Annotated in this window: 53 protein-coding genes and 1 tRNA gene (1 of these 54 only partly in view); 25 read left to right on the top strand and 29 right to left on the bottom strand. The window is 71.7% G+C overall.

The genetic code is table 11. The annotated features are described in order from the left end of the window. Positions 1 to 36: the 3' end of a DUF6458 family protein gene (locus NW895_RS36440; protein ID WP_289941171.1), read on the top strand. Its footprint begins 219 nt before the window's first position; only the last 36 of its 255 coding nucleotides appear in the window; the start codon falls outside the window, past its left edge; the stop codon is at positions 34 to 36. Positions 37 to 48: 12 nt separating this feature from the next. Here the strand turns inward: NW895_RS36440 and NW895_RS36435 are convergent, their stop codons facing one another. Then, positions 49 to 1,866, bottom strand: a complete 1,818-nt coding sequence (locus NW895_RS36435) for a thioredoxin-like domain-containing protein (protein ID WP_289941169.1) — start codon at positions 1,864 to 1,866, stop codon at positions 49 to 51. Positions 1,867 to 1,895: 29 nt separating this feature from the next. Continuing rightward, positions 1,896 to 2,282, bottom strand: coding sequence for a cupin domain-containing protein (locus NW895_RS36430; protein ID WP_289941168.1), 387 nt, complete (start codon positions 2,280 to 2,282; stop codon positions 1,896 to 1,898). A 51-nt stretch (positions 2,283 to 2,333) separates the two neighbouring features. Here NW895_RS36430 and NW895_RS36425 point away from each other — a divergent pair, with 51 nt between their 5' ends. Further along, positions 2,334 to 3,338 (top strand): helix-turn-helix domain-containing protein, encoded by a 1,005-nt coding sequence (locus tag NW895_RS36425; protein WP_289941167.1) that lies wholly within the window; start codon positions 2,334 to 2,336, stop codon positions 3,336 to 3,338. Then, positions 3,335 to 3,859: an LURP-one-related family protein gene (locus NW895_RS36420; protein ID WP_289941166.1), complete on the top strand. Its 525-nt coding sequence runs from the start codon at positions 3,335 to 3,337 to the stop codon at positions 3,857 to 3,859. Before NW895_RS36425 ends, NW895_RS36420 begins: the two co-directional genes overlap by 4 nt. 65 nt (positions 3,860 to 3,924) lie before the next feature. On the opposite strand, the gene NW895_RS36415 is transcribed toward NW895_RS36420, so the two are convergent. After that, positions 3,925 to 4,722 carry a carbon-nitrogen family hydrolase gene (locus NW895_RS36415; protein WP_289941314.1) on the bottom strand — a complete coding sequence of 266 codons (798 nt, stop codon included), beginning with the start codon at positions 4,720 to 4,722 and terminating at the stop codon, positions 3,925 to 3,927. Between the two features lie 182 nt (positions 4,723 to 4,904). On the opposite strand from NW895_RS36415, the gene NW895_RS36410 reads away from it, so the two are divergent. After that, complete coding sequence (locus NW895_RS36410) at positions 4,905 to 5,729, top strand: maleylpyruvate isomerase family mycothiol-dependent enzyme (protein WP_289941165.1); 825 nt, start codon at positions 4,905 to 4,907, stop codon at positions 5,727 to 5,729. 124 nt (positions 5,730 to 5,853) lie between these two features. Here the strand turns inward: NW895_RS36410 and NW895_RS36405 are convergent, their stop codons facing one another. Both NW895_RS36405 and NW895_RS36400 read right to left on the bottom strand, forming a co-directional pair. Next, the gene (locus NW895_RS36405) at positions 5,854 to 7,149 is read right to left on the bottom strand and encodes an MFS transporter (RefSeq protein WP_289941164.1); all 1,296 of its coding nucleotides are present in this window, start codon (positions 7,147 to 7,149) and stop codon (positions 5,854 to 5,856) included. After that, positions 7,146 to 7,796: a GntR family transcriptional regulator gene (locus NW895_RS36400; protein WP_289941163.1), complete on the bottom strand. Its 651-nt coding sequence runs from the start codon at positions 7,794 to 7,796 to the stop codon at positions 7,146 to 7,148. The genes NW895_RS36405 and NW895_RS36400 overlap by 4 nt, the downstream gene beginning before the upstream one ends. 216 nt (positions 7,797 to 8,012) lie before the next feature. Here NW895_RS36400 and NW895_RS36395 point away from each other — a divergent pair, with 216 nt between their 5' ends. Further along, complete coding sequence (locus tag NW895_RS36395; protein ID WP_289941162.1) at positions 8,013 to 8,915, top strand: serine hydrolase; 903 nt, start codon at positions 8,013 to 8,015, stop codon at positions 8,913 to 8,915. Positions 8,916 to 8,973: 58 nt separating this feature from the next. Here the strand turns inward: NW895_RS36395 and NW895_RS36390 are convergent, their stop codons facing one another. Continuing rightward, the gene (locus NW895_RS36390; RefSeq protein ID WP_289941161.1) at positions 8,974 to 10,611 is read right to left on the bottom strand and encodes a protein kinase; all 1,638 of its coding nucleotides are present in this window, start codon (positions 10,609 to 10,611) and stop codon (positions 8,974 to 8,976) included. Between the two features lie 344 nt (positions 10,612 to 10,955). Here NW895_RS36390 and NW895_RS36385 point away from each other — a divergent pair, with 344 nt between their 5' ends. The 4 genes from NW895_RS36385 to NW895_RS36370 all read left to right on the top strand — a co-directional run bounded on the left by NW895_RS36385 (position 10,956) and on the right by NW895_RS36370 (position 16,553). Beyond that, positions 10,956 to 12,533, top strand: coding sequence for a protein kinase (locus tag NW895_RS36385; RefSeq protein ID WP_289941160.1), 1,578 nt, complete (start codon positions 10,956 to 10,958; stop codon positions 12,531 to 12,533). Positions 12,534 to 12,966: 433 nt separating this feature from the next. Next, positions 12,967 to 14,163, top strand: a complete 1,197-nt coding sequence (gene pdhA, locus NW895_RS36380) for a pyruvate dehydrogenase (acetyl-transferring) E1 component subunit alpha (RefSeq protein WP_289941159.1) — start codon at positions 12,967 to 12,969, stop codon at positions 14,161 to 14,163. A 1-nt stretch (position 14,164) separates the two neighbouring features. Further along, positions 14,165 to 15,142, top strand: coding sequence for an alpha-ketoacid dehydrogenase subunit beta (locus tag NW895_RS36375; protein WP_289941158.1), 978 nt, complete (start codon positions 14,165 to 14,167; stop codon positions 15,140 to 15,142). A 10-nt stretch (positions 15,143 to 15,152) separates the two neighbouring features. Then, the gene (locus NW895_RS36370; protein WP_289941157.1) at positions 15,153 to 16,553 is read left to right on the top strand and encodes a dihydrolipoamide acetyltransferase family protein; all 1,401 of its coding nucleotides are present in this window, start codon (positions 15,153 to 15,155) and stop codon (positions 16,551 to 16,553) included. Between the two features lie 77 nt (positions 16,554 to 16,630). Here the strand turns inward: NW895_RS36370 and NW895_RS36365 are convergent, their stop codons facing one another. Next, positions 16,631 to 17,167, bottom strand: coding sequence for a bacterial proteasome activator family protein (locus tag NW895_RS36365; RefSeq protein ID WP_289941156.1), 537 nt, complete (start codon positions 17,165 to 17,167; stop codon positions 16,631 to 16,633). 301 nt (positions 17,168 to 17,468) lie between these two features. Next, positions 17,469 to 17,741, bottom strand: coding sequence for a hypothetical protein (locus tag NW895_RS36360; RefSeq protein WP_289941155.1), 273 nt, complete (start codon positions 17,739 to 17,741; stop codon positions 17,469 to 17,471). A gap of 85 nt (positions 17,742 to 17,826) precedes the next feature. Here NW895_RS36360 and NW895_RS36355 point away from each other — a divergent pair, with 85 nt between their 5' ends. Next, positions 17,827 to 18,090, top strand: coding sequence for a hypothetical protein (locus NW895_RS36355; RefSeq protein ID WP_289941154.1), 264 nt, complete (start codon positions 17,827 to 17,829; stop codon positions 18,088 to 18,090). Positions 18,091 to 18,120: 30 nt separating this feature from the next. On the opposite strand, the gene NW895_RS36350 is transcribed toward NW895_RS36355, so the two are convergent. From NW895_RS36350 to pdhA (NW895_RS36320), 7 genes are all read right to left on the bottom strand, one after another. Further along, positions 18,121 to 19,101 (bottom strand): NAD(P)H-quinone oxidoreductase, encoded by a 981-nt coding sequence (locus NW895_RS36350; RefSeq protein ID WP_289941153.1) that lies wholly within the window; start codon positions 19,099 to 19,101, stop codon positions 18,121 to 18,123. 84 nt (positions 19,102 to 19,185) lie between these two features. Continuing rightward, entirely contained in the window at positions 19,186 to 20,283 is a 1,098-nt protein-coding gene (locus NW895_RS36345) for a potassium channel family protein (protein WP_289941152.1), read from the bottom strand. After that, a complete protein-coding gene (locus tag NW895_RS36340; RefSeq protein WP_289941151.1) occupies positions 20,280 to 21,656 on the bottom strand; it encodes a molybdopterin molybdotransferase MoeA in 1,377 nt (458 codons plus the stop codon). Before NW895_RS36340 ends, NW895_RS36345 begins: the two co-directional genes overlap by 4 nt. After that, positions 21,653 to 22,627 carry an NTP transferase domain-containing protein gene (locus tag NW895_RS36335; RefSeq protein ID WP_289941150.1) on the bottom strand — a complete coding sequence of 325 codons (975 nt, stop codon included), beginning with the start codon at positions 22,625 to 22,627 and terminating at the stop codon, positions 21,653 to 21,655. The genes NW895_RS36340 and NW895_RS36335 overlap by 4 nt, the downstream gene beginning before the upstream one ends. 55 nt (positions 22,628 to 22,682) lie before the next feature. After that, positions 22,683 to 24,182: a dihydrolipoamide acetyltransferase family protein gene (locus NW895_RS36330; protein ID WP_289941149.1), complete on the bottom strand. Its 1,500-nt coding sequence runs from the start codon at positions 24,180 to 24,182 to the stop codon at positions 22,683 to 22,685. After that, positions 24,182 to 25,186, bottom strand: a complete 1,005-nt coding sequence (locus NW895_RS36325) for an alpha-ketoacid dehydrogenase subunit beta (RefSeq protein WP_289941148.1) — start codon at positions 25,184 to 25,186, stop codon at positions 24,182 to 24,184. The genes NW895_RS36330 and NW895_RS36325 overlap by 1 nt, the downstream gene beginning before the upstream one ends. Further along, on the bottom strand, positions 25,183 to 26,319 hold the full coding sequence (gene pdhA / locus NW895_RS36320; RefSeq protein ID WP_289941147.1) for a pyruvate dehydrogenase (acetyl-transferring) E1 component subunit alpha: 1,137 nt from the start codon (positions 26,317 to 26,319) through the stop codon (positions 25,183 to 25,185). Before pdhA (NW895_RS36320) ends, NW895_RS36325 begins: the two co-directional genes overlap by 4 nt. 174 nt (positions 26,320 to 26,493) lie before the next feature. On the opposite strand from pdhA (NW895_RS36320), the gene NW895_RS36315 reads away from it, so the two are divergent. Continuing rightward, positions 26,494 to 27,003, top strand: a complete 510-nt coding sequence (locus NW895_RS36315) for an Lrp/AsnC family transcriptional regulator (protein ID WP_289941146.1) — start codon at positions 26,494 to 26,496, stop codon at positions 27,001 to 27,003. A 2-nt stretch (positions 27,004 to 27,005) separates the two neighbouring features. Here NW895_RS36315 and NW895_RS36310 read toward each other — a convergent pair whose 3' ends face one another. Both NW895_RS36310 and NW895_RS36305 read right to left on the bottom strand, forming a co-directional pair. Next, positions 27,006 to 27,593 carry a TetR/AcrR family transcriptional regulator gene (locus NW895_RS36310; protein WP_289941145.1) on the bottom strand — a complete coding sequence of 196 codons (588 nt, stop codon included), beginning with the start codon at positions 27,591 to 27,593 and terminating at the stop codon, positions 27,006 to 27,008. Next, positions 27,590 to 29,107: a 3-hydroxyacyl-CoA dehydrogenase gene (locus NW895_RS36305; RefSeq protein WP_289941144.1), complete on the bottom strand. Its 1,518-nt coding sequence runs from the start codon at positions 29,105 to 29,107 to the stop codon at positions 27,590 to 27,592. Before NW895_RS36305 ends, NW895_RS36310 begins: the two co-directional genes overlap by 4 nt. Positions 29,108 to 29,267: 160 nt before the next feature. On the opposite strand from NW895_RS36305, the gene paaN reads away from it, so the two are divergent. Beyond that, the gene (gene paaN / locus NW895_RS36300; RefSeq protein WP_289941143.1) at positions 29,268 to 30,971 is read left to right on the top strand and encodes a phenylacetic acid degradation protein PaaN; all 1,704 of its coding nucleotides are present in this window, start codon (positions 29,268 to 29,270) and stop codon (positions 30,969 to 30,971) included. On the opposite strand, the gene NW895_RS36295 is transcribed toward paaN, so the two are convergent. From NW895_RS36295 to NW895_RS36285, 3 genes are read right to left on the bottom strand one after another with little or no spacing between them, the layout of a single operon-like run. After that, entirely contained in the window at positions 30,968 to 31,723 is a 756-nt protein-coding gene (locus NW895_RS36295; RefSeq protein ID WP_289941142.1) for a TrmH family RNA methyltransferase, read from the bottom strand. The genes paaN and NW895_RS36295 overlap by 4 nt on opposite strands. Further along, a complete protein-coding gene (locus tag NW895_RS36290; protein WP_289941141.1) occupies positions 31,720 to 32,925 on the bottom strand; it encodes an HTTM domain-containing protein in 1,206 nt (401 codons plus the stop codon). The genes NW895_RS36295 and NW895_RS36290 overlap by 4 nt, the downstream gene beginning before the upstream one ends. Further along, the gene (locus NW895_RS36285) at positions 32,922 to 33,665 is read right to left on the bottom strand and encodes a DUF5819 family protein (RefSeq protein ID WP_289941140.1); all 744 of its coding nucleotides are present in this window, start codon (positions 33,663 to 33,665) and stop codon (positions 32,922 to 32,924) included. Before NW895_RS36285 ends, NW895_RS36290 begins: the two co-directional genes overlap by 4 nt. 366 nt (positions 33,666 to 34,031) lie before the next feature. On the opposite strand from NW895_RS36285, the gene paaA reads away from it, so the two are divergent. The 6 genes from paaA (at position 34,032) to NW895_RS36255 (ending at position 38,917) form a co-directional block, all read left to right on the top strand. Next, positions 34,032 to 35,054, top strand: a complete 1,023-nt coding sequence (gene paaA, locus NW895_RS36280) for a 1,2-phenylacetyl-CoA epoxidase subunit PaaA (protein ID WP_289941139.1) — start codon at positions 34,032 to 34,034, stop codon at positions 35,052 to 35,054. A gap of 2 nt (positions 35,055 to 35,056) precedes the next feature. Then, a complete protein-coding gene (gene paaB / locus NW895_RS36275; RefSeq protein ID WP_289941138.1) occupies positions 35,057 to 35,344 on the top strand; it encodes a 1,2-phenylacetyl-CoA epoxidase subunit PaaB in 288 nt (95 codons plus the stop codon). Beyond that, the gene (gene paaC / locus NW895_RS36270; protein ID WP_289941137.1) at positions 35,341 to 36,072 is read left to right on the top strand and encodes a 1,2-phenylacetyl-CoA epoxidase subunit PaaC; all 732 of its coding nucleotides are present in this window, start codon (positions 35,341 to 35,343) and stop codon (positions 36,070 to 36,072) included. The genes paaB and paaC overlap by 4 nt, the downstream gene beginning before the upstream one ends. Next, positions 36,066 to 36,593: a 1,2-phenylacetyl-CoA epoxidase subunit PaaD gene (gene paaD / locus NW895_RS36265; protein ID WP_289941136.1), complete on the top strand. Its 528-nt coding sequence runs from the start codon at positions 36,066 to 36,068 to the stop codon at positions 36,591 to 36,593. The genes paaC and paaD overlap by 7 nt, the downstream gene beginning before the upstream one ends. Next, the gene (locus NW895_RS36260) at positions 36,593 to 37,651 is read left to right on the top strand and encodes a 2Fe-2S iron-sulfur cluster-binding protein (RefSeq protein WP_289941135.1); all 1,059 of its coding nucleotides are present in this window, start codon (positions 36,593 to 36,595) and stop codon (positions 37,649 to 37,651) included. The genes paaD and NW895_RS36260 overlap by 1 nt, the downstream gene beginning before the upstream one ends. Before the next feature lie 132 nt (positions 37,652 to 37,783). Then, a complete protein-coding gene (locus NW895_RS36255; RefSeq protein ID WP_289941134.1) occupies positions 37,784 to 38,917 on the top strand; it encodes an acyl-CoA dehydrogenase family protein in 1,134 nt (377 codons plus the stop codon). A 19-nt stretch (positions 38,918 to 38,936) separates the two neighbouring features. Here NW895_RS36255 and NW895_RS36250 read toward each other — a convergent pair whose 3' ends face one another. The 4 genes from NW895_RS36250 to NW895_RS36235 all read right to left on the bottom strand — a co-directional run bounded on the left by NW895_RS36250 (position 38,937) and on the right by NW895_RS36235 (position 42,319). Next, a complete protein-coding gene (locus NW895_RS36250) occupies positions 38,937 to 39,266 on the bottom strand; it encodes a rhodanese-like domain-containing protein (protein ID WP_289941313.1) in 330 nt (109 codons plus the stop codon). Positions 39,267 to 39,389: 123 nt separating this feature from the next. Continuing rightward, positions 39,390 to 40,190: a hypothetical protein gene (locus NW895_RS36245; RefSeq protein WP_289941312.1), complete on the bottom strand. Its 801-nt coding sequence runs from the start codon at positions 40,188 to 40,190 to the stop codon at positions 39,390 to 39,392. A gap of 173 nt (positions 40,191 to 40,363) precedes the next feature. After that, positions 40,364 to 41,755 (bottom strand): DUF2252 domain-containing protein, encoded by a 1,392-nt coding sequence (locus NW895_RS36240; RefSeq protein ID WP_289941311.1) that lies wholly within the window; start codon positions 41,753 to 41,755, stop codon positions 40,364 to 40,366. A gap of 201 nt (positions 41,756 to 41,956) precedes the next feature. Next, positions 41,957 to 42,319: a helix-turn-helix domain-containing protein gene (locus NW895_RS36235; RefSeq protein WP_289941133.1), complete on the bottom strand. Its 363-nt coding sequence runs from the start codon at positions 42,317 to 42,319 to the stop codon at positions 41,957 to 41,959. Positions 42,320 to 42,509: 190 nt separating this feature from the next. On the opposite strand from NW895_RS36235, the gene NW895_RS36230 reads away from it, so the two are divergent. Further along, complete coding sequence (locus NW895_RS36230; RefSeq protein ID WP_289941132.1) at positions 42,510 to 43,163, top strand: NAD(P)H-dependent oxidoreductase; 654 nt, start codon at positions 42,510 to 42,512, stop codon at positions 43,161 to 43,163. Between the two features lie 154 nt (positions 43,164 to 43,317). Here NW895_RS36230 and NW895_RS36225 read toward each other — a convergent pair whose 3' ends face one another. From NW895_RS36225 to NW895_RS36215, 3 genes are read right to left on the bottom strand one after another with little or no spacing between them, the layout of a single operon-like run. Continuing rightward, positions 43,318 to 43,902 carry a dihydrofolate reductase family protein gene (locus tag NW895_RS36225; RefSeq protein WP_289941131.1) on the bottom strand — a complete coding sequence of 195 codons (585 nt, stop codon included), beginning with the start codon at positions 43,900 to 43,902 and terminating at the stop codon, positions 43,318 to 43,320. 54 nt (positions 43,903 to 43,956) lie between these two features. Next, entirely contained in the window at positions 43,957 to 45,021 is a 1,065-nt protein-coding gene (locus NW895_RS36220) for a DMT family transporter (RefSeq protein WP_289941130.1), read from the bottom strand. 29 nt (positions 45,022 to 45,050) lie between these two features. Further along, positions 45,051 to 45,656 (bottom strand): TetR/AcrR family transcriptional regulator, encoded by a 606-nt coding sequence (locus NW895_RS36215; protein WP_289941129.1) that lies wholly within the window; start codon positions 45,654 to 45,656, stop codon positions 45,051 to 45,053. Positions 45,657 to 46,094: 438 nt separating this feature from the next. Here NW895_RS36215 and NW895_RS36210 point away from each other — a divergent pair, with 438 nt between their 5' ends. The 5 genes from NW895_RS36210 (at position 46,095) to NW895_RS36190 (ending at position 54,628) form a co-directional block, all read left to right on the top strand. Further along, positions 46,095 to 49,850 carry a helix-turn-helix domain-containing protein gene (locus tag NW895_RS36210; RefSeq protein WP_289941128.1) on the top strand — a complete coding sequence of 1,252 codons (3,756 nt, stop codon included), beginning with the start codon at positions 46,095 to 46,097 and terminating at the stop codon, positions 49,848 to 49,850. Positions 49,851 to 50,417: 567 nt separating this feature from the next. Further along, entirely contained in the window at positions 50,418 to 50,753 is a 336-nt protein-coding gene (locus NW895_RS36205) for a hypothetical protein (protein WP_289941127.1), read from the top strand. Positions 50,754 to 50,977: 224 nt separating this feature from the next. Further along, the gene (locus tag NW895_RS36200) at positions 50,978 to 52,255 is read left to right on the top strand and encodes a glycosyltransferase family 4 protein (protein WP_289941126.1); all 1,278 of its coding nucleotides are present in this window, start codon (positions 50,978 to 50,980) and stop codon (positions 52,253 to 52,255) included. Further along, entirely contained in the window at positions 52,252 to 53,649 is a 1,398-nt protein-coding gene (locus NW895_RS36195) for a hypothetical protein (RefSeq protein ID WP_289941125.1), read from the top strand. The genes NW895_RS36200 and NW895_RS36195 overlap by 4 nt, the downstream gene beginning before the upstream one ends. A 286-nt stretch (positions 53,650 to 53,935) precedes the next feature. Then, positions 53,936 to 54,628, top strand: a complete 693-nt coding sequence (locus tag NW895_RS36190) for a ribosome-inactivating family protein (RefSeq protein WP_289941124.1) — start codon at positions 53,936 to 53,938, stop codon at positions 54,626 to 54,628. Here the strand turns inward: NW895_RS36190 and NW895_RS36185 are convergent. Both NW895_RS36185 and NW895_RS36180 read right to left on the bottom strand, forming a co-directional pair. Continuing rightward, the gene (locus NW895_RS36185) at positions 54,625 to 54,891 is read right to left on the bottom strand and encodes a hypothetical protein (RefSeq protein WP_289941123.1); all 267 of its coding nucleotides are present in this window, start codon (positions 54,889 to 54,891) and stop codon (positions 54,625 to 54,627) included. The genes NW895_RS36190 and NW895_RS36185 overlap by 4 nt on opposite strands. 164 nt (positions 54,892 to 55,055) lie before the next feature. Further along, a tRNA-Leu gene (locus tag NW895_RS36180) sits at positions 55,056 to 55,139 on the bottom strand. Positions 55,140 to 55,616: 477 nt separating this feature from the next. On the opposite strand from NW895_RS36180, the gene NW895_RS36175 reads away from it, so the two are divergent. After that, positions 55,617 to 56,115 (top strand): DUF3662 domain-containing protein (locus NW895_RS36175; protein WP_289941122.1); only part of this gene is annotated, 499 nt, incomplete at its 3' end.

Below are 56,115 nucleotides of genomic sequence, written 5' to 3'. Positions count from 1 at the left end.
CGCCGCGACGGATACACCGACGGGTACGGCGTCTGACCCGACAGGGCGTCAGCTGTCCATGCCGGCGAGCACCAGGGGCAGCCGGTCCGTCCCCGCTGCGGTGAGACGGACCGGCACCCCCCAGTCCTGCTGGTGGACGTGACAGGCGGGGTACTCGTTCGAAGGATCGTCGTCGCAGGAGGCGGCCATCGCGGAGACGTGCAGAACCCCCTCCGTGACGGCGGGGTTGAGTTCGAGGGCGCGGGACAGCTCGGTTCCCGCGCCTTCGCCGTTCAGCAGCAGGCCGGGCGGGGTGGAGGACACCAGCAGCCGGGTCGACGGACCGTACCGGGTGTCCAGCTTCTGGCCGGCCGGTGCCTGGAACACCACGTCCAGCCGGAGCGTGCCCGGTGCGACCTCCGTGGCCGCACGCCGCGTGCGGTGCGCGACGGCCTCGACGCGCACGGCCTCCTCCGGCAGGCGCAGGCGGGTCAGCCGGTGCCGGGCCGACTCGACGACCACGATGTCGTCGCCGACGAGCACGGCGTCGCTCGGCTCGCGCAGGTCGGTGGCCAGCGTGGTCACCTCACCCGTCGCCGGGTCGTAGCGGCGCAGGGCGTGGTTGTAGGTGTCGCTGACGGCGACCGAGCCGTCCGGCAGGGCCGTGACGCCCAACGGGTGCTGGAAGAGGGCCTGGTCGGCGGCGCCGTCACGGTGACCGAAGTCGAACAGGCCGGTGCCGACCGCGGTGTGGACGGTGCCGTCGAGGTCGACCCAGCGCAGGGCGGAGGTCTCGGAGTCGGCCAGCCAGAGCCGCTCGGATGTGGCCGCGAGGCCGGACGGCTGGGCGAACCATGCCTCGGCGCCCGGCCCGTCGACGAGCCCTTCGTTCGTGGTGCCGGCCGCGACGGTGACGGTGCTGTCGGCCGGATCGTAGGTCCACAGCTGGTGGACGCCGGCCATGGCGATCCACACCCTGCCCTGCCACCAGGCCACGTCCCAGGGGGAGGACAGGTCGACCTCGCGGGCGGGGCCGGAGGCCGGGGAGCCCTGCCACCACTGCCTGCCCGTACCGGCAAGGGTCGCCACGTCACCGGAGCCGAGGTCGACCCGCCGCAGGGCGTGGTTGACGGTGTCGGCGACGATGACCGAGCCGTCGTCGAGGACGGCGAGGCCCTGCGGCTCGTTGAAGGCCGCCGCCTCGGCCGTACCGTCGCCGAACCCGCGCGCGCCCGACCCGATCCTCCGCACGACCGTCTCCCCGTCCGCCGCCAGCTCCACCAGCTGATGCCGGGTCGTGTCACTGACCAGGAAGTTCCCGTTCGGCAGCACGACCGCCTTGCCCGGAAAGCGCAGGGCGGTCGGCTCCGGCTCCGGCGCCACGTACGGCCCGTCGCCGCGCCGCAGCGTGCCCTTCGCCTCGTGCTCGGCCTCCAGCTCGGCCACCAGCCGCTCGATGGCGTGCACATGCCCCTCACCCGCGTGCTGCGCGACGACGTACCCCTCGGGGTCGATGACGACGAGCGTCGGCCAGGCCCGCACGGCGTACTGCTTCCAGGTGGCGAGCTCGGGGTCGTCCAGCACCGGGTGCTCCACCCCGTACCGCTCGACGGCGTCGACCACCGCCGCGTGCTCGGCCTCGTGCACGAACTTCGGCGAGTGCACCCCGATGACGACGACCGTGTCCCGGTGCTTCTCCTCCAGCGCGCGGAGTTCGTCGAGGACGTGCAGGCAGTTGATGCAGCAGAACGTCCAGAAGTCGAGGATGACGATGCGTCCGCGCAGGTCGGCGAGGGTGTACTGCTTCCCGCCCGTGTTCAGCCAGCCGCCCTTGCCGGTCAGCTCGGGGGCACGGACACGGACGCGTCGGGGTGCGGAGTGGCTCATGCGTCCAGGGTGTCACCCGGCACCGACCGTCAGCTCAGCGCATGCCCCGTCGTCGCGTCCACATGGTCCGGTACCTCGTCGTGGCGGTCGCCTACGGTGAGGGTGCCGGTGGGTTCGAGGACGAGGATGGCGGTGGGAACGGGGGCGTACGGCTTGTGCTCCGTGCCGCGGGGGACGGTGAAGACGGAGCCCTTCGCGAGGACCACCGTGCGTTCGCCGGCCGGCTCGCGCAGGGCGATGTGCAGTTCGCCGTCGAGGACGAGGAAGAACTCGTCGGTGTGGTCGTGCGCGTGCCAGACGTGCTCGCCCTCGACCTTCGCGACGCGTACGTCGTAGTCGTTGACGGCGGTGACGATGCGGGGGCTCCACTGGTCGGTGAAGGAGGAGAGGGCCTGGGCGAGGGAGATCGGTTCCATGAGGTCATCGTGCGGGGTGCCCGGTCCCCGTACGAGTGCTAGACATCGCACATGCCGCAACGATCCTCTCAGCCGCCTCGCCCCCACCGGGTCGCCGTGATCGTCGACGAGAGCACCAACCCCTTCGAGGTGGGCGTGGCGACCGAGCTGTTCGGGCTGCCCCGTCCCGAGCTGGGGCTCCCCGGTCCGCTGTACGAGGTGACACTGTGCGCGCCGACGCCCGAGATCCGGATGAACCACGGGTTCTTCACCCTGACGGGAGTCCGGTGCCTGGAGGCCGTGGACGACGCGGACACCCTCGTCGTACCCGGCCGCCCGGACAATGTCGTCCCGCGCGGTCCCGCCGTCCTCGACGCCATCCGCCACGCACACGCGCGTGGCGCCCGTGTCATCAGCTTCTGCACCGGCAGCTTCGCGCTCGCCGAGGCCGGGCTGCTCGACGGGCGGAGGGCCACGACGCACTGGATGTGGGCGGACGCCTTCCGGGGCCTGCATCCGAAGGTGCTGCTGGAGCCGGACGTGCTGTTCGTCGACGAGGGTGACGTCCTGACGGCCGCCGGCAGCGCCGCCGCGCTCGACCTGGGCCTGCACATCTGGCGCCGGGACCACGGCGCCGAGTTGGCCAACGCCGTCTCCCGGCGGCTGGTGTTCGCCGCGCACCGGGACGGTGGGCAGAAGCAGTTCGTGGAGCGGCCCGTGCCGGACGTGCCGGACGAGTCGCTGGGGCCGCTGCTGGCATGGGCGCAGGAGCGGCTGGACGAGCCGTTGACGGTGGGGGACCTGGCGGCGCGGGCCGCGGTCAGCCCGGCGACGCTGCACCGGCGTTTCCGTGCGCAGCTGGGGACGACGCCGCTGGCCTGGCTGACGGGGGAGAGGGTGGCGCTGGCCTGCCGGCTGATCGAGCGGGGAGAGGAGCGGCTGGACGTGGTGGCCGCGCGCAGCGGCCTCGGGACCGCCGCCAACCTGCGGGCTCGGCTGCGGCGCGAGACGGGACTCAGCCCCTCGGCCTACCGGCGGCGTTTCGGACCGGCCGCCGGGGAATCGGTGGGTGCATGAGATTCCTCGTGTACGACCGGCTCCTCGGCATCGGCGACGACTACTGGATCGAGAACGAGCACGGCGACAAGGCGTACCTCGTCGACGGCAAGGCGATGCGGCTGCGGGACACCTGGGAACTGAAGGACACCCAGGGGCGCGTCCTCATCGACATCCACCAGAAGATGCTCGCCCTGCGGGACACCATGGTGATCGAGCGGGGCGGCGAGCCGCTGGCGACGATCAGGCGGAAACGGCTGTCGCTGCTGCGCAACCACTACCGGGTGTCCCTGGTCGACGGCACCGAACTGGACGTCAGCGGCAAGATCCTCGACCGTGAGTTCGCCGTCGAGTACGACGGTGAGCTGCTCGCCGTGATCTCCCGGCGATGGCTGCGTGTGCGGGACACGTACGGCATCGACGTCGTCCGCGAGGACGCGGATCCGGCGCTGCTGATCGCGGTGGCGGTGTGCGTGCTGCACCTGGCGGAGAAGGAGCGGGAGCGGGAGGCGGACAGGGAGGGGCAGGAGGGGGACGAGTAGCTGTTCACGGCAGCCCGCTCGGCCTGGTCACCGCAGCCGCCGCGGCCCGTGCCGTCCGGCGGGTGTCAGCGGCGCGGGGCCGGCAGCCCCAGCAGCCGGTCCTTCAGTGCCGGGAACTGCTCCCGCGTCGCCGCCACCTTCGCCGGGTCGAACTCCACCGTGAGGACCTCCTCGCCGGCGCCGGCCTCCGCCAGGACCTCACCCCACGGATCGACCACGATCGAGTGACCCGCCTGCGGAACTCCGGCGTGGGTCCCGGCCGTTCCACACGCAAGCACGAACGCCTGGTTCTCCACCGCCCGCGCCTGAGCCAGCAGCGTCCAGTGCGCCCGGCGGCGTTCCGGCCAGCCCGCCGGGATGACCAGGGTCTCGGCGCCGGCGTCGACGAGGCCGCGGAAGAGTTCGGGGAAGCGGAGGTCGTAGCAGGTCGCCACGCCGAGGGTGGTCTCCGGCAGACGCACCGTCACCAGGTCCTCGCCCGCCCCCATCAGTACGGCTTCGCCCTTGTCGAAACCGAACCGGTGGATCTTGCGGTAGGCGCCGGCCAGGTCACCGGAGGGGGAGAAGACCAGGGAGGTGTTGTACAGCGGTCCCTCAGGATCACGTTCGGGAATCGACCCCGCGTGGAGCCACACCCCGGCATCGCCGGCGGCCTTCGCCATCGCCTCGTAGGTCGGCCCCTCAAGCGGCTCGGCCTCACTGCCGAACTCCTCGTACGCGAACGCGCCCGTGGTCCACAGCTCCGGCAGTACCACGAGATCGGCGGCGCCCGCCTGTTCCCGTACCAACGCGGTCACCCGCCGCCGACGTGCTTCGACCGATTCGCCCTCATCTACGGCGATCTGGATCAGCGAGGCGCGCACACTACCACCGTCCTGGCATTTCGAGTCGTCCATACAGGCCTACGATCGTCACACGAAAGCACTGCCGGTGTGCCTCACAGCAGCGTAACTTAGCGTTCAAGACACCCGCCGACAGCAGCCACCTCCCACTGGCAACGCCGCCACCACCTGCCCGTGCACCGACCGCCGAGGGGTCCCGTTCCGTGAGTCTGCATCCCACCCTCCAGCCCTACGCCGACGCCTGGACTCACTCCATCGAGGCGATATCCGAGCTGGTCCAGCCGCTTGTGGAGGCAGACTGGAACCGCCGGACGCCGTGCCCCGGCTGGTCCGTGCGCGACATCGTCTCCCATGTCATAGGCCTGGACTCCGAGATGCTCGGCGACCCGCGGCCGATCCACACGCTCCCGCGCGACCTGTTCCACGTCACCAACGACCACCAGCGCTACATGGAGATGCAGGTCGACGTCCGCCGCCACCACACGGCGCCGGAGATGACGTCCGAGCTGGAGTACATGATCATCCGCCGCAACCGCCAGCTGCGCAACGAGTCGCGCGACCCGGGCACCAAGGTGCGCGGCCCGTTCGGCTCCGACCTCACCCTCGAAGAGTCCATGCGCCGGCACGCCTTCGACGTGTGGGTGCACGAACAGGACCTGCGCACGGCCCTCGGCCGCCCCGGCAACCTCGACTCCCCCGGCGCCCACGTCGCCCGTGACGTGCTGCTCGCCGAACTCCCGCGCATCGTCGCCGAACTCGCCGACGCCCCCCGCAGCTCCGCCATCGTCTTCGACGTCCACGGCCCCGTCGAGTTCCTGCGCACGATCCGCGTCGACATCCAGGGCCGCGGCACCCTCGAAACGGCCCCCGCCCTCGGCCCCGCCGCCACCCTCACCCTCGACTGGGAAACCTACGTCCGCCTGGCCTGCGGCCGCGTGACGCCGGAAGCGGCGGCGGACCGTGTGAAGACGGAGGGCGACCCGGAACTGACGGCGGCGATCCTGCGCAACTTCACGGTGACGCAGTAGCGGTACCGTGCGGCGCCGGTCGGCAAGGCCGGCCCGTCCGGCGATCGAGGACGAGGCCGTTCAGGCCGAAGCGGGGGGCCTGGGGGCGGCAGCCCCCAGGGACGTCGGCCGCAACGCCGGTCGCCTACGCAGGCACGTGCACCGTCTCCACCCGGCTCGCGACAAGCCGCTCCCGCTCCCGCCGGGCCGCCCGCTTCCGCAGTCGCAGAATCTGTCCGACCCCCAGGGCCTGCAGCACGAACACCGCCGAGAAGGCGACCGTGTAGTCGTCCCCGGTCGCGTCCAACAGCACCCCGACCGCGAACAGCGTCGTCATGGAGGCGACGAAGCCACCCATGTTCGTGATCCCCGACGCCGTCCCCTGCCGCTCCGGCGGATTGGCCGGCCGGGCGAAGTCGAAGCCGATCATCGAGGCCGGCCCGCACGCCCCCAGCACCACGCACAGCACGACCAGCAGCCACATCGGCGCCCGGCCCCCCGGGTACGCCAGCGTCACCGCCCACAGCAGAGCCGTCGAACCCACCGTCCCCAGCGCCAGCGGCAACCGCGCCCCGTGGTGCCGGGCGACGATCTGCCCGTACACCAGCCCGACCGCCATGTTCGACAGCACGACGAGGGTGAGCAGCTCCCCGGCCGTGGCCCGGGTGAGTCCCTGCGCCTCGACCAGGAACGGCAGCCCCCACAGCAGCAGGAACACCATCGCCGGGAACTGGGTCGTGAAGTGCACCCACAGCCCGAGCCGCGTCCCCGGCTCCCGCCAGGCCGCGGCGATCTGCCGCCGTACGTACGCCGCCCCCTGGTGCGGGAAGGGCTCCGGCTCGTACCCCTCGGGGTGGTCCTTCAGGAACAGCAGCAGCAGAACCAGCACCACGACCCCCGCGAGCGCGCTGCCCGCGAACGCCGCCGTCCAGCCCACCCCGTGCAGCAGCCGGGCGATCACCAGCGTGGAGACCAGGTTCCCCGCCATGCCGGCCAGCCCCGCCAGCTGCGCGATCATCGGCCCGCGCCGCGCCGGGAACCACCGTGTGCCCAGTCGCAGCACGCTGATGAAGGTCATCGCGTCCCCGCACCCGAGCAGCGCCCGGGACGCGAGCGCCATGCCGTACGAGGGAGAGAAGGCGAACCCCAGCTGCCCCGCCGTGAACAGCACGACCCCGAGGGTCAGCACCCTCTTGGTGCCGAGCCGGTCGACCAGCAGGCCGACGGGTATCTGCATGCCCGCGTAGACCAGCAGCTGGAGGATCGAGAACGTGGACAGGGCGGAGGCGCCCACATGGAAGCGGTCCGCGGCGTCGAGGCCGGCCACTCCCAGCGACGTACGGAAGATGACGGCGACGAAGTAGACCGAGACGCCTATGCCCCAGACGGTGACGGCCCGCCGGCCGCCCGGCGGATCCCCCGGCGACGTGGCGTTGCTCATCGGACCTCCCCCCGCGCCAGGTGCGAGAACCAGCCGACATGCCGGTGCACGACGCCGACGGCCGCCTCCGCGTCGCCGGAGCGCAGCGCGTCGAGGATCTCCTCGTGCTCGGCGAGGGTCTTGGCGATCCGGTCGGGGTGGGAGTGCATGACGGCGACGCCCATGCGCAGCTGACGGTCCCGCAACTGGTCGTACAGCCTGGACAGGATCTCGTTGCCCCCGCTGCGGACGATCTCCGCGTGGAAGCAGCGGTCGGTGACGGCGGCCGCGGCGAGGTCACCGGCGGCGGCCTCCTCCTTCTGCCGGGCGAGGAGTTCCTCCAGGCGCTCGATGAGTCCGGGCGGGGCGGGTACGGCCTTGCGCGCCGCGTGCTCCTCGACCAGCAGCCGTGTCTCCACGACGTCCGCGATCTCCTGCGCGGAGACGGGCAGTACCAGCGCGCCCTTCTTCGGGTAGAGCTTGATCAGCCCCTCGACCTCCAGGCGCAGCAGCGCCTCGCGCACCGGCGTGCGCGAGACCCCCACGGCCTCGGCGAGCTCGCCCTCGGTGAGGAGCGTGCCGCCCTCGTAACGGCGGTCGAGGACACCCTGCTTGACGTGGGTGTAGACGCGGTCGGCGGCGGGAGGTTGCTTCACGGCCAGGGACATGCCGACAGGATAGATACAACACGTACGCGTGGATGCATCCGTCCAGCATCCGGACCGGCCCGGGCCCTTGGACAGAAGACGGCACCCCGCCTCGGCAACCGCACAACCTTCTGTGCTAGTTACGTGTCACACATGTGCGGCCTAGCTCGCCTTCGCACCGCCGGGCCTCAACCAGGCCGCACACCAGGCGTATTCAACGTAATCGGGGTACCTCACTTGAAAACCGGAATTCAGGGCATCCGTATCCGCAGAGCCACCGCCGCCGCCGTGACCACCGGCGCCGTGCTCGCGTCCGGTGCTCTCTTCGCGGCGCCCGCGCAGGCCGTCACCGCGCCCACGATCGCCGCCAAGGGCGGCTACGTGATGAACAACGCGAACGGCAACACGCTGTACACCAAGGCCGCGGACACCAAGCGCTCCACCGGTTCCACGACGAAGATCATGACCGCCAAGGTCGTGCTCTCCCAGCCGAACCTGAACCTCGACGCGAAGTACACCGTCCCCAAGGCGGTCAGCGACTACATCGTCAACAAGGGCTACCCCTCGTCGGCCGGCCTGATCGTGGGCGACAAGGTCACCGTCCGCCAGCTGCTGTACGCACTGATGCTGCCGTCCGGCTGCGACGCCGCGTACGCGCTCGCCGACAAGTTCGGCTCGGGCTCGACGCGGTCGGCCCGCCTGAAGTCGTTCATCGGCAAGATGAACACCACGGCGCGGAACCTGGGCCTGACGAACACGCACTTCGACTCGTTCGACGGCCTCGGCAACGGCGCCAACTACTCCACGCCGCGCGACCTGACGAAGCTCGCCAGCAACGCGATGAAGAGCTCCACGCTCCGCACGGTCGTCAAGACCAAGAAGTACACGGCCAAGACGATCACCAAGACCGGTGGCACCCGGTCGACGACGTGGGAGAACACCAACCCGCTGCTCGGCACCTACACCGGCGCGATCGGTGTGAAGACCGGCTCCGGCCCGGAGTCCAAGTTCTGCCTGGTCTTCGCCGCCACGCGCAACGGCAAGACCGTCTACGGCACGGTCCTCGCCTCCACCGACGCCCCCACCCGTGCGGCGGACGCGAAGAAGCTGCTGAACTACGGCTTCGCGAAGCTGGGCTGACACCGAAGAAGCCGGGGACTCCCGAAAGGGGGTACCCCGGCTTTCTGCTGCCCTCTTCTCAGGAGGGGTTGCCGGTCGAGACGCTCAGCTCGATCGTGGGCATCTCCTTGGGATCGACATCCGTACCGGCGGACGGGAACTGGTCGAGGACCGCTCCTTCGCCGTACGTGTTCTCATCGACGTCCTTGGTTTCCATGGACCAGCCCGCGGCCTGGAAACACGACTTGACCGACTTGATGTACTTGTACCGGAAGTCCGGCACCCGGATCTTCTCCGGGTCGTTGTACGACTCCTCCGGCTCGGTGCACTCGGTCGTCTCGATCGTCTTCGACGTGTCCGGCCCTCGGTAACCCGCGGCACGGGTCGACGCGGACGCGCTCGCGCTGTTGTCGCCGCCCGCTTCCTCCGTGCTGCCACCGGAGTTCATCAGCAGCGCCGCGATCAGGCCCCCGACCGCCACGAGGGAGACGACCACCGAGCCGATGATCACCGGCTTGTTGCTCTTGCCGCCGCCCGGCGAGGACGGGGCGGCGGACGGAGGCGTGATGGTGTACGGCGGGGGTGTCGACGCGCCCTGCTGCGGCGCGTACGGCGACGGGGCCGGCGTCTGGAAACCCGGCTGCTGCGGATAGCCGTACGCCGGGGAGGGCGCCGAAGGCGCCGGGGTGCCGTACGGGTTCGGGGCCGGCTGGTACGGCGTCTGGACGTTGCCCGCGGGCGCCGGCGTGGCCTGGTCGACCGGCGGGAACACCGCGGAGCCGACGCCCGCGCCGCTCGGTGTCTGCGCACCGGCGACGATGCTCGGCGGGGCCGCCCGGAAGGACGACGCCACACGCAGGCACTCGTCCCGCATGGCCTCCGCGCTCGGGAAACGCTCGTTGGGGTTCTTCTTCAGCGCCCGGGCCACCAGCGCGTCCACGGCGGGCGGAAGGGAACGGTTGATGGAGGAGGGCGCGACCGGGTCCTCCTGCACGTGCGCGTACGCGATGGCCAGCGGGGAGTCCGCGTCGAACGGCAGCCGGCCGGTGACCAGCTGGAACAGCATGATGCCGACCGAGTACAGGTCGGAGCGGGCGTCGACGCCCCGGCCGAGCGCCTGCTCCGGGGAGAGGTACTGCGGGGTGCCGACGACCATGCCGGTCTGTGTCATCGACGTCACACCGGACTGCATGGCGCGCGCGATGCCGAAGTCCATGACCTTGACCACGCCGCGCTTGGTCATCATCACGTTGCCCGGCTTGATGTCCCGGTGCACCAGGCCCTTCTCATGGCTGATCTCCAGCGCGGCTAGCACATCCCCGGTGATCTTCAGGGCCTTGTCGGCGGGCATCGCACCGTACTGCCGCACGTCCTCGTCGAGCACCGAACCGAGCGGACGGCCCTCGACGTACTCCATGACGATGTACGGGGTCGTCATCCCGTCCAGATCGTCCTCGCCGGTGTCGAAGACCGAGACGATGTTGGTGTGCGTGAGCTTCGCCACGGCCTGGGCCTCGCGGCGGAAGCGCTCACGGAAGGCCTGCTCCCGGCCCAGCTCGGTGTGGAGTGTCTTGATCGCGACTTGCCGGTCGAGCACGGAGTCGTAGGCGAGGTGCACCGAGGCCATGCCGCCCTGGCCGAGCAGATCACGCAGCTGATACCGGCCGCCGGCCAGCGCCCGCCCCGCGAACCGGCCCTGTGCGCCGTCCTGGCTCATCTTCTGTTTCCCCCGTAGCCCTCAGGGCGCCGCCGACCTTCGTTGATCCGTCGTTGATCCAATGCCCTATTCCGGCCAAGTCTGCCCCAGGGCACTGACACGTCAAGCGCGGTGCCCGTTCCGTGACCGTACGCGAAAGAAGCGTCGCGGAAGCGTTACAGGGTCCCTACGGCCGGTACACAGAATTTGCACGACACCGGTACCCCACGGTTTCATGACCGGTCCGTCTCGTGCCGGTTCCCACACCCATCGCGGACCGGAGGCTTGCGCGGAGGCTGTAGCGTGGCCGACGGAGACCGTAACAACACCGCGCGCACCGCGGGCAGAAACGACGGCGAGGACTGATGGCACAGCAGCAGCGCGCTCAGGGCCCGTCCGACCCCGAGGCGACTGGCGGCGGTATGTCGGACGCGCCGGAGAGCTGGGGCAACGGCGGGCTGGTCGGCGACGGCCGGTACCGGCTGACCCGCAGACTCGGGCGGGGCGGCATGGCCGAGGTGTTCGCCGCCGAGGACGTGCGCCTCGGGCGCACCGTGGCGGTCAAACTGCTGCGCGCCGACCTCGCCGAGGACCCGGTGTCCAAGGCCCGCTTCACGCGCGAGGCGCAGTCGGTGGCGGGCCTCAACCACCACGCGATCGTCGCCGTGTACGACTCCGGCGAGGACGTCGTCGGCGGCCAGTCCGTGCCGTACATCGTCATGGAGCTGGTCGAGGGCCGCACCATCCGTGACCTGCTGCTGAACGCCGAGGCGCCCGGCCCCGAACAGGCGCTGATCATCGTCTCGGGTGTCCTGGAGGCACTGGCCTATTCGCACCAGCACGGCATCGTGCACCGCGACATCAAGCCGGCCAACGTCATCATCACCAACAACGGTGCCGTGAAGGTGATGGACTTCGGCATCGCCCGCGCCCTGCACGGTGCCTCCACGACGATGACACAGACCGGCATGGTCATGGGCACCCCGCAGTACCTCTCCCCGGAGCAGGCGCTCGGCAAGGCCGTCGACCACCGCTCCGACCTGTACGCGACGGGCTGCCTGCTGTACGAACTCCTCGCGCTCAGGCCGCCGTTCACCGGCGAGACCCCGCTGTCGGTGGTCTACCAGCACGTCCAGGACATCCCCACGCCCCCGTCCGACGTCTCGGACGCCGTGCCGCCGGAGCTGGACGGCCTCGTCATGCGCTCCCTCGCCAAGGAGCCCGACGACCGCTTCCAGACGGCCGAGGAGATGCGCGGGCTGGTCCAGTACGCGCTGCAGATGCTGTACGACCAGGGCGGCCACACCGGCACCTGGAACACCGGCCCCGTCACGACGCACGAGGGCCGGAACACGCCGGCGGCGGGCCTCGCGGGCACGGCCGTGCTGCCGCACCCGGACCACGGCTCCGGCACCACGCAGATCCCGCAGCCGATCCTGCCGAACCGGTACGGCAGCGGCGACGACGACGGCTTCGAGGGGCACGGCAACCGGGGCAGCGGCCGCGGCAAGCTGTGGATCCTCGCCGTGCTCGCGGTGATCGCCGTCGTGGCGGGTGTCGCGCTGGCGCTGCAGAACACCGGCTCCGGCGACAAGAACCCCAGCCCCACGAAGTCCCCGACCGCCTCGCAGTCCAAGGAGACCGACAAGCCCAGCGAGACGCCGAGCGACACGGCCCCCGAGACGCCGAGCGACACGGCCACGGACGACGGCACCGGCGCCGGCACCGGCTCGAACTGGGGGACGCCGTCGTACGAGCCCTCGTACACGCCGTCGGAGACCGCCTCGCAGGAGCCGTCCTACGAGCCGACGGACGAGCCGACCACCGAGGAGCCGACGGACCAGGAGCCGACGCCGTCGCAGTCGCAGCCCACGCTGCCGTCGCCGCCCACGGGCGGCACCGACGCCGGCGCCTCGAACGGCGGCGCGGAGGGCGACGGCTGACCGTCCCCGCCCGGCAAGCAGCCTCCACGCGCGCGTGCGGCCCGGAAAACGGGCGGCACGCGCGCGTGCCGTATATCGGGCCCCTACGCCCCCTACGTACCCCTACGTGAGGGCGTGCCCACCCCGAATGAACTCTTCCCGTGACCTGGGTCACCGGGATAACGTGCCGTTGTTCCGGCCCCCTGCAAGGCTGTGACCAGTAACTGTTCCCGACTTTCGCGATTTACTTGGATATCCAAGCAAAAACGCAGGTCAGGAGGGGTTTCACAGGAATGTGGCGCACTGGGTAACGTGCCTTGTGCAGGGCGCTCGCCGGGGCACCTGTACGCCTGTTCCCGACCGGGCCGCACCCACCCTGTGCGTCGGCCGGGCCGCAGGTGAGCCGCACTGGCACCCGGCGAACCCGGGGAGCCGGACCGACGGAGGAGCACACGTGACCGTGGAGAGCACTGCCCCGCGCAAGCCGCGACGCAGCGCCGGAAGCAAGGCCGGCACCACCGGCACCAAGCGCACCACCCGCGCGAGCGCCAAGAAGTCTCCGGGCACCGACCCCGAGCTCGTGCAGCTGCTGACGCCCGAGGGCGAACGCGTCAAGAACGCCGAGTACGACCCGTACGTCACCGGCCTCACCCCGGACGAGCTGCGCGGTCTGTACCGCGACATGGTGCTCACCCGGCGCTTCGACGCCGAGGCCACCTCCCTGCAGCGCCAGGGCGAGCTGGGCCTGTGGGCCTCGCTGCTCGGCCAGGAGGCCGCCCAGATCGGCTCCGGCCGGGCCCTGCACGACGACGACTACGTCTTCCCGACCTACCGCGAGCACGGCGTCGCCTGGTGCCGCGGGGTGGATCCGACGAACCTGCTCGGCATGTTCCGCGGTGTGAACAACGGCGGCTGGGACCCGAACAGCAACAACTTCCACCTGTACACGATCGTCATCGGCTCGCAGACGCTGCACGCCACGGGCTACGCGATGGGCGTGGCCAAGGACGGCGCCGACAGCGCGGTGATCGCGTACTTCGGTGACGGCGCCTCCAGCCAGGGCGACGTGGCCGAATCGTTCACCTTCTCGGCGGTCTACAACGCCCCGGTGGTGTTCTTCTGCCAGAACAACCAGTGGGCGATCTCGGAGCCGACCGAGAAGCAGTCCCGCGTCCCGCTGTACCAGCGCGCGCAGGGCTTCGGCTTCCCGGGCGTACGCGTCGACGGCAACGACGTCCTCGCCTGCCTCGCGGTCACCAAGTGGGCCCTGGAGCGGGCCCGCAACGGCGAGGGCCCGACCCTCGTGGAGGCGTTCACCTACCGCATGGGCGCGCACACCACCTCCGACGACCCGACCCGGTACCGGGGTGACGAGGAGCGGCTGGCCTGGGAGGCGAAGGACCCGATCCTGCGCCTTCGCCGCTATCTGGAGGCCTCAAACCACGCGGACGAGGGATTCTTCGCGGAACTGGAGAACGAGAGCGAGGCGTTGGGCAAACGAGTGCGCGAGGCGGTCCGCGCCATGCCCGACCCGGACCACTTCGCCATCTTCGAGAACGTGTACGCGGACGGACACGCGCTCGTCGACGAGGAACGAGCCCGGTTCGCCGCCTATCAGGCGTCGTTCGCCGACACAGAGGGGGGTCACTGACATGGCCGAGAAGATGGCTCTGGCCAAGGCGATCAACGAGTCGCTGCGCCGCGCCCTGGAGGCGGACCCCAAGGTCCTCGTCATGGGTGAGGACGTCGGCAAGCTCGGCGGCGTCTTCCGCGTCACGGACGGCCTGCAGAAGGACTTCGGCGACAGCCGCGTCATCGACACCCCCCTCGCCGAGTCCGGCATCGTCGGCACGGCGATCGGCCTGGCCCTGCGCGGCTACCGCCCGGTGGTGGAGATCCAGTTCGACGGCTTCGTCTTCCCGGCCTACGACCAGATCGTCACGCAGCTCGCGAAGATGCACGCCCGCTCCCTGGGCAAGGTCAAGCTGCCGGTCGTCGTCCGCATTCCCTACGGCGGCGGCATCGGCGCGGTCGAGCACCACTCGGAGTCCCCGGAGGCCCTGTTCGCGCACGTGGCGGGCCTGAAGATCGTCTCCCCGTCCAACGCCTCGGACGCCTACTGGATGATGCAGCAGGCCATCCAGAGCGACGACCCGGTGATCTTCTTCGAGCCCAAGCGGCGCTACTGGGACAAGGGCGAGGTCAACACCGAGGCGATCCCGGGCCCGCTGCACAGCGCGCGCGTGGTCCGCGAGGGCACGGACCTGACGCTGGCGGCGTACGGCCCGATGGTCAAGCTCTGCCAGGAGGTGGCCGAGGCCGCCACCGAGGAGGGCAGGTCCCTGGAGGTCCTGGATCTGCGCTCGGTCTCCCCGATCGACTTCGACTCCATCCAGACGTCGGTCGAGAAGACCCGCCGCCTGGTGGTGGTGCACGAGGCGCCGGTGTTCTTCGGCTCGGGCGCGGAGATCGCCGCCCGTATCACGGAACGGTGCTTCTACCACCTGGAGGCCCCGGTGCTCAGGGTCGGCGGCTACCACGCCCCCTACCCGCCGGCCCGCCTGGAGGAGGACTACCTGCCGGACCTCGACCGGGTGCTGGATGCCGTCGACCGCTCGCTGGCGTACTGAGGAGAGGGTCGTGACGACGATGACTGAAGGGTCCGTACGCGAGTTCAAGATGCCCGACGTGGGCGAGGGACTCACCGAGGCCGAGATCCTCAAGTGGTACGTCCAGCCCGGTGACAAGGTCACCGACGGTCAGGTGGTGTGCGAGGTCGAGACGGCCAAGGCGGCCGTCGAGCTGCCCATCCCGTACGACGGCGTGGTCCGCGAACTGCACTTCTCCGAAGGCACCACGGTCGACGTGGGCACGCCGATCATCGCGGTGGACGTGTCGGGCGGTGCACCCGCTCCCGCGCAGGCGCCCGCTCCCGCCGAGCAACCCGCCGAACAGCCCACCGAGCAGCCCACCGAGAAGGAGCAGCCGAAGCCGGAGGGCCGCCAGCCGGTGCTCGTCGGCTACGGCGTCTCCACCTCCTCGACGCGCCGCCGCCCCCGCAAGGGCCCGCAGATCCCGGTCCAGGAGGCGTCGAGCGCGATCCAGGGAGAGCTGAACGGCCACGGCGCCGGCGCTCCGGTCGAGCAGCGCCCCCTGGCCAAGCCCCCGGTGCGCAAGCTGGCGAAGGACCTCGGCGTCGATCTGGCGACGGTCACCCCGACCGGCCCGGACGGCGTCATCACGCGCGAGGACGTCCACGCGGCGGCGGCTCCGCCGAAGACGCCCGAGCCGGTGACGGAAGCGCCCGCTGCGGCGGCGCCCTCCGTCGCGTACGACACGGCGCGCGAGACCCGCATCCCCATCAAGGGCGTCCGCAAGGCGACGGCGGCGGCGATGGTCGGCTCGGCGTTCACCGCGCCGCATGTCACGGAATTCGTGACGGTCGACGTGACGCGCACGATGAAGCTGGTCGAGGAGCTGAAGCAGGACCCGGAGTTCGCGGGCCTGCGTGTGAACCCGCTGCTGCTGATCGCCAAGGCGCTGCTGGTGGCGATCAGGCGCAACCCGGACATCAACGCGTCCTGGGACGAGGCGGCACAGGAGATCGTGGTCAAGCACTACGTCAACCTGGGCATCGCCGCCGCGACCCCCCGCGGCCTGATCGTCCCGAACATCAAGGACGCGCACGCCAAGACGCTGCCGCAGCTCGCGGAGTCACTGGGCGATCTGGTGGCCACGGCACGGGAGGGCAAGACCTCCCCCGGGGCGATGCAGGGCGGCACGGTCACCATCACCAACGTCGGCGTCTTCGGCGTCGACACCGGCACCCCGATCCTCAACCCCGGCGAGTCCGCGATCCTCGCGGTGGGTGCGATCAAGCTCCAGCCGTGGGTCCACAAGGGCAAGGTCAAGCCGCGCCAGGTCACGACACTGGCGCTCTCCTTCGACCACCGCCTGGTCGACGGCGAGCTCGGCTCCAAGGTCCTGGCCGACGTGGCGGCGATCCTGGAGCAGCCGAAGCGGCTGATCACCTGGGCGTGACGTGAGCGAGGGGGCCCGGCACACCCTGTGCCGGGCCCCTTCCGCTGTTCGCGGTCCCCCTGGGATCGCGGTACGTCCTACAGGTACGGCCCGCCCGAGCGGCCGCCCGCGCGCGGGTCGTCGCCGTCATGGCCGATGCCCGGCGGCAGCGCGCGGCGCATCTGCTCCAGCTGGGCGCGCGCGGCCATCTGCTGGGCGAAAAGGGTGGTCTGGATGCCGTGGAAGAGGCCCTCCAGCCAGCCGACCAGCTGGGCCTGCGCGATACGCAGTTCGGCGTCGGTGGGGGTCGCGTCGTCCGTGAACGGCAGGGAGAGCCGCTCCAGCTCCTCGACGAGCTCCGGCGCCAGACCGTCCTCCAGCTCCTTCACCGAGCTGGCGTGGATCTCCTTGAGCCGGGCCCGGCTGGCCTCGTCCAGAGGCGCCACGCGCACCTCCTCAAGGAGCTGCTTGATCATGCTGCCGATCCGCATGACCTTCGCAGGCTGCTCCACCTGATCCGTCACCGGGGTCTCGCGGGATTCGTCGTCCCCACCGCCACCGATGGCCATCCCGTCCTGGCCCACGACCAGGATCTGGGGGTTGTCCGGCGACCTGTCGTTCCTCGGCATCTCCATGCCGCCATTCTCTCGCACCCGTACATCTCATCACCGTGGTGCCCCCCGGGGGGCGTGATCCACCGTGTAGGGGTCACCTCCTTTCGACCTTTCGATGGAATCAGACATGCCGGATTCGTCGATGAATGTGAGGCTTGATCTGTTGATCTTGTTCGACTGGTTACCGGGAGGGGGTCACTGGCGTGACTCCAAGGCTGCGGGCACTGCGGAAGGCGGGACTGGTGGTGGCGGGGGTCGGGGTGACGCTGTGCGGGGGTGTGCCGGGGGCGTACGGTGCCGGTCCGGTGCACCGTGCGTCGGCTCACGGAGCGGTGTCGGGGCACGGAGCGGTGTCGGGGATGGGAGCGCTGTCGCCGTACGGAGCACTGTCGCCGTACGGGCCCGAGGCCCCGTCGCCCAGTGCCGTCGCCTCGCGGTCGGCGCCGCCTTCACCCGTGTCCCTGGTGCCGGCTCCGGCCCCGCCTGTTCCGCTGGTTCCGGATGCCGCCTCCGCTTCGGCCTCCGTCCCCGTCTTCGCCGCCGGCGGCATGGCTTCCGGTTCGGCCAGCAGCGCGGCGCTCGGGCGTGTCGCCAAAGCGTCCCCTTCCCCCCACGCCACCGAGCCGTCCCGGGCGGGGAGCAGAGCGGGTGAGGGGCGGGAACGACCGGGGCGGCTGGTGATGCCGGAGGCGGAGGAGGACGCCGGGCATCCGGAGGCCGACGGTGACGGGCTCTTCCCGGACGACCCAGACGGCTCCGCGTCGCCCGACGAGGCCGGGCTCGTACCCTCCGCGCCCCCGCTGCGGCACGACCCGGGGACCGTCTCGCGCGCCGAGCGGAGGACCGAGCCCGTGCTGCACATCCTGCCGCTCGGCAGCGGCCTGGTCCTCATCGGCCTCGGCCTGGGCCTGGCGTTCGTCGCCCTCCGCCTGCGCAGGGCGTGAGGCCGCCCGCCTCGGCGGCCCCGGACCGGCCTACGGCGCGACGAGCACCACCTTCCCCACATGCCCGCTCTCCTCCACCACCCGATGGGCGGCGGCAGCGTCCGGCATCGGGAACTCGCGATCGACGACCGGCCGTACGTGGCCGGCGGCGAGCAGCGGCCAGACGTGTTCCCGCACGGCCGCGACGATGGACGCCTTCTCCTCAAGGGGGCGGGCCCGCAGCGAGGTCGCGGTGATGGCGGCCCGCTTGCCGAGGAGGGCGCCGATGTTGAGCTCGCCCTTGACGCCGCCCTGCATACCGATGATCGCCAGCCGGCCGTTGACGGCGAGGGCCCGGACGTTGGAGTCCAGGTACTTGGCACCCATGATGTCGAGGATGACGTCGGCGCCCGCGCCGTCCGTGGCCTTCCTGACCTCGGTGACGAAATCCTGCTCCCGGTAGTTGATCAGGATGTCGGCGCCCAGCCCGGCGCAGTGGTCCAGCTTCTCCTTGCTGCCCGCCGTGACGGCGACCTTCGCTCCGACGGCCTTGGCGAGCTGGATCGCCATGGTGCCGATGCCGCTGGAGCCGCCGTGCACGAGGAGGGTCTCGCCCGGGCGGAGATGGGCGATCATGAAGACGTTCGACCAGACCGTGCAGGCCACCTCGGGCAGAGCCGCGGCCTTCGCGAGATCGACGTTCTGGGGGACCGGCAGCAGCTGTCCGGCCGGGACGACGGCCTTCTCGGCGTACCCGCCACCCGCGAGCAGCGCGCACACCTCGTCACCGACGGCCCAGCCGGCCACGCCGGGCCCGATGTCGGCGATCCGCCCGGAGCACTCCAGGCCGGGGTACGGGGACGCGCCGGGCGGGGGGTCGTAGAAGCCCTGCCGCTGCAGGATGTCGGCGCGGTTGACGGCGCTGGCCACCACCTCGACCAGGACCCCGCCCTCGCCGGGCACCGGATCGGGGACCTCGTCCCAGACCAGCGCCTCAGGACCACCAGGTTCGGGAATCGTGATCGCATGCATGAGGGGGACGCTACTCCTCGACGCCCGGCCCGGCCCTTCGCGGCCCTGCCCCGTTCCACGGCACGCCCAGGACCGGCGGCCCCGTCAGTCGAGCGGCAGCGGGCGGGCGTCCGGCGCGACCTGCGTACCCGGCGTCGCCCGTACGATCGTGATCAGACGGTCCGTCAACTCCAGCCTGCCGACGGCCGGATCGTCGTATCCGAGCACCCGGTGCCCCCGGATCACGCTCACCACCAGGTCCTCCGTCTCCCGTGGGCTCTTGCCCACCTCGGACTTTATGACCGGCCGTTCGACGAGGTCGAGGCCGCTGCCCTGGTGGATGAGGTCCTCCATGACCATGCCGGCGGACGGGCTGAGCACGGAGAGCCCGAGCAGGCGGCCCGCGGCACTGGCGCTGGTGATGACGGCATCGGCGCCGGACTGCTTCAGCAGCGGAGCGTTCTCCTCCTCGCGCACCGCGGCCACGATCTTCGCCCCGCGGTTGAGCTGCCGGGCCGTCAGCGCCACCAGGACGGCCGTGTCGTCCCGCTGGGTCGAGATGATGATCTGCCGCGCCTTGTGCACCTCGGCCCGCTTCAGGACGTCGCTGCGCGTCGCGTCACCGACCACGCCCGCATAACCGTCGGCCGTCGCCGCGTCGATCACCTTCCCGCTGGGGTCGACCACGACGACCTGTTCCTTCTTCAGCCCCTGCGCGCAGACGGTCTGGATCGCCGAGCGGCCCTTGGTACCGAAGCCGATGACGACGGTGTGATCGCGCAACGTGGACCTCCAGCGGTTCAGACGCCATTCCTCCCGGGTGCGCTCGGTGAGGACCTCAAGCGTGGTGCCGACGAGGATGATCAGAAACAGCACGCGCAGGGGCGTGATCACGAAAATGTTGGTCAGCCGGGCAGCGTCACTGACGGGCGTGATGTCGCCATATCCGGTGGTGGAGAGGGAGACGGTCGCGTAGTACCAGGCGTCGAGGAAGTCGACGGAACCGTCGGAGTTGTCGTTGTAGCCGTCGTGGTCGGCGTAGACGATCAACGCCGTGGCGACGAGCACCAGCAGGGCCATGACGACCCGTTTGGCGACCTGCCGTATCGGCCGCTCCACGGTTTTCCTCGGGAGCTTCACCCGATGGGTCACGAGATGTTCGTCCGCCTGGCGGGCGATCGCGTCCTGCCCGGGAAGTTTCACGTGAAACACACCCCGATCCCGCCGGTCGCCCACGGCAGGTCGAGCAGTTCCGCCTCCTGACCGGGTCGTGCGCCACCCGGCGGTACGACGGCCAGGGCGTCGGCCACCGCGATGCCACGCAGCATGGCCGGGCCGTTGTAGTGCAGCGGCACGGCACGGTCGCCACGCAGAACGACGGGGATGAGCCGGGTGTCGTACGGGTGCCCGTGCGCCGCGTCCTGCAGGGGCAGCGTGTACGGCTCAGGCGCCGGACGCGCGGCAAGGGTCCTCAGCAGGGGCTCGGCCAGCGTGACCAGGCCGGAGACGGCGGCGAGGGGGTTGCCGGGCAGCCCGACGAGGTGCTGGTTCTCCCTGGTGCGTGCCAGCAGCATGGGGTGGCCGGGGCGCACCTTGACACCGTCGACGAGGATGTCCGCGCCGATGCGGCGCAGCGTGGGGTGGACATGGTCGACAGGGCCGGCGGCGGTGCCGCCGGTGGTGACGATGACGTCCGCGTCGGAGGTCGTGAGCGCCTGGTGCAGCGCCTCGGCGTCGTCGCCGAGCCGGCGGACGGCGGTGACCTCGGCGCCGAGCGCCCGCAGCCAGGACGGCAGCATCGGGCCGAGGGCGTCCCGGATCAGCCCGTCGTGCGGCAGGCCTTCGGTGAGCAGTTCGTCACCGAGGACGAGGATCTCGGCGCGGGGGCGGGGGACGGCGGTGAGGGTGTCGTATCCGGCGGCCGCGGCGAGTCCGAGCACGGCCGGTGTCACGAGAGTGCCGACGGACAGCAGCTGGTCACCGCTGCGGCACTCCTGGGCGCGGGGCCGGATGTCCTGGCCGGGGACCACCTCGCACGTGGCGTGCAGCCGGTGCTTGTCGTCGGTGCGGCCGTGCTCGGTGCGGAGCACGGCGGTGGTGTCCGGAGGGATGCGGGCGCCGGTGGCGATACGGACGGCCTCGCCGTCGGTGAGCGGCTCGTACGCCATGTGCCCGGCCAGGACACCTTCCTCGCGTACGTCCCAGGGGCCGGGGCCGGCGACCGCCCAGCCGTCCATCGCGGAGGTGTCGAAGGAGGGCAGGTCGGTGAGGGCGGTCAGGGGCGCGGCCAGGGTGAGGCCGAGGGCGGCGTCGAGGGGTACGGACACCGGGGTGCGGCGGGCGCTCCGGGTGGCGGTACGGGCGGCTCGGGCGGCGGTCTCGCGGGCCTCGGGCCAGGGGGTGGCCTGGTGACGGGTGTCCGGGCGAGGGGAAGCGTCGTGCCGGCCGCCTTGTGCGGTGGGTCCGGCCGCGTGGTCACCGGGGGTGTGATCGTGGTCGTCCTTCACGAGAGCGAGCACCTCCTCGACGTCGAAGTCCTCGGCGTCCTCGTCGGCGCGCGTGCCGTGGGGGGTCATCCGGCGTCCGGGCGGGTGTCGGGCGTGGCGTCGGGAGCCACGTCGGGCTTGGCGTCGGCGGGCTCGGCGTCGGCGGCTGCGGTGTCCTCCTCGGCCCAGCGGACGGCGAGGGCCGCGGCCTTGCGGGCGGCCTCGGTGACGTCTTCGGGGCTGCCTCCGGCCCGGGCGGCCGCGTAACCGACGAGGAAGGTGGTCAGCGGTGCCGCGGGCCTGGCCACGCCGTGGGCGGCGTCACGGGCCAGGTCGAGCAGGACGCCCGTGTCGACGTCGAGGTCGATGCCGAGCTCGTCCTTGACTGCGGAGATCCATTCATCCAACACGTGCCCATGCTCCCTGATCCGTGCTCGTGCCGTGGCGATGTCGTCCCAGGTGTCGCAGTCGAAGGACGCGACGGGGTCCCGGAGACGGACGAGTTCGAGGTGGGCGGTCAGCCGCCGCAGGGGAAGCCCCGTGAGACGGCCGTGCTCGGCGCCGAGGAGCGCGAGCAGCCGGCGCAGAGGCTGTGTGCGGTACGCCGCCACGAGCGGTTGGTCCCGCCCTTCCGAGTCGGTCAGGACCACGCCGTCGGCCGTTCCCTCCCGCAGCGCCGCCAGCAGGCGCCCGACGGTTCGCCCGTCGAGGAACGGCAGGTCGGCGGAGAGCACCACGACCTCGTCGGCGGTGGAGTGCCGTACCCCCGCGTCGAGCGCGGCGAGCGGTCCGCCACCCGGCGGGTCCTCGCGCGCCCAGGTCACGGGCCGCGCGGTCGGCCGGGGATCGGCTACGACGACGGTGGTCCTGGAGCCGGCGCATGCGGCCAGGACCCGGTCGAGCAGCGGGCGTCCGCCGACGCGCACACCGGGCTTGTCCGTGCCACCGAGCCGCCGGGCGGCACCACCGGCGAGGACGACGGCGTCGTACGCGCCGGTGGCCGCACCCGGCGCGGTGTCGCCGCCGGCGCCGGGGTTGCCTGGAGGCTCGTACGCGGTCACCCCCTGAGTATGCGCGACCTCGCGATCACGGGGAAACACGGGGGAGTCGGCGCGGTCACAGCGTCCGCAGCAGCACCGCCGGCTGTTCCACGCAGTCCGCCACGTACCGCAGGAAGCCGCCCGCCGTGCCGCCGTCGCACACCCGGTGGTCGAAGGTGAGCGACAGCTGGACGACCTGCCGCACCGCCAGCTCACCCTCGTGGACCCAGGGCTTGGGGACGATGCGGCCGACGCCGAGCATGGCCGCCTCGGGGTGGTTGATGATCGGTGTGGAGCCGTCGACGCCGAACACCCCGTAGTTGTTCAACGTGAAGGTCCCGCCGGTGAGTTCTCCGGGCGTCAGCGTGCCGCTCCGGGCCGCCTCGGTCAGGCGGGCGAACTCCGCGGTCAGCGACTCGGCGTCCCGCGTGTGCGCGTCCCGTACGACCGGTACGACGAGCCCCCGCTCGGTCTGCGCCGCGAAGCCGAGGTGGACGCGGTCGAGCTGGACCACCTCCCGGGCCTCCATGTCGACGGTGGCGTTCAGTTCGGGGAAGCGGGCCAGGGCCGCGGTGCAGATCCGGGCCAGCAGGGCGAGCAGGGAGATCTTCGGCCCGCCGGTGGCGTTCATCGCTGTCCGGGCCCGCAGGAGCTCGGTCGCGTCGGCGTCCACCCAGCAGGTCGCGTCCGGTATCTCGCGCCGGCTGCGGGAGAGCTTGTCGGCTACGGCTCCCCGGACGCCCTTGAGGGGCGTACGGATGCCGCCGGGGGTCGCCGCGGCGGGGGCCTGTGGTGCGGGGGCCGTGCGCGGCGCCTGTGCCACGCGCGCGTGCGGCTCGGCCGGCGCCGCCGTACCGCCCTGGGCGGCGGCGGCACGCAGCGCGTACTCCACGTCCGCCCGCAGGATCAGCCCGTCGGGGCCGGAGCCCGTCAGCTCCCGCAGGTCCAGGCCGTTCTGCCGGGCCAGCCTGCGGACCAGGGGCGAGATCACGGGGACGGGGCCGTCCACCGGGTCGGGTGCGGTGACCGGACGGTCCGCCGGCTCGGTGGCGACGACCGGGCTGTCCGTCGGCTCCGGGGCGCCGACCTGCCCGTTCACCGTCTCACGAACCCCCGCTCGCCCGGCTGCCGCGGCTGCCGCGGAAGCCGCGGAGACCGGCTGCTCCGGTCGTACCCTGCGTCGCCGCGCGGGCGCCTGGGACGTGCCGTATCCGACCAGGACGTTGCCCGAGCCCTCGGTCCGGGCGGCACCGGCGTCCCGCGCCCCGGCCGTGGCCGTCCCCTCGGTCCGGCCGGTGCCCGAGTCCGCCGTCCCGCTGCCGGGATCCGGCTCGCCCACCGCCACCGTGAGCAGGGGCGCCCCGACGGGCAGTTCCGTGCCCTCCTCGCCGAAGCGGGCCGTGACCACGCCGCTGTAGGGGCAGGGCACCTCGACCATCGCCTTGGCCGTCTCGACCTCGACGACGGGCTGGTCGACGGCGACGACGTCACCGACCTGCACCAGCCAGCGCACGATCTCCGCCTCGGTGAGCCCCTCACCGAGGTCGGGGAGCTTGAACTCCAGCACCTGTGCCATCAGCTCTCGGCCTCCCACTGCAGGCGCCCCACGGCGTCCAGGATCCGGTCCACGCCGGGCAGGTGGTGGCGCTCCAGCATCGGCGGCGGATACGGGACGTCGAACCCGGCCACACGCAGCACCGGCGCCTCCAGGTAGTGGAAACAGCGCTCCGTGACCCGGGCCGCGATCTCCCCGCCCGGGCCCCCGAAGGTGCCCGACTCGTGGACGACGACCGCGCGTCCCGTCCGCCGCACCGAGGCGCACACCGTCTCGTCGTCGAACGGCACCAGGGAGCGCAGATCGACGACTTCGAGGTCCCAGCCCTCGGCCCGGGCCGCCTCGGCCGCCTCCATGCAGACGGGTACGGACGGCCCGTACGTGATGAGCGTGGCGCTCCGCCCTGAGCGCCGCACCACCGCGCGGCCTATCGGTTCAACGGGCGTCGGCTCCTCGGGGTTCCAGGAGTCCTTCGACCAGTACAGGCGCTTGGGCTCCAGGAAGACCACCGGGTCGTCGGAGGCGATCGCGGCGCGCAGCAGCCCGTAGGCGTCGGCGACGGTCGCGGGCGTGACGACATGGAGCCCCGGAGTCGCCATGTAGTACGCCTCGGAGGAGTCGCTGTGGTGCTCGACGCCACCGATGCCGCCGCCGTAGGGGACGCGGATGGTGACGGGCAGGGGCATCGTGCCGCGGGTGCGGTTGCGCATGCGGGAGACGTGCGAGACGAGCTGCTCGAACGCCGGGTAGGCGAAGGCGTCGAACTGCATCTCCACCACCGGCCTGAGCCCGTACATCGCCATGCCGACGGCCGTGCCGAGGATGCCGGCCTCGGCCAGCGGCGTGTCCGTGCAGCGGTCCTCGCCGAATTCCTTGGCCAGGCCGTCGGTGACCCGGAAGACGCCGCCGAGGGTGCCGACGTCCTCGCCCATGACGTGGACGCTCGGGTCGGCGGCCATCGCGTCGCGCAGCGCGCGCGTGAGGGCCTGCGCCATGGTGGCCGGCTTGAGGGCGACGGTGGTCATCGGTGCGCCCCTTCCTGTTCCGCTTCCAGCTCCGCGCGCAACTGGGCCTGCTGGTCGCGCAGTTGCGGGGTGGGCTCGGCGTACACATGGGCGAACAGGTCCATGGGGTCGAGCGCCGGGTCCTGGTTCATGCGCTCGCGCAGCGCGGCGGCGAAGACCTCGGCGTCCTGACGCGCGGCCTGGATGCCGTCGTCGTCGATCAGGCCGTGGGCGGTCAGCTCCCGTTCCAGCAGCAGGATGGGGTCGTGCTCCCGCCAGGTCTCGACCTCGGCGTCCCCGCGGTAGCGGGTCGCGTCATCGGCGTTGGTGTGGGCGTCGATCCGGTAGGTCACCGCCTCGACCAGCGTGGGGCCGCCTCCCGCGCGCGCGTGTCGTACGGCGTCACCGAGGACCTCGTGCACGGCGACCGCGTCGTTGCCGTCGACCAGGCGTCCCGGCATGCCGTAGCCGACGGCCTTGTGGGCCAGTGAGGGGGCCGCGGTCTGCTTGGCGAGCGGTACGGAGATCGCGAAGCCGTTGTTCTGGACCAGGAAGACCACCGGGGCCTGCCAGACGGCGGCGAAGTTCAGCGCCTCGTGGAAGTCGCCCTCGCTGGTCCCGCCGTCGCCGACCATCGCCAGCGCCACCACGTCGTCGCCCTTGAGGCGGGCGGCGTGCGCGAGGCCCACGGCGTGCGGCAGCTGGGTGGCGAGCGGGGTGCACAGAGGGGCGACCCGGTGCTCGTAGGGGTCGTAGCCGGTGTGCCAGTCGCCGCGCAGGAGGGTGAGGGCGTCGACCGGGTCCACGCCCCGGGCGACGACGGCGAGCGTGTCGCGGTAGCTGGGGAAGAGCCAGTCGCGCTCTTCGAGGACCAGCGCGGCGGCGACCTCACAGGCCTCCTGGCCGGTGGTGGAGGGGTAGACGGCGAGCCGGCCCTGCTTGGTGAGCGCGGTGGCCTGCGCGTTGTAGCGGCGGCCCCGGACCAGCTGGGCGTACAGCGTCCGCAGCAGCTCTGGGTCCGCCTTCGCGGCTGCCTCCGTGCCGAGGACGCGGTAGGGCTCCGCGTCGGGCAGCAGCGGCGCGGGGTCGGTACGGGGCTGCCAGGCGGGCGGCGGCGTTGGCCGGTACGCGCCCCGCTGCTCCATGACCGTCATGACGGCACCTCCTCGTGGGAGCGGCTTCAGGCGCGCCACGGGTGTGATGCGCCTCACCTACCGATTGTTCGGTCGTCGGCACATTTTGGCTACAGGCACCCTCAGGCTGTGGACAAACGGTTCTCCACAGCTTGGTATGTACGCAGTACGTCCATGGTAGGGAGGCAGGGGCGCATGGCATCTGAACAAATGGCCGAGGACGCCAAGAACCTCGACGACACCGGCCCTCTGCCGCCGCCTCGCCCCCTCGATGCCATCGATCAGGACATCCTGCGCATGCTCCAGGCGGACGGCCGTGCCTCGATACGGTCGGTCGCCGAACGGGTGCACGTCTCTCGCGCGAACGCCTACGCGCGCATCAACCGGCTCATCGAGGACGGCGTCATCCGCGGCTTCGGCGCCCGCGTCAACCACGAGCGCGCGGGGCACAGCACCTCGGCGTACATCACCTTGAAGATCGTCCAGAACTCCTGGCGCACGGTGCGCGAACGGCTCAGACAGCTCCCCGGCGCCTCCCACATCTCCCTGGTGGGCGGCGACTTCGACGTACTGCTGCTGGTGCACGTGTCCGACAACAGGGCGCTGCGCGAGCTGGTCCTCACCCGGCTGCAGGCCATCCCCGAGGTGCTCAGCACACGGACGCTGCTGGTGTTCGAGGAGGAGGACCTGGACCCGGAGGGCTGATCTCAGTCCCTGCGGAGCCCGGAGAACACCAACCGCGCGACGGCGTCGGCCACTTCGCGCTCCCCCATGCCCCGCCCGTCCGGCCGGTACCACTCCACGATCGAGTTGACCATGCCGAAGACCAGTCGGGTGGCGAGCCGCATCTCCACATCGCCGCGTATGTCCCCGTCGGCCGACGCCTCCTTCATGAGTGCGGCGACCCGGTGGTCGAACTCGCGCCGCCGCTCCAGGGCCCACCGCTCGGTGTCCGTGTTGCCGCGCACCCGCAGCAGCAGCGTCACATACGGCAGTTCGGCGATGAGCACCTCGACCATGCGCCGCACGACGTACTCCAGACGCTCGGCGGCACGCCCCACGCGCGCGTGCTCCTCGTCCAGGATTCCGAAGAGACCGTCGAGGGCCCGGCTCACGGCCCGGCGCAGCAGTTCCTCCTTGCCGGCGATGTGGTGGTAGATCGACGACTTGGAGATGCCGGCCGCCTTGGAGAGGTGCTCCATGGAGGTGCCGTCGTAGCCGCGCTCGTTGAAGACCTGCACGGCGACGGAGAGCAGCGTCTCCGGGGTGTACGTGTCGCGCTTGGCGGTGGTCATGAGGGGCTGCCCTCCCGCTTGTCGGAGGCGTACGCGTGGCGGTAGAGCGCCAGGGACGGCGCGTAGCGTCCTGAGGGGTCGCGCAGATGCAGGTCGTCGAGGAGGGCGTACGCCCAGTTGCGGCCGAGTCTGCGGCTCCACTCGAAGGGACCGAGCGGGTAGTTGACGCCCAGGCGCATCGCGGTGTCGATGTCCTCCTCGGTGGCCACGCCCTTGGCGACGGCGTCGTGCGCCAGGTCGACGATCCGCGCGACCGTGCGGGCGACGATCATGCCGGGGACGTCGCCGATGACGCTGACGTGCTTGCCGAGCGCCTGGAACAGGCCGGTGGCCTCGGAGAGGGTCTGCGGGGAGGTGTCCTGGGAGGCGGCCAGGGCGATGCGGGTGGCCCTGCGGTAGTCGAGAGCGAGGTCGAAGTAGACGACGTCCCGGAACTCCACCGAGGTCTGGCCGTCGGCGAGGGCCAGCTGCCCGCCGCTCGGCAGCACCAGGCGTGTGCCGTGGTCCTCTGCCTCCTCGCGTACCGAGATACCGGCCTCGCGGATCAGCGCGAGCAGCTCGGAGGCGGGACCCAGATCGCCCTCGGCGACGACGTACGCGGGCGGTTCGGCCCGCTCCGCGGTGTGCGGCTCGGGGCGCTCGGCGCCGTCGGCGTAGTCGTACCAGCCCTGTCCGCTCTTGCGGCCGAGGCGGCCGGACTCGACCAGGCGGCGCTGGGCGAGGGACGGCGTGAAGCGCACGTCCTGGAAGAAGGACTGCCACACGGAGTGCGTGACGGACTCGTTGACGTCCTGCCCGATGAGGTCGGTCAGCTCGAAGGCGCCCATCCTGAAGCCGCCCGACTCGCGCAGGACGGCGTCGATGGTGGCGGGGTCGGCGGCGTGGGACTCGTAGACCGCGAAGGCCTCGGCGTAGAAGGGCCGTGCGATGCGGTTGACGATGAAGCCGGGGGTGTCCGCGCAGGCGACGGGGGTCTTGCCCCAGGCGCGGGCCGTCTCGTACGCGCGCGTGGCCGACGTGACGTCGGTGGCGAACCCGGAGACCACCTCGACCAGCGGCATCAGCGGCGCGGGGTTGAAGAAGTGCAGGCCCACGAAGCGGCCGGGGGTGTCGAGGGCGCCGCCGATGGCGGTGACGGACAGGGAGGAGGTGTTGGTGGCGAGGAGGCAGTCGTCGGCGACGATGCCCTCCAGCTCCCTCAGCAGCTCCTGCTTCACATCCAGCCGTTCGAGGACCGCCTCGACCACCAGGGAGCAGTCCGCGAGTGCGGCGAGGCTCTCGGCTGGCAGCAGGCGGGCCAGTGCGGCGTCCCGGTCGGCGGCGGTGAGCCGGTCCTTCTCGACGAGCCGGTCGAGGCGTGCGCCGATCGCCGCGGCCGCTTCGCGGGCGCGCCCCGGGGCGGCGTCGTACAGCCGCACGGGGTGCCCCGCGACCAGCGCGACCTGGGCGATGCCCTGGCCCATGGTGCCGGTGCCGACGACGGCCACGGGCCTGCTGAGGTCGAGTGCTGTCATGTGCGCGATCCTCCCGCACGGGGTTTTCCACAGATGCGGCGGTCCCCCTTGTCCCGACCGATCGTTCGGTTACTCTAACTCTGTCCGTCTGTTCCTGCCCAGGTTTCTGCCCAGGTCATGAGCTCGACGAAGAGTTCTTGAGACGAGGAGTTGGTCATCCATGACCGCCGCACTCACGGCGCACGAGCTGATCGCCCGGCACCGGCCCACCCTCGACCAGGCGCTGGAAGCGATCCGCACACGCGCGTACTGGTCCCCGCACCCCGAGCACCCCAAGGCCTACGGCGAGAACGGCAGCCTGGACGCGGCGGCGGGCAAGGCCGCCTTCGACGCTCTCCTCGGCACCCGCCTCGACCTCGGCCAGCCCGGCACGGACGACTGGGTGGGCGGCGAGGTCTCGCCGTACGGCATCGAGCTGGGCGTGACCTACCCCCATGCCGACATCGACGTCCTGCTGCCCGCCATGAAGGCCGGCCAGAAGGACTGGCGGGACGCGGGCGCGGAGACGCGCGCCATGGTCTGTCTGGAGATCCTCAAGCGGATCAGCGGCCGGACGCACGAGTTCGCGCACGCGGTCATGCACACCTCCGGCCAGGCGTTCATGATGGCGTTCCAGGCGGGCGGCCCGCACGCGCAGGACCGCGGCCTGGAAGCCGTGGCGTACGCGTACGTGGAGCAGGTCCGCACGCCCGGCACCGCGGAGTGGACCAAGCCGCAGGGCAAGCGCGACCCGTTGGCACTGACCAAGCAGTTCACGCCGGTCCCGCGCGGCATCGGCCTGGTGATCGGCTGCAACACCTTCCCGACGTGGAACGGCTACCCGGGCCTGTTCGCCTCCCTCGCCACCGGCAACGCGGTCCTGGTCAAGCCCCACCCGCGCGCGGTGCTCCCCCTCGCGCTCACGGTGCAGGTCGCCCGTGAGGTCCTCGCGGAGGCGGGCTTCGACCCGAACCTGGTGGCGCTGGCCGCCGAACGCCCCGGCGAGGGCATCGCCAAGACGCTGGCCACACGCCCGGAGATCCGGATCATCGACTACACGGGCTCCACGGCCTTCGGCGACTGGCTGGAGGCCAACGCCCGCCAGGCGCAGGTCTACACGGAGAAGGCCGGCGTCAACACGGTGATCGTGGAGTCGACCGACGACTACCAGGGGATGCTCGCCAACCTGGCGTTCTCCCTGTCCCTGTACAGCGGCCAGATGTGCACCACCCCGCAGAACCTGCTCATCCCCAGGGACGGCATCTCCACCGACGTGGGCCCCAAGTCCTTCGACGAGGTGGTCGCCGACCTCGCCAAGTCGGTGGACGGCCTCCTCGGCGACGACGCGCGCGCGAACGCCCTGCTCGGCGCCATCGTCAACCCGGACGTCAAGGCACGCCTGGAGGCCGCGGCGGGCCTCGGCGAGGTCGCCCTGGCCTCCCGGGAGATCAGCAACCCGGAGTTCCCGGGCGCGGTCGTCCGTTCGCCCGTGATCGTGAAGCTGGACGGCGCCAAGCCGGACGACGAGGCCGCCTACATGAGCGAGTGCTTCGGGCCGGTCTCCTTCGCCGTCGCCGTCGACTCCGCCCCGCACGCGGTGGAGGTGCTGCGGCGCAGCATCCGCGAGAAGGGCGCGATGACGGTGGGCGCGTACACCACCGACGCGGAGGTCGAGCAGTCCGTGCGGGAAGCCTGCCTGGAGGAGGCCGCCCAGCTGTCCCTGAACCTCACGGGCGGGGTGTACGTCAACCAGACGGCCGCCTTCTCCGACTTCCACGGCTCGGGAGGCAACCCGGCGGCCAACTCGGCCCTGTGCGACGGGGCGTTCGTGGCGAACCGGTTCCGGGTGGTGGAAGTGCGCCGGGAGGCCCAGGGGGCTTCCTAGGGGACGTGCCGCGCGCCCCCGGTGGCGCTCCAGTGGTACAGCGTCATGGCCACACTGGTCGCGAGGTTGTAGCTGGAGACCTGGGGGCGCATCGGCAGTGCCACCAGATGGTCGGCACGCGCGCGTAGCTCGGCCGACAGTCCGCTGCGCTCCGAGCCGAAGGCGAGCACCGCGTCGTCCGGCAGCTTCAGCCCCCGGATGTCCTCGCCCTCCGGGTCCAGGGCGAACATCGGCCCCGGCGGCAGCTCGTCGACGGCCAGCCGCTCCACGGCGGTGGCGAAGTGCAGCCCTGCCCCGCCGCGCACGACCGTGGGATGCCATGGGTCGAGGGTGCCGGTGGTGACCACGCCGGTCGCCCCGAACCCGGCGGCCAGCCGGATCACGGCCCCCGCGTTGCCGAGGTTGCGCGGATTGTCGAGGACGACGACGGGCGCGGTGCGGGGGGTGTGCGCCAGCCTCGTGAGGTGGTCCGCGCGGGAGGGCCGTACGGCCAGGGCGGCGACCCCGGTGGGATGCGGGCGCGGCACGAGACTCCGGTACGTCGCTTCCGGGACCTCGGTCAGGAGTGCGTCCAGGGCGTCTCGTACGTCCGGGGCCAGCTCGTCGGCGAGGGCGAGAGCGGCCCCGCGGTCGCCGGTGACCGCCACCGGGACCTCGGCACCGAAGCGCACCGCGTGCTTCAGGGCGTGGAAGCCGTCGAGCAGCACGGCGGTACCGGCGAGCCCGCGCCAGACGTGCAGAGGGTCCGTCATGACCTGAACCCTACGTGCGTGTGCCGGTCCTCCTCCGGGGCGCGCTGCTCCGCCGTACGGCCCCGGCCGGGAAACAGCTCTGCACGCGCGCGTGCCACCCAGCCACCCAGGCGGCGCAGGAACGACGTCGGCAGGAAGACCGCGTCGGCCGCGATCATCGCCAGCGAGAAGAACGGCAGCCCGAGGACCACGGCGATCACGGCGTGCTCGGTGATCATGGCGGCCAGCAGGACGTTCTTGACGCGGCGGTTGAACAGTGTGAAGGGGAAGGCGACCTGCACGATCACCGTCCCGTACGTCACCAGCATCACGACCGTGCCGCTGGAGGACAGCAGGTCGGCGAGCGCGGGCCAGGGGGAGAAGTAGTCCAGGTGCAGCGGGTAGTAGACGGCGGTGCCGTCCTGCCAGCGCGAGCCCTGGATCTTGTACCAGCCGGCGGTCGCGTAGATCAGACAGGCCTCGGCCATGATCACGAGCAGGGCGGCGTTGTGCACGATGATGGCGATGACGTCCAGCAGGATGCGCGGCTCGGCGCTCTTCGCCCTGCGCCCGACCACCCACCACAGGCCCTGCGCCAGCCACACGGCCCACAGCAGCGCCGGCACGAACCAGTCGCCGTCGAGGCGGCCCGCCAGGGTCACCGCGAGCAGCACGACCCCGAGCACCCCCCACAGGGCGGGTCCCGTCCGGTCGGCGCACCGCTCGCCACGCGCGCGTGCCCCCCGCGCGCGCCCGGCCCGGCGCGCGTCCAGCGACCACACCTGGCCGCAGCGCGTGAACACGAGGTAGACGGACATCAGGTGCAGGACGTTGTCGCCGCCGTCCCCCATGAAGATGCTGCGGTTCTGCAGCGAGAGCACGCCGACCATGAAGAGCACCGACATGGTGCGGGTGCGCCAGCCCAGCAGCATGAGGACGCTGGTCAGGACGGCGAGCGCGTAGACGGCTTCGAACCAGATCCGGCCGTCCGACCACATCAGCGCCGTGAACGCTCCGTTGGTCGCGACCAGCTGCTCGGCGAGATCCCAGCTCCAGGGGCCGTCGGGGCCGTACAGCTCCTGGCGGTGGGGCAGCTCCCGCAGCAGGAACAGCAGCCAGGTCGCGCTGAAGCCGATGCGGATCACGGCGGTCTGGTACGGACCGAGGGCGGACTCGGTGACGCGGGCGATGCCACGCGAGACGCACAGGGCGAACCGGTTCACGCGACTCCCCCCTTCGCCTCGTCGTCAGGTACCGACCACCACGACAGTTCGCGGTACACCGGCCGGTCCGAGACCTTCTCTCCGCTCCACTCGGGCGCCGGCACGTTGGTGGTACGTGAGCGGACCTGGACGCGCGCGACGACGCCACCGGGGCCGGCCGCGTCCTCCCGGTCCAGGCGCAGCACCGCGATGCGGCGGAGATACGTCTCGGCCAGCGCGCCGCGCAGCCCGACCGGACGGTTGTCGCCGTCGTGCGTGGCGAGGAAGAAGTCCCAGGCCCTGCGCAGTTCGTTCTGCTGGGAGTGGCTGGGCAGCAGATTGCCGTCGATGGCCCGGCCGTCCTGGGCGGACAGGTCGTACCAGCCGGTCGTCCGCGTGCCGCCGTCCGTCGTGCGCACCTGGGCGCGGACCTGGACGGCGATGTTCTGCTGCAGCGGGTTGGGTGCGAACAGCTTCCAGTTCTGCTCGAACTCCGGGTAGATCCACTCGTCGATCGCCTTGCCGTGCTGCTTGCTGATGGTGTTCACCGGGGCCACGTGCAGAAACGTCATGCCGAGGTGGACGCAGACGGCGATGGCGACGACCGCGAGAGCGAGCGCGGCGCCGATCTGGTAGCGCGGGGAGAGCGCGGCGACACCGGTGCGGGCCTCACCGGACAGGGGTATCTCGGGCGCGACGACCGGCCCACCTGGCTCGTCCGGCCCGTGCCGGGCGTCCGAGCCTGTGTCGTGCGCGTCCATTCCGCCCCGTTCCCCGGTCCGTCGTTCCACCCGCCCGGCCGCAGGGCGCCTCCTGTGCCCGTACGGACCGCCCCACGGCGCTCGCACGGGAACGGTACTCAGGCTGCCCACCCGCGCACAGCCCTTCTCCGCAGGCCGGGGCCGTGGCCGTCACCACACACGGTCGCGACCGGGCGCCGCTCGCGGCGGCCCGGGGGAGAAGGTCCCCTTTGTCCCCAGAGATGCCCCGCAGGTTGTCCACAGGGAGCCACCGCAGGTTATCCACAGCGGTTGACACCTCTCGGCGCCCGTCTCACCATGGAAACGCATGAACCGAACGATCGGTCGGGAGCGGGTTCCGAGCGAGCCCAGGTCGAGGGGGACCTCATGGCGACAGCAGCCGCGCAACAGACGCCCACCGTCCAGGCGCACCACGCCCGGGACGGGGCCGACGACACCACCGCATACGAGCGCGCCTTCGACGCCGCCGTAGCCGCGGACGAGCGCATCGAGCCCCGCGACTGGATGCCCGACGCCTACCGCGCGACGCTCGTCCGGCAGATCGCCCAGCACGCCCACTCCGAGATCATCGGCATGCAGCCGGAGGCCAACTGGATCACGCGCGCTCCCTCCCTGCGCCGCAAGGCCATCCTCATGGCCAAGGTCCAGGACGAGGCGGGACACGGCCTGTATCTGTACAGCGCCGCCGAGACCCTCGGCACCAGCCGCGACGAACTGCTCGACAAGCTGCACAGCGGCCGCCAGAAGTACTCCTCGATCTTCAACTACCCGACGCTGACCTGGGCGGACGTCGGCGCCATCGGCTGGCTGGTGGACGGCGCCGCGATCACCAACCAGGTGCCCCTGTGCCGCTGCTCGTACGGGCCGTACGCGCGCGCGATGATCCGCATCTGCAAGGAGGAGTCCTTCCACCAGCGCCAGGGCTATGAGCTGCTGCTCGCCCTCAGCCGTGGCACCCCGGAGCAGCACGCGATGGCCCAGGACGCCGTGAACCGCTGGTGGTGGCCCTCCCTGATGATGTTCGGCCCGCCCGACGACGCCTCGCAGCACTCCGCGCAGTCGATGGCCTGGAAGATCAAGCGGCACTCGAACGACGAGCTGCGCCAGCGCTTCGTCGACATCTGCGTCCCCCAGGCCGAGACCCTCGGCCTCACCCTCCCCGACCCGGACCTGAAGTGGAACGAGGAACGGGGGCACTACGACTTCGGCCCGATCGACTGGACGGAGTTCTGGGAGGTGCTCAAGGGCAACGGCCCGTGCAACGAACAGCGGATGACCCAGCGCAGGCGGGCCCACGACGAGGGCGCGTGGGTACGGGAGGCGGCCGCGGCGTACGCGGCCAAGCACAGCGGTGCGACACAGCGCACCGGCGAGACGGGAGCGAGCTGAGCATGACCGACACCGACTGGCCTCTGTGGGAGGTCTTCGTGCGCTCGCGCCGCGGCCTGTCCCACACCCACGCCGGCAGCCTGCACGCACCGGACGCGGAACTGGCCCTGCGCAACGCCCGCGACCTGTACACCCGCCGCGGCGAGGGCGTCTCCATCTGGGTCGTGCCGTCCTCCGCGATCACGGCGTCCTCCCCCGACGAGAAGGACCCGTTCTTCGAACCGGCCGCCGACAAGCCCTACCGCCACCCGACGTTCTACGAGATCCCGGAGGGGGTGAAGCACCTGTGACCACACCCGAGACGACCACGGTCCCGGCCACCGCCGCCCTCGCCCTCGGCGACGACGCGCTGGTGCTCTCCCACCGCCTGGGAGAGTGGGCGGGCCACGCCCCCGTCCTGGAGGAGGAGGTCGCCCTCGCCAACATCGCCCTCGACCTGCTGGGCCAGGCCCGGGTGCTGCTGTCGTTGGCCGGCGACGAGGACGAACTGGCGTACCTGCGCGAGGAGCGCGCCTTCCGCAACCTCCAGCTGGTCGAACAGCCGAACGGCGACTTCGCCCACACCATCGCCCGCCAGCTGTACTTCTCCACCTACCAGCACCTGCTGTACGCGGCACTCGCCGCCGGGGACGGCCCCTTCGCGCCCCTCGCCGCGAAGGCCGTCAAGGAGGTCGCCTACCACCGCGACCACGCCGAGCAGTGGACCCTGCGGCTCGGTGACGGCACAGACGTCAGCCATGAGCGCATGCAGCGGGCGTGCACGGCGCTGTGGCGGTTCACCGGCGAGATGTTCCAGCCGGTGGACGGCATCGACGTCGACTGGTCCGGGCTGGAGTCGGCCTGGCTGGAAACCGTCGGAGACGTGCTGCGCCGGGCCACCCTGGCGGTGCCCGAGGGGGCGAGGTCGGGGGCGTGGACGGCCGGCGCGGGCCGTCAGGGTCTGCACACCGAGCCGTTCGGGCGGATGCTCGCCGAGATGCAGCACCTGCACCGCAGCCACCCGGGGGCGTCATGGTGACGACGACTCCGCTGGAGGCGGAACTCCTCGACATCGCCGGCGCGGTGCCCGACCCCGAGCTGCCCGTGCTCACCCTGCAGGAGCTGGGCGTGCTCCGCGCGGTGCACGTCCACGGCGCGGACACCGTCGAGGTCGAGCTGACCCCGACGTACACCGGGTGCCCGGCGATCGAGGCGATGTCCCTGGACATAGAGCGGGCGCTGCGCGACCACGGCATGCGCGAGGTCACGGTCCGCACGGTCCTGACGCCCCCCTGGTCGACGGACGACATCACCGCCGAGGGGCGGCGCAAGCTGAGGGAGTTCGGCATAGCACCGCCGCGTGTACAGCAGGCGACCGGACCGGTCCCCGTGGCACTGGGACCGACGCGCAGCCTGACCACGGGTCAGGACCCCGTCCGCTGCCCGCACTGCGGATCCGCCGACACCGAGATGCTCAGCCGCTTCTCCTCCACCGCCTGCAAGGCACTGCGGCGCTGTCTGTCGTGCCGTGAACCGTTCGACCACTTCAAGGAGTTGTGATGGCCCGCTTCCACCGGCTCCGGGTGGCCGCGGTCGACCGGCTCACCGACGACTCCGTGGCCCTCACCCTCGCCGTGCCTCCGGAACTGCGCGAGGAATACCGCCACATCCCGGGCCAGCACCTCGCCCTGCGACGCACGGCCGACGGGCAGGAGATACGGCGCACGTACTCGATCTGCTCCCCGGCACCGGACGGCGAAGGTCCCCGGGAGCTGCGGGTCGGGGTGCGGCTGGTCGAGGGCGGCGCCTTCTCGGCGTACGCCCTGAAGGAGATCAACGTCGGAGACGAACTGGAGGTCATGACCCCGGCCGGCCGTTTCACGCTCCGGCCCGCGCCCGGCCTGTACGCGGCGATCGTCGGAGGCAGCGGCATCACCCCGGTGCTGTCCATCGTCTCCACCCTGCTGGCCCGCGAGCCCGGGGCCCGGTTCTGTCTGATACGCAGCGACCGGACGTCCGCCTCGACGATGTTCCTGGAGGAGGTCGCCGACCTCAAGGACCGCTACCCGGAGCGGCTGCAGCTGGTGACGGTGCTGTCGCGGGAGGAACAGCAGGCGGGGCTGCCGTCCGGGCGGCTCGACCGGGAGCGGCTGACCGGGCTGCTGCCGGCGCTGCTGCCGGTGGAGCAGGTGGACGGTTGGTTCCTGTGCGGGCCGTTCGGGCTGGTGCAGCAGGCCGAACGGGCGCTGCGCGGGCTGGGGGTGGCCCGGACCCGCATCCATGAGGAGATCTTCCATGTGGATGCCGGCACGGCCCTCGCCCCGACGTCCCCCACCCCCGCGCACAGCACGGTGACCGCCCGGCTCGACGGCCGCGGCGGGACCTGGCCGGTGCGGGACGGCGAGTCGCTGCTGGAGACGGTGCTGCGCAACCGGCCCGACGCGCCCTACGCCTGCAAGGGCGGGGTGTGCGGGACCTGCCGGGCCTTCCTGGTCTCGGGCGAGGTCCGGATGGACCGCAACTTCGCACTGGAGCCCGAGGAGACGGAGGCCGGGTATGTGCTGGCGTGCCAGTCGCATCCGGTGACGGAGAAGGTGGAGCTGGACTTCGACAGGTGAGCCGGCGCCCGCCGCCCGTTCGCTTCCCGCCCGTTCGCTTCCCGCCGTTCCTTCCCCGCCGTTCCCTTCTTCTAGAACCTGTTCTATCTTGACGGGCCGTCAGCTCAACGGACCCGCCGGAGGGACAGGACCGTGGACTTCACCTTCACCGAGGAGCAGCAGGCGGCGGCCGAGGCGGCGAAGGGCGTGTTCGCCGGGGTCGCACCCGACGGAGTGCCCAGTCCCGCGCTCACCCCGGGCGCCGTGGCCGACGGCTTCGACCGCGCGCTGTGGACCAGGCTCGCCCACGCGGACCTGCTGAGCCTGCTGCTCGATGAGGAGTACGGCGGGGCGGGCCTGGACGCCATCGCCCTGTGCCTGGTGCTGCGGGAGTCGGCGAGGGGCCTGGCGCGGGTGCCGCTGCTGGAGAGCAGCGCGGCCACGGCGGCCGTACAGGCTTACGGCGGCGACGAGTTGAAGACGGCACTGCTCGCGCGGGCGGGCCGGGGCGAGGTCGTGCTGACCCTCGCCGCGCACGGCCGCACCGGCCACGACCCGGCCGAACGCGCCGTGACCGCACGGCAGGAGGACGGCACGTGGGTACTGGACGGGGCGCAGACGGCGGTGCCGTGGGTGTACGACGCCGACATCACGCTCGTCCCCGCGCACACGGCGGCCGACCGGACCGTCCTCGCCCTGATCCCGCGCGGCCACGACGGCGTCGTCCTCGCCGAGCAGATCTCGACCACCGGTGAGCGACTCGGCGAACTGCGCCTGCAGTCCGCGCGGATCGCGGACCGTGACGTCATCGACGCCGACGGGGCATGGGAGTGGCTGCGGGACCTGCTGACGACCGGGACGTGTGCGCTGGCGCTCGGGCTCGGGGAGCAGGTCCTGCGGATGACGAGCGAGTACACCGGCAAACGGGAGCAGTTCGGCCACCCCCTCGCCACCTTCCAGGCCGTGGCCGTGCAGGCCGCCGACCGCTATATCGACCTGCGCGCGATGGAGGCCACGCTGTGGCAGGCCGCCTGGCGGATCAGCTCGGGGGCGCCGGGCGCGTTGCCCGCCTCGGGGGATGTCGCCGTCGCCAAGATCTGGGCCGCGGAGGGCGTACGACGGGTGGTGCAGACGGCGCAGCATCTGCACGGCGGGTTCGGAGCCGACGTCGACTACCCCCTGCACCGGTACCACGCCTGGGCCAAGCACCTGGAGCTGTCACTCGGCCCGGCCGCGGCACACGAGGAGGCCCTGGGCGACCTGCTGGCAGCCCATCCACTGGGCTGACCCAGGAAAGCGGCGCGCCCTACAGGACGTACCCGGTCTCGCCCTTGTCGTTCACGACGGGGCGGCCCGCGGCTGCCCACACCTGCATACCACCGTCGACGTTCACGGCGTCGATGCCCTGCTGGACCAGGTACATGGTCACCTGCGCCGAACGCCCGCCGGAGCGGCAGATCACATGCACCCGGCCGTCCTGCGGCGCCGCCTCGGTCAGCTCGCCGTACCGGGCCACGAACTCACTGATGGGGACGTGCAGAGCCCCGGCGGCGTGGCCCGCCTGCCACTCGTCGTCCTCGCGGACGTCCAGCAGGAAGTCGCCGTCCTTGAGGTCCGTGACCTCGACCGTGGGCACACCAGCTCCAAAACTCATGCCCCCGACGCTACCCGACCGGACCCACGGCACAGCCGCCCACCGCGGTGCGCCGCCCACCGCACGGACCGCTCACGCACGCCGGCCACGCACCATCGGCTCCGCTCAGGTCTGCCCCAGCAGCGCCGCCAGCTCCGCCTCACGCTCGCTGACCTGTGCCGTCAGCTGTTCGGCGATCTCGTCCAGGAGGCGGTCGGGGTCCTCGGGGGCGAGCCGGAGCATCGCGCCGATCGCGCTTTCCTCCAGTTCCTTCGCCAGGAGTGACAGCAGCTCCTTGCGCTGGGCCAGCCATTCGAGGCGGGCGTAGAGCTCCTCCGCACGGCTCGGGCCCTGCTCCTTCGGCTTCGGGCCGGCCGCCCACTCCTCGGCCAGCTCCCGCAGCTCCACCTCGTCACCGCGGGCGTAGGCGGCGTTGACCCGGGTGATGAACTCCTCGCGCCGGATCCGCTCGCTCTCCTCCTGCGCCAGGTCGGGGTGGGCCTTGCGGGCCAGCTCCCGGTAGAGCTTGCGGGCCTCCTCACTGGGCCGCACCCGCTCCGGGGGCCGTACCGCCTGGTCCGTGAGCATCGCCGAGGCCTCCGGGAACAGACCGCCCCCGTCCATCCAGCCGTGCAGCAGCTCCTCGACCCCGGGGATCGGCATCAGACGGGCCCGCGCCTCGTCCGCGCGGCGCCGGTCCTCGGGGTCGCCGGTGCGTGCGGCCCTGGCCTCCAGGATCTGCGCGTCCAGCTCCTCCAGGCGCGCGTACATGGGACCGAGTCTCTGTTCGTGCAGCCGCGAGAAGTTCTCGACCTCCACACGGAAGGTCTCCACCGCGATCTCGTACTCGATGAGGGCGTGCTCGGCGGCCCGCACGGCCTGCTCCAGCCGCTCCTCGGGCCGCGGCGCACCACTGTCGGGCGCCACCCGCTCCTCACCGGCGCCGCCACCACCCTGCTCAGCTTCCGGGGTCGTCACCCGACCAGCGTAGGCCACGGCTCACACGCCGCCGCACGCTGATCGCCATGCCTGGGGCCCTCCCCCCCTCCCCCCTCCCCCTCCCTCCCCCGCCCCCAGCAAGCCCCACCAAGCAGCCCCCCTCACACCCCCATCTCAGCCGCAACCCGCCCAGCGCGAACGGCAGCCACCAGCGCCGCGTGGTCGGCCTCCGTGCGGTCGGCGTAGGTGACGGCGAAGGTGGCCACCGCCTCATCCAGTTCCTCGTTCTTCCCGCAGTAGCCGGCGATGAGGCGCGGGTCGGCGCTGTGGGAGTGGGCGCGGGCCAGGAGAGCGCCGGTCATGCGGGCGTAGTCGTCCATCTGGTCGGCGGCCAGGGCGGCCGGGTCGACGCTGCCCTTGCGGTTGCGGAACTGGCGTACCTGGAAGGGCCGTCCGTCGACCGTCGTCCAGCCCAGCAGGATGTCGCTGACGACCTGCATGCGCTTCTGGCCCAGGACCACGCGGCGGCCCTCGTGCTCCACCTCGGGAGTTTCGAAGCCGGCGGTCGCCAGATGCGGCACCAGCGCCGAGGGGCGGGCCTCCTTCACCTGGAGCACGAGCGGTTCGCCACGGTGGTCCAGGAGGAGGACCACGTACGACCGGGCGCCCACGCTGCCCGTGCCGACTATGCGGAACGCCACGTCATGGACCGTGTGCCGGGCCAGCAGCGGGAGCCGGTCCTCCGAAAGTGAGGTCAGGTACTGCTCCAGGGACGAGGCGACCGCCGCCGCCTCCGCGTCCGGGATGCGGCGCAGCACCGGCGGGGCGTCGACGAAGCGGCGTCCGCCGTCCTGGGTCGCCTCGGTCGACCTGGCGGCGAAGCGGCCGCTGGTGTTGGCCCGTGCCTTCTCGGAGACCCGCTCCAGCGTGCCGAGCAGGTCGTGGGCGTCGGTGTGGGAGACGAGTTCCTCGTCCGCTATGGCGTTCCACGCGTCCAGCACGGGGAGTTTGGCCAGCAGCCGCATGGTGCGGCGGTAGGCGCCCACCGCGTCGTGGGCGGCCTTGCGGCAGATGTCCTCGTCCGCGCCGGCCTCGCGGGCCGCGAGGACCAGTGAGGCAGCGAGTCGCTTGAGGTCCCACTCCCAGGGGCCGTGGACGGTCTCGTCGAAGTCGTTCAGGTCGATGACGAGGCCGCCGCGCGCGTCGCCGTACAGGCCGAAGTTGGCCGCGTGCGCGTCGCCGCAGATCTGGGCGCGGATCCGGGTCATGGGGGTGCGCGCCAGGTCGTACGCCATCAGGCCCGCCGCGCCGCGCAGGAAGGCGAAGGGCGTGGCTGCCATCCGGCCGACCCTTATGGGGGTGAGTTCGGGGATCCGGCCGCGGTTGGACTCCTCCACCGCGTGCACGGCGTCGGGCCGGGCGGCGTCCAGGTCGAGGGCGGCATGCGCGCTGCGGGGGACCCGCTTGCGCAGTGCCTTCCCCTCGTCCTTGGGCGAGCCCTCGGCCGGCCACCCGGCGAAGCCCCGCACCTGCGGCAGCCGGCGCGCCTGCACGGCTCCGTCCGACGCCTCCCGGGTCGGGCCCGCGCCTGTCTCCGCCGGCCTCGCACCGTCCTCGCTCACAGTGACCGCCTCCCCCGCACGTGCACGAACATCAACTCGTGCCGACGGTACAGCCGACGGGCGAAATCGCGTCAGGCCCTGTGGACAACTCCAGGGCTGTGGACAACCCCTGCCGGCCGCCAGGCATCGCGGTCAGCAACCGGCCCCGCGTTCCCCGTCCGGCAGGTACTTCTTCGCCCACTCCTTGAGCTCTCCCAGCGCGGGCTTCAGCGCGGCCCCCGCCTCCGTCAGCCGGTAGGAGACCCGTAGTGGCGGTCCCTCGTCGACCTCCCGCACCACCAGCCCGGCCGCGCCGAGCTCGGTGAGCCGGTCGGACAGCATGCGCTCGCTGATGCCGGGGATCGCCCTGCGGAGGTTCACGAAGTACGCGGGGCCCTCGGTCAGGACGGACACGATCGGGCCCGTCCAGCGCTTTCCGAGCAGCTGGAAGACGCGTGTGATGCCGCCGTCCACCCGCTTGCACACAGCCGCGTCGTGATTTTGCTCGAGCGCCATGCCCTCAGCGTACTGCTTCGCCGTATGGGGATGAAAAAAAGTAAGTAGCTGTGCTATCCATAGTCGAGTACGGATTCTTAGCAAAGGTCCGTCACAGCAACAAGGCTCGTCACAGCAACAGGACTCGTCACAACCACTGGATCCGTCACAGCCGCCGGACCCTCAGCCCACCTCTCACCTGGAGAACCCCATGGCCACGCTCCTGCACATCGACTCGTCCGTCTTCCCCGCCGCCGCCTCCGCGTCCCGCGCCGTCACCGACGCCTTCCGCCGGACCTGGGAGGAACAACACCCGGAGGGCACGGTGATCTACCGCGATCTCGCCGCGCAGCCCGTCCCGCACATCACCGCCGACGCCCACACGGCCGGCTTCTCCGATCCGGCGACGCACACGCCTGAGCAGGCGGCGGCCTTCGCCGAGCGGGTGCGGCTGATAGAGGAGCTGGAGCAGGCGGACGCGGTCCTGATCGGCGCGCCGATGTACAACTTCTCGGTCCCCTCGACCCTCAAGGCCTGGCTGGACAACGTGCTGCTCATCGGCCGTACCGCCATGACCGAGGACTCCAAGGTCAAGGGCACCCCGGTCACCGTCGTCGCGAGCCGGGGCGGCTCCTACGCGCCGGGCACCCCGCGTGAGTCCTACGAATACGTGCAGAACTACCTGAAGGCGATCTTCGCCGACACCCTCGGCACCGAGCTCGACTTCATCGTCCCGGAGCTCACCATGGCCCCGCACAACCCGGAGATGGCCCAGCTGGTCCCGCTCTTCGAGGCCTCCCGGGAACGGGCCCTGGAGGACGCCGCCGCCAAGGCCAAGAAGCTGGCACAGCGCTTCGCCGCGTAGGCCCGCCCGGCGGGGAACAGGGTGTGGTTGTCCTCACCTCTGGCTTCGCCCCCGCCGCCCCGCCCCGGCAAGGCGGAAGCCCCGTAGGTCCGAGACCCACGGGGCTCTCGACCTGTGGGGAACGACGGGCGGAGCAGCTTTCGCGACGAGCCGGCTAGCGCGCCACGCGGTAGCGGAGGTAGACGACTCGCGAGCGGAAGGTGCGGGTCTCGACGAGTTCGAGATCCACCCGGCGCTCGTGCCGGGGAAAGAACGGAATGCCACCGCCGACCAGCACCGGGTGGACCCTGACCCGGTACTCGTCGATCAGATCCGACGCGGCCGCCTCGGCCGCGAGAGTCGCGCCGCCGATCGCGATGTCGCCCTTCCCCGGCCCGGCTCGCAACCGCTCGATCTCCTCCGCGAGGCTGCCGGAGGCCAGGCGGGCATGGCCCTGCACCGCCGACAGCGTGGTGGAGAACACCACCTTGGGGAGTGCCTTCCAGAGCGCGGCGAACTCCAGCACCGAGTGGCGGCCGACCGCGGCGAGGCCGTCGAGCGATGGACTCCGGTCGGCGGTCTCCCAGTACAGCATCGCCTCGTACAGCCGTCGTCCCAGGAGGTGGACGCCGACCTGTCGTATCTCGTCGGTGGCGAAGCGAAAAATCTCCTCGTCGGGCGGCGTCCAGTCGAAGCCGCCGTCGGGTCCGACGATGTAGCCGTCGAGTGAGACGCTCATCGAATAGGTCACGCTGCGCATCGGCGTTCTCCTCGGTAACGGGTTCGACAGTACGACTGCCGGACGCCGCAGGACTCATCGCGACTCGCGGGATCCCCTTACCGGGGTCACCTCCGCGATCCTCGGCCCACGGCCCGCGGCAGTGGTCCACCGAGTCGGCCGGGCCGGGGCTGGGGGCACCAGGTCCCCTCGCCCGGCGTCGGCGGCGTCGTCTCCCGAGGCAGACTCGGCCGGCAGCCGCCGGCGGCGGCGGACGGCGGTGGGTGTCGGGGCGGTGAGGACCGCAAGGCAGGCGAGGACGAGCGCCAGGCCGGCCCAGCCGGCGACGGACAGGCGTTCGCCGACGATCACGACGGCGAGGACGGCCGCCACGGCCGGTTCGAGCAGGGACAGTGTGGTGGCGGTGCTGGCGGGCACCTGGGCGAGCCCCCAGCCGAACAGGACGTAACCGGCGAACATGGGGACCAACGCCATGTAGGCGCCGACTGCCGCGTTGGACCAGGAACTGACGAGCGGGGCACCGGTCGCCAGCAGGACGGGGACGAGCAGCAGCCCGCCGAGTCCGAAGACCGCGCCCATCGCCGCACGGGAGGGGATCCGGCGGGTGATGAGCCGGTGCGCGGCCCAGGAGTAAAGGGCGTACGTCGTGGCGGCGACCAGGCCCAGGCTGACGCCGAGCAGCGTGGCGGCCACGGAAGGCCGCCCTGTGCCGTCGGTGACGTGGGTGGCTTGGGCGACGCACAGCAAGGCGGTGCCGAGCAGGCCGAGGGTGGCGGCGAGCATCCAGCGGCGGGTGAGCCGGCGATTGTCCATGATGCGTTCGATCACCGTCGAGGCCAGTGGGGCGGCGCCGATCGAGACGACGGTGCCCGCGGCGACCCCGGCCAGGTGCATGGAGGTGTAGAACGCCAGGGGATAGACCGCCACCGAGGCCGCGCCGAGGAGCACTGTGCCGCGTTGGTCGCGCAGCCGGGCCGTGTTGCGGGCGATCTGCCGCGTGGCGGCGAGGGCCTGGAGGAGTCCGCCCAGGCCCATGGCGACGGCGCCGATGGCGAGCGGTCCCACCGTCGGGGCGAAGGTGGCTGCCGTGCCCGTCGTCCCCCACAGCGCGGAGGCCGCCAGCACGCACAGCGCCCCCATCCCGGCAAACCCGCCGTGTCCTCTGCCTCTCACAGCCGGTCCAGCAGGGCTGCCGCGAGAGAACGGGCATGCTGCAGGCGTTCGCCGTCGCCTTCCAGACCCGCCCGGGCCATCGCGCCCTCCAGCAGGAAGGCGAGGTGCTCGGCCATGGCCCGGGCTTCGTCGGGACGGTCGGGCAGCAAGTGCTCCAGGTGCCCGGCGATCAGACGCTCCACCTGTTCCTTGTGGGCGCGGACCACGGCACGGCCCTCGTCCCCGGCCGGAAGCTCGGCGGCGGCGTTGAGCAGGCCGCAGCCACGGAACCCGTGCTCGTAGGCGAAGGCCGCGTGATCGGCGTAGGCGTCGAAGACCGCCAGCACGCCGTCGCGCGGGCCCTGGGCCTGCTCCAGCCGCGTCCGGTACAGGCCGAGCCACTCCTCGTGCCGGGCGTCCAGGTAGGCGCGGACCAGATCGGCCTTTGAGGAGAAGTTGTTGTACAGGCTCATCTTCGCCACGCCGGCGTCGGCGGTGATCGTGTCGATGCCCGTCGCGGCGACACCGTCGGCGTAGAACCGGCGGGCCGCAGCAGCCAGCAGCCGCTCCCGCGCCGGACGCCGCCTTCCCTTCCGAGCCGCACTCGCTTCGGTATCGCTCATCCACAACCCCAAACTAGGTAGGTAGGTCTACCTATATTAACAACAGGTCGGTTCCGCGGAGCGACCTCCCGCGGGTGCCGGCGAAAACAGGCCCCGCCCGCGAGACAGCTCACGCGTCGGGGCCCGTGATGCGACCTGACCAGGCTGATCCCGGTGGGCGTTGTCCAGAGCGGCGGCTCCGGCTGCCGCGGACGTGAAGGGCCGGGATTCGGCCGTCATCGAGAGCGTCATCGCCGTCGGGATCGTTTGGTTTCGGCGACGAGAGGTCCGTACGGGGTCCGTCATGGCCACGTCCGATGGGGCCCAACTCGGCACCGCGGGTACGAACAACTTCTCCGGCGGACATCACAGTCGGAAAGGGTTCTCGCCGGAGCGAGGCGAAAAGTACCTTGTTCTGCCGATCAACTTGTTCTTCTTGTATGCGAAAGAGGCTTCGCGGTGGGGCGTCCCGAACGACCGGTCGACCCGGCGGCCGGTCCCGTGCAGCGACTCGCCCACGATCTCCGGGAGCTGCGCCGCTCGGCGGGTGGCGTGTCGTACCGGGCCATGGCGAAGAAGGCCGGCTTCTCGGTGACGACCCTGGCGAAGGCGGCGAGCGGCGAGCGGCTGCCGTCGCTCGCCGTGCTCCAGGCGTACGTCCGGGCATGCGGGGAGGACCCCGCTCCGTGGGAGGCACGGTGGGCGGAGGCCGAGGCGCTGGCCGGGGAGGAGCGGCAGGAGGAGGCCGACGCCGCGCCGCCCTACCGTGGCCTCGCGCGCTTCGAGCCGGACGACCGTGAGCTGTTCTTCGGCCGGGACCGGCTGATCGACGAGCTGAGCGAGCTGGTGTGCGGGTCCCCGTTCGCCGTGGTGTTCGGGGCGTCCGGCAGCGGCAAGTCCTCCCTGCTGCGGGCCGGTCTCATACCCCTGCTGCGGGAGAGGATCGCGCAGCAGGGGCGTACGGCGGTGCTCCGGATCCTCACTCCGGGAGCCCGGCCCGCCACCACCTACGGACATCTGCTGACGCCGACGGCCGACGATCCGGAGAGCTGGGTGGTGGTGGACCAGTTCGAGGAGGTCTTCACCCTCTGCCGCGAGCGCGCCGAGCGGGACCGCTTCCTCGACCTTCTGCTCGCCGCGCGCGACCCGGGAAGCCGACTGCGCGTGCTCATCGCCGTACGGTCCGACTTCTACGCGCGGTGCGCCGAGCACCCGCGACTGGCCGAGGCGCTGCACGGGAGTGGGCTGCTGGTCAGGCCCATGACCGCCGACGAGCTGCGCGAGGCGGTGATCGGTCCCGCGCAGGCGGCCGGGCTCATCGTGGAGCGGACCCTGACCGCGCGGATCGTCGAGGACGTGCTCGACGAGCCCGGCGGACTGCCGATGCTGTCCCACGCCCTGTTGGAGACCTGGCGGCGGCGCAAGGGACGGATGCTGACCCTGGCCGCGTACGAAGCGGCCGGCGGGGTGCGCGGCGCGATCGCGGCCAGCGCCGAGAAGGCGTACGGCGACCTCTCACCGGCGCAGGCGCACGCCGCCCGGCATCTGCTCCTGCGGATGGTCGAGCCCGGCCAGGGCAACGCCGACACGCGCCGCCCGCTCGGCTGGGAGGAAATGGCCGGGTGGCAGGACCCCGAAGTGCGGCCCGTCATCGGGCGGCTGACCCGGGCCCGGCTGCTGACCACCGACGACGACGGAGCGCAGCTCGCCCACGAGGCGCTCATCACCTGCTGGCCGCGGCTGCGCGAGTGGATCGACGCGGACCGGGAGCGGCTGCGCCACCACCGGCAGCTGACCGATGCCGCCCGCACCTGGCTGGAGCACGACCGCGACCCGGGCACGCTGTACCGGGGCACCCGTCTGGCGCGGGCCGAGGAACTGTTCGCGGGCGACGACCGCGGCTACGACGGTCTGACGTCCGAGGAGAGGGCCTTCCTGGTCACCGCGGCGGAGCAGCGGGCGGCGGAGGAGCGGGCCGCCACCCGGGCCAGGCGCCGGAGCCGCACGCTCACGGCCTCGCTCTGCGCCGTGCTGGCGGTGGCCCTGGTCGTCGGCCTGACCGCCGTACGACTGCGTCAGGACAGCGAGCAGCAGACCACCGACACGGCGGCCCGCCGGGTGGCCGCGGTCGCCGAGGCGCTGCGGACCACCGACCCGCGCACCGCGATGCTGCTCGGCGTCGCCGCATGGCGGACCTCCGAGCTCCCGGAGTCCCGCCGAGCCCTGCTGGGCGCGCTGGCCCAGCCCGAACTGGGCAACTTCACCGACCCCACGCCCGGTGACGAACCGACGCGGTTCCTCGACGTCTCCGGGCGCACGCTGCTCAGCATCGGCGCCGACTCCACTTCGCGAACGTGGGACCTGGACACCCACCGCCGTATCGCCTCGGGGCCGGTACCTGAGGGGGGCGTACTCGATGCGGGCCCCGGCGGCCGGGTGCTCGTCATCTCGGCCAATGACAGGACCCAGCGGCTGTGGGACACCCGAACCAGGCGCTGGATCGGGAGCGCCCTGCCGCTCAGGCACCACGTGAAGTTCGGGGCGAGTGGCCGCAATTACCTGATGACGAGCGTGATCGACGACCGGGTCGGGCTCTACTCCGGCACCGACGGCCGTCTGGTCTTCCGGACCCCGTCGGCCGGCAGTGCGCGGCTCGCCGACGCGGCGACCGACGGCGACCGGCTGCTGGCCGTCTGCCCTTACGGCCGGGCCCTGCGGGTCTGGGACACCGCCACGCGCGGCGAACGGTCCGGTGCTTGGACGAGCGCTCGCGGCGTCTGCGACGACAGCACCCACCTCGTCCTCAGCGGCGGCCGGCTCATCGCCCTCACCGGGGGCCGCCCGGTGCGTGTATGGGACACCACGTCGGGACGGGAACTCGCCGACGTCCCCCACCCGGGAGTCGTTTCGGCCGTCGTGAGCGCTGACGGCTCGTTCCTGGCGACCGGCGGCGGCGAGGACGTCAGGGTGTGGCGTCTGCCCAGCGGCGGCGCCCCCGTTTTCCGGCACTCTCTGGACAACGCGTCGCTCTCCGGTCTCGCCTTCGACTCCTCGCGGCCCCTGCTGCGGTACCTCGAAGGGGGGACGGTCCACACCCTCGACCTCACCTCGACGCTCACCCGCGCCTGGCGCGGGAATCCGCTCGCCGGGGTGCGGCTCAGCCCCGACGGCAGGACGCTCGCCACCGCCGAACGCAACGGCGACCGCTATGTCTTCCAGCTGCGGAACACGCGCGACGGCCGCCTGCTGCGCACCCTGCCGACCCCGCCACTTCCCGGCCGGCGCACCGGAACACCGACGGTCCTCGCGGACGACACCGAGCCTCTGCTGTCCTTCAGCCCCGACGGAGGCGCGTTGGCGTACGCAGTCTTCGTCCCCGGCAGCGAGGACACGTCGCCTCTGCCTCTGACGGTGTGGGACGTGGCCGCCGGACACGTCAAGACCACGCTGGACCTGGTGACGGCGCCCGTGAGGCCCGCGGCGGCGTACTTGGAGCCCCGGGACAGGATCGCCCTGGGACCCGGCGGTCGTACGCTCCTCACGGCTCGGGTGGCTTCCGACGGCTTCGTCAACGAGACATGGGACACGATGCGGCAGCGGAGGACGGCGCTGATCCCCGGCCCGGGCGGCGATCAGCTTGCCGTCAGCCCCGACGGCAAGCTCCTCGTGACCGGCAACCGCGTCGTCCGAGCGGGCCGGTCCCACGCCCATGACCTCGTCCAGCGCGACGGCATCGGAGCCATCGCCTTCGCGCCCGACGGCTCCGGCCTGGCGGCGGGCGACTGGACCGGGCGGGTGGCCCTCTGGGACGGCGACCTCCGGCACCGGGCGGGCATCCTGAGGAACGTCTTCCTGGCGCCCGTCGATCCGTCCTCCGACGCGGCCGAGGCGATCACAGCTCTCGCGTTCAGTCCGGACGGCAGCACGCTCGCCGTGGGCGGCAACTCGGGAACCGTCCAACTCTGGGACATCGCGACCCAGCAACCCCTCGGTCCTTCTCTGCCCACCCCCGGTGGAAGCGTCGACACGCTCGCCTTCAGCCCGGACAGCACCACGCTGTACGCGGGCGGCGCGCGCGTCCCGCTCCAGCGGTACGTGGTGGATCCGGAGCGGGCGGTATCCCTCGTCTGCGCCCGTACCGGGAATGCCGAGCTGACTCGTGCGCAGTGGCGCACATACATTCCGGACCAGCCCTACAGGCGGGTCTGCTCCTGACCGTCCCCGGTGACATGAAGGGGGACTTGCGCCCGCACGGCCGTTCGGCGGCGGCCGGTCCTCCGGATCTTCATGGACAGCTCTCCCGTCGGATGCCTCGACCCGTTGATCGGGTCGGGCCGCTGCCCCGGCCGAGGGGGGGAAGTCCGGACCGGGGCAGCGACGGGTCGATCGTCAAGGGCCCGGGAGTTGTCCCTCCAGCCATCCCACCAAGTCGAACAATCCCCTCACCGGCGACCCACCGCCGACGGGCCGGCGTGATCCCGCCTCGGCCGAAGTCCTCCTTGCCGGGTCCGGTGTCATACGGCCTTGGCCTTCGGCGACGTCCCGGAGCGTGAGGCGATGGCGGACACCTGGTCGCCCGGAGCCGAGAACAGTACGCGGGCGCCGGGCAAGCACTCTCAAGGGGCGTCCCGGTAGAGGCAGAAGACTCTGACGCCGGCCAGTCCGCAACCGCCCACAGGATTGTCCGACCTGGCAGAAGGGACGTGCCAAACAACATTCCGGTTGCGAGCGTCGGTGCAGCAAGGCCGGATCCCGGCGCCCTGAGTCACCCGGAAAGAGCACATGTCTGCCACCGACGCGATGACGCTCCCCGAAGCGGAAGCGCCTCGACAGCCGCCGCCGCGACGCCGCACCCCGGCGCTGTCGGTCCTCGCCACTCTGCTCGGCCCGCTGGGCGTCCTGCAGAGCGCGAGCGCGGCTGCGCCGCACGAGGGCGGCTGGAAAGTCGCAGACGCCGAGGCGGTCAAGGACAAGCACCCCGATCCGGTCGACGCCATGATCCGCGTCCACACCAAGCAGACCTCGCTCGTGAAGAGGGGCGACCTGGCCGTGGTCAGCGCCTGCCACTCACTCGACACCGGCCGCGTAGAAGTCCTCACCGGAGCACCCTCCGCCTGAAGATCGCCCGACCGGGCCCGCGCAAGGCGCCAGCGCCGGCCACCCGGACCGGTCGCCGGCCGTGTCGGGCTCGAACCCGACCCGCGCGGAGCCTTCGCAGAACGCGGCGGCAGGGCCCGCCCGTTGCTCCGCCGGATCTGGCCGGCACGGGTGCGGTCGCCTCGCCGAAGGCCAACACAGTGACACTGACCAGCCACATACAGGGAAACCGGGGGACGCCGCACGTGCGCATCGCCTTCCTGCTGCACAACGCCTACGCGATGGGCGGCACCGTACGGACGACCATGACACTCGCCGACACGCTCGCCGGGCGACACCAGGTGGAACTCGTGTCGGTCTTCCGGCACCGCGAGAAACCACGACTGGGGCGGTCGCCCAAGGTGCCGCTGCGGGCCCTGGTGGACCGGCGCGAGGGATCCGCGGACGCGGCGGACCCTCTCGCCCGGCGGGCCGGAGAGGTCTTCCCGAAGGGGGACAGCCGCTCGCACCAGTACCACCGGCTCGCCGAGCAGCGGGTCATCGACTGGCTGCGGGAGACGGACGCCGACGTCGTCGTGGGCACCAGGGCCGGACTCAACGCGCTGCTGGCCCGGTTCGGGCCACGCCATGCCGTACGCGTCGGCCAGGAGCACCTCACCCACGACAACCACCCGCACCGACTGCGGACGGAACTCCAGCGCTGGTACGGCGGTCTCGACGCGCTGGTCACCATGACCGAGGCCGACGCGCGCGACCACCGGCGCGGCATGCGGCTGCCGCGCACCCGGGTGCTGGCCATCCCCAACAGCGTCCCCGAACCCCCGGTGCCGCCGGCCGACCCGGCGGCCAAGGTCGTCGTCGCGGCGGGACGGTTGGCCCGCGTCAAGCGGTACGAGATGCTGGTCGACGCCTTCGCCCTGGCCGGTGCGGCCTGCCCCGACTGGTCCCTGCGCATCTACGGGGACGGCCCGGAGCGCGCCCGGATAGCCGACCGGATAGCCCACCACGGCCTGGATGACCGGGTCTTCCTGATGGGTTCGGCCACTCCCATCGAGGCCGAGTGGGTCAAGGGCTCCATCGCCGCGGTGACCTCCGCGCACGAGTCGTTCGGAATGACGATCGTGGAGGCCATGCGCTGCGGCCTGCCCGTGGTGAGCACCGACTGCCCCCACGGGCCCGGCGAGATCATCCGCCACGGTGTGGACGGCCTTCTCGTCCCGCGCGACAGCACCCGGGCCGTGGCCGACGCGCTGCTGGCACTGATGCGGGACGACGAACGGCGTGCGGAGATGGGCAAGGCCGCCCGGGCCGGCACGGCGAAACGATTCGCCCCGGATGACATCGCCGACCGCTACGAGCGCCTGTTCAGCACACTGGTGGAGGAGCGGGCCGCCCGGCCCGCTCCTCCACCACCCGGCCCGGCCGACTGGCGCGACCATGCCACCGTGCTCGCCGCCACGGCAGGCATCCTCTCCCGCGCAGCGGTGCGCCGCGGGCGGCGCAAGCTGGGCCGGGTCGGATGAACGCGGATCGCACAGCGGCCTCGGCGCAGCGGATGCTGTGGATCGTGGCCGCAGGGTTCTGTCTGCTGTCGGCCGTCCTCGTACCGCTCACCCTGCCGCTCGGCTGGGACGAGCGCGTGTACGCCAGCCGCTTCGACTCGTACGGTCCCGCGACCCCGTTCAGCGCCCCGCGTACCCGCGGGGTCCCCCTGCTGCTGGCTCCGATCGCCTCCTGGAGCGGCTCGACGGTACTGCTCAGGGTGTGGCTGCTCCTGCTGGCCGGCGGTGCGCTCTGGCTGGGATTCCGGCCCTGGCTGCGGATCCTGCACCGCCCGGCGGCGGTGTGGGTGGCGGCCGTGCTGTACGGCAGCCTGTGGATCACTCTTTTCTACGCCGGTTCCGCGATGCCGAACCACTACACCGCGATGGGTGCCACCGCCGCGGTGGGCTGCTTCCTCGCCCCGCGTCCCCGGTACGCGGGGGTCGCGGCAGGCCTGGCGGTGGTGACCCTGATGCGGCCCAACGACGGTGTGGCCGTCGCCGTGCCGCTGCTCCTGGCCGCCGTGCTGGTGCCCACACTGCGCGGCCACGGCCGCCTGAGGGGGCGTCTGCCGGCCGTGGCGGCCGGACTCGTGGCGGGTGCGCTGCCCTGGATCGTCGAGGCCGAGGTGCGGTTCGGCGGGGTGCGGAACCGGCTCGCGGAGGCCGACCAGGTCCAGGGCGGCCTGGGGGCCGTCTTCTCCCTGCCCGCCCATCTCACCGCGCTGGACGGCCCGCTGCTGTGCCGTCCCTGTACGGGCGACGGCGTACGGCTGCACGCGATGGAGTGGTGGGTGCTGCTGCCGCTGCTGGTCGGCCTGGGACTGTGGGCGGAGCGCCGGGCGCGCCGGTCCGCCGCACCGCTGTGGGTGTCGGTGGCGGTGGCGGTGGCCACGGCGGCTCCGTATCTCTTCCTCGTCCCCTACGCCGCGCCGCGGTTCCTGCTGCCGGCCTACGCCCTGCTGGCGCTCCCCGCCGCTGTCGGGCTCCTCGCCGTCGTCCACCGGGCCCGCACCCGCCGTTCGCTGCCCACAGCCGCGGTGCTCGCCCTGGCACTCCTCGGGCACTGGGGCATTCAGGCCGGTCTCGTCCACACTCATGCGGGCATCCAGCAGCAGGCCCGCGAAGACTGGGACCGGATCGCCTCCGTGCTGCGCGAGCACGGGGTGCACCCGCCGTGTGTCCTCGCGGGGAACAGAGCGACGATTCCCATCGCCCACACCGCGGGCTGCACTGTCACGGAGACGGATCCCCCGGCGCACCCCGGTGCGCTGGTCCTTCGCGAGCGGAAGCCACCGCACTGGGCGCGCGACTGGCAACGATTCCCGGTGCCGGACACCTACAACCCCGGATGGACCGTCGTCGTGCGTCCCTGACGGCCGGCTGTACCCCTCGGGGCCGGTAGCGCGGCCCCGAGGTCCACTGCGGCGCCGGCGGCTCCCGAGGTGCCTTCGCGTCCGGGCCCGAGTGGTGCAGCGCCTGGCGCGTGCCCCACTCGACGTACGGCTTCCGCTTCCGCGACGACACCTTTACATCCGGACAAGTAATGTGGAATTCGATCTTCCGGAATTGTATGCGGCGGCAAAAGGGGCCTGCCAAACAACCTCCCGGCTGTGAGCGTCGGTCGCGACACCGCTGCACGTCGAACAACCGGAGCACACCATGCCGACCAGCGTCCTCATCGTGGTCGCCTTGTCCGTCCTTCTCGGAGTCCTGGTGATCGCGCTGGCGCCCAGGGGCACCGACACATCCGCCTCGACGGCGGCGGACCATGTGACGATCGACGCCGAGACCGTCGCCGGCAAGGAACACGTCGACTTCCCACAGGTCCGCTGGAACATCACCCGTGGCTCGGGCGCCTATCTGACGATGCTCGATCAGCTGCGGAACCTCGCCGAGACCTCGGCTTTCGCCGACATTGTGATCAGCAGCGGCCACCACACCCCCACGGTGCACGCGATCGTACGGCTCAGCGACTTCTACGTCGTGCGGTTCTCCTCCAGCGACACCCCGCACGACTTCGTCCTGAACCTCGCCTCCGACGCCCCGGGCAAGGAGGACGCCACCGACGACAACTGGTTCCTCGGCAAGGAGGGCCACGACGCCCTCGCCCGCGTCGCGAACCAGTCGCTGACCGCCGTCGACCTGAGCGAGTCCAGCCTTGAGAACAGCCTCAGGGACCTCGCCAGCCGCGGCACCGACCGCACCGCCCAGGCGCGCGGCATGCTGCGCTACATCATCGCCATCACCGAGGCCTCCCGGTTCCGCCCCATCGCCAACCGCATCGCGAACGGCATGGACGACGGGTCCGACGTCTTCGTCACCGCACAGCAGCTCGGCCTGATGCGTAACTAGACCGGCATCCGCCATGTCTTCATCGGCCGCACCAACCGGGCCGACCTCTCCGCCGGCACCAGCGTCGCCGGCAACACCAGCGCGGGCGTCCGCGTCACCGCGGGACACTCCACCCTGTCCCGCCGGGGCTTCTTCCTGCCGGCCACCGACTCGCAGGCTTCTCGTGACCGGTCCAGAGTCTCCGGGTCGAAGGCCAGGTCACCGAAGGTGAGCGGGGCGCTGTCCGACGTACCCGGCACCGCCGTCGGACGTCTGACGCTCAAGCACCACCGAGACAGGCCCCGGCCGTGAGATAGCTCACGCGCGGGGCCTGCCGTATGCCCTGACGCAGCCTGTGTGATGCCTCACAGCGATCATGGAAACGAGAAACGGGCCCCTGCCGTGACTTCCGTCACCTGCAGAGACCCGTTTCATCGGTTTCTCGTTGTGCGCGAGGGGGGAGTTGAACCCCCACGCCCTTGCGGGCACTGGAACCTGAATCCAGCGCGTCTGCCTATTCCGCCACCCGCGCATTGGGTGTGTCTTCCGGCCCTTGCCCCGTGGGGCCCGGCGCCTTCCGACACCCAGAACATTAGCACGCTGGCCGGGGTGGGTTCACATCGCTTTCCCCGCGCCCGGCCCACGGCGGCCCCGACCAGCGCGGAGGCCTCCACTCCGTATCAACGCGTACCGGTTCACGTATCAACCTCGTACCGGTAGGGCCCGTCTCCCCAGGAGGCGGGCGGGCTCCACAGTCAGGTGCGGGACACTGGTCTTCGACCGCCTCTACGATCCTTGGCAGAAGGACGCGGGCGGAAGGACGCGCAGGAGTACTCGCGGAGGAGTTCGAAGACGAGCTCCGAAGGGAACGTCGTCAGGCGTCGACACCCGTCGACCGGGCCGACAGGGGGAACCAGCCGATTCACCGGCGCGTGGATACGATCAGCGAGCAGTACCAGGTACACCAGGTAAGCAGTACACAGGACGGCAGCGACGGAGGAGGTGCCCCATGGGAGTCCTGAAGAAGTTCGAGCAGCGTCTCGAAGGTCTGGTCAACGGCACCTTCGCCAAGGTGTTCAAGTCCGAGGTGCAGCCCGTGGAGATCGCGGGTGCGCTCCAGCGGGAGTGCGACAACAACGCCACCATCTGGAACCGCGACCGCACCGTGGTACCCAACGACTTCATCGTGGAACTGAGCACGCCGGACTTCGAGCGGCTCAGCCCGTACTCCGGCCAGCTCGGCGACGAGCTGGCCGGCATGGTGCGCGACTACGCCAAGCAGCAGCGCTACACCTTCATGGGCCCCATCAAGGTGCACCTGGAGAAGGCGGACGACCTCGACACCGGCCTGTACCGGGTACGCAGCCGCACGCTCGCCTCCTCCAGCAGCCAGCAGGCCCCCGCGCCCGGCGCCCCGGCAGGCGGACGCGGCGGCGGCTACGGCTACCCGCCGGCCGCCGCCCCCGCAGGCGCCCCGCCCATGCCGGGGCGCCGGGCGCGGGGGCCTG

This window comes from Streptomyces sp. S.PNR 29 (assembly GCF_030386795.1).
Classification (GTDB): domain Bacteria; phylum Actinomycetota; class Actinomycetes; order Streptomycetales; family Streptomycetaceae; genus Streptomyces.
Note: the sequence above shows the minus strand (reverse complement) of the source record. Positions and strands in the feature narration are given on the sequence as shown.

Bases quoted from the DNA above. Each gene is read 5' to 3' on its own strand.
- paaA (WP_289941139.1), top strand. From the start codon at position 34,032: ATGGCGACAGCAGCCGCGCAACAGACGCCCACCGTCCAGGCGCACCAC.
- NW895_RS36195 (WP_289941125.1), top strand. From the start codon at position 52,252: ATGAACGCGGATCGCACAGCGGCCTCGGCGCAGCGGATGCTGTGGATC.
- NW895_RS36400 (WP_289941163.1), bottom strand. From the start codon at position 7,796: ATGTCCCTGGCCGTGAAGCAACCTCCCGCCGCCGACCGCGTCTACACC.
- NW895_RS36430 (WP_289941168.1), bottom strand. From the start codon at position 2,282: ATGGAACCGATCTCCCTCGCCCAGGCCCTCTCCTCCTTCACCGACCAG.
- NW895_RS36375 (WP_289941158.1), top strand. From the start codon at position 14,165: ATGGCCGAGAAGATGGCTCTGGCCAAGGCGATCAACGAGTCGCTGCGC.
- NW895_RS36305 (WP_289941144.1), bottom strand. From the start codon at position 29,107: ATGACAGCACTCGACCTCAGCAGGCCCGTGGCCGTCGTCGGCACCGGC.
- NW895_RS36285 (WP_289941140.1), bottom strand. From the start codon at position 33,665: ATGGACGCGCACGACACAGGCTCGGACGCCCGGCACGGGCCGGACGAG.
- NW895_RS36220 (WP_289941130.1), bottom strand. From the start codon at position 45,021: ATGGGGGCGCTGTGCGTGCTGGCGGCCTCCGCGCTGTGGGGGACGACG.
- NW895_RS36390 (WP_289941161.1), bottom strand. From the start codon at position 10,611: ATGAGCCAGGACGGCGCACAGGGCCGGTTCGCGGGGCGGGCGCTGGCC.
- NW895_RS36215 (WP_289941129.1), bottom strand. From the start codon at position 45,656: ATGAGCGATACCGAAGCGAGTGCGGCTCGGAAGGGAAGGCGGCGTCCG.
- NW895_RS36330 (WP_289941149.1), bottom strand. From the start codon at position 24,182: ATGGCACAGGTGCTGGAGTTCAAGCTCCCCGACCTCGGTGAGGGGCTC.
- pdhA (WP_289941147.1), bottom strand. From the start codon at position 26,319: ATGACGGTCATGGAGCAGCGGGGCGCGTACCGGCCAACGCCGCCGCCC.
- NW895_RS36310 (WP_289941145.1), bottom strand. From the start codon at position 27,593: ATGACCACCGCCAAGCGCGACACGTACACCCCGGAGACGCTGCTCTCC.
- NW895_RS36435 (WP_289941169.1), bottom strand. From the start codon at position 1,866: ATGAGCCACTCCGCACCCCGACGCGTCCGTGTCCGTGCCCCCGAGCTG.
- paaB (WP_289941138.1), top strand. From the start codon at position 35,057: ATGACCGACACCGACTGGCCTCTGTGGGAGGTCTTCGTGCGCTCGCGC.
- NW895_RS36420 (WP_289941166.1), top strand. From the start codon at position 3,335: ATGAGATTCCTCGTGTACGACCGGCTCCTCGGCATCGGCGACGACTAC.
- NW895_RS36425 (WP_289941167.1), top strand. From the start codon at position 2,334: ATGCCGCAACGATCCTCTCAGCCGCCTCGCCCCCACCGGGTCGCCGTG.
- paaD (WP_289941136.1), top strand. From the start codon at position 36,066: ATGGTGACGACGACTCCGCTGGAGGCGGAACTCCTCGACATCGCCGGC.
- NW895_RS36315 (WP_289941146.1), top strand. From the start codon at position 26,494: ATGGCATCTGAACAAATGGCCGAGGACGCCAAGAACCTCGACGACACC.
- NW895_RS36355 (WP_289941154.1), top strand. From the start codon at position 17,827: ATGCCGGAGGCGGAGGAGGACGCCGGGCATCCGGAGGCCGACGGTGAC.
- NW895_RS36365 (WP_289941156.1), bottom strand. From the start codon at position 17,167: ATGGAGATGCCGAGGAACGACAGGTCGCCGGACAACCCCCAGATCCTG.
- NW895_RS36295 (WP_289941142.1), bottom strand. From the start codon at position 31,723: ATGACGGACCCTCTGCACGTCTGGCGCGGGCTCGCCGGTACCGCCGTG.
- NW895_RS36405 (WP_289941164.1), bottom strand. From the start codon at position 7,149: ATGAGCAACGCCACGTCGCCGGGGGATCCGCCGGGCGGCCGGCGGGCC.
- NW895_RS36235 (WP_289941133.1), bottom strand. From the start codon at position 42,319: ATGGCGCTCGAGCAAAATCACGACGCGGCTGTGTGCAAGCGGGTGGAC.
- NW895_RS36340 (WP_289941151.1), bottom strand. From the start codon at position 21,656: ATGACCCCCCACGGCACGCGCGCCGACGAGGACGCCGAGGACTTCGAC.
- paaN (WP_289941143.1), top strand. From the start codon at position 29,268: ATGACCGCCGCACTCACGGCGCACGAGCTGATCGCCCGGCACCGGCCC.
- NW895_RS36225 (WP_289941131.1), bottom strand. From the start codon at position 43,902: ATGCGCAGCGTGACCTATTCGATGAGCGTCTCACTCGACGGCTACATC.
- NW895_RS36350 (WP_289941153.1), bottom strand. From the start codon at position 19,101: ATGCATGCGATCACGATTCCCGAACCTGGTGGTCCTGAGGCGCTGGTC.
- NW895_RS36385 (WP_289941160.1), top strand. From the start codon at position 10,956: ATGGCACAGCAGCAGCGCGCTCAGGGCCCGTCCGACCCCGAGGCGACT.
- NW895_RS36230 (WP_289941132.1), top strand. From the start codon at position 42,510: ATGGCCACGCTCCTGCACATCGACTCGTCCGTCTTCCCCGCCGCCGCC.
- NW895_RS36325 (WP_289941148.1), bottom strand. From the start codon at position 25,186: ATGACCACCGTCGCCCTCAAGCCGGCCACCATGGCGCAGGCCCTCACG.
- NW895_RS36190 (WP_289941124.1), top strand. From the start codon at position 53,936: ATGCCGACCAGCGTCCTCATCGTGGTCGCCTTGTCCGTCCTTCTCGGA.
- NW895_RS36205 (WP_289941127.1), top strand. From the start codon at position 50,418: ATGTCTGCCACCGACGCGATGACGCTCCCCGAAGCGGAAGCGCCTCGA.
- NW895_RS36260 (WP_289941135.1), top strand. From the start codon at position 36,593: ATGGCCCGCTTCCACCGGCTCCGGGTGGCCGCGGTCGACCGGCTCACC.